The following is a 51,928-nucleotide window of genomic DNA, read 5'->3' on the forward strand; positions in this document are numbered from 1 at the left end:
TATTAAGTACTCCGAAAAAGCAAACGCATCATCTTGTACTTTACCAACATCCAGTTGATCACTGGTTAAGCGTCTCCTTCCTATTAGTACAAATCCCACAGCTTCTTTTTTCACGTCCCAATCATACGCAAAGCTAATTTCACGATTAGCCATTACTAGGAGCTCGCGAATTTCCTCTATTTGATTTCCGTTAAACCACAATTTCGCTTCTAAGCGTCCATGTCCATCACAACTCATAGAAGTATACAAACCGACTTTATTTAAAGAGAAAACCAAACTTGCTATACCGTAATCTAACTCAAAGATTGAAAGACTATTTCTAGAAGTATCTTGAAATCGCTTAGGTAATAGATCCTTATCGATAAGCACCCTAAAGTCATCTCCAGTAGCTGTTTCTATTTGAATCAGAATATTATCTGGGATAGAGAAATACGATTTAACACGAACTCCTCTATTTCCTGCTTCTAGAGAAACTTTATGTGAAGAGAGAAGAGAAATCATTTCATAATAATTTGTTTTAGAAAACCAGCTATCTAGGACCAGTTCTCTTTCAATAATATCAATCCAAAATCCCCGTCTACGTAAACTGTTTCTGAGTTCTATTAATTCTCTTTTTTTCATAAGTTACTTTCCTCCACCTTATTTCTTCTCTATCGCAGCCCCAAAACCCAGCTTTTGATAAGCATCTAAATATTGTTTCTTTCTGTTTTCATATGCTTGACGTATTAAATCATCTGCATCTTCTAATTGTTTAACCATATTGTTTTGCTGTTCTAGTGAAACGAGCGGTACTTCTATGGATCGGATATCATTTGGAGTTAAGACTGTAGCTACTGAGCCACTTTGATTTACTTCAAAATAATACTGACCGACTGGACTCTCTAAGAATCGTTTAATATAGTAGGGACTCACTTCACTACTAGAGGATAAGCGAATAATAATAAACATGTTAGATACTAAAAATTCACCCTCATACTCTGGTACTATTGCAATTTTTTGCTGAGTACCTCTACTAGAAACCAATATATCACCTGGTTTAGCTGTTACTCGATCTATATCTCTTGTTTGAATAGGAAACTTATCAACTTTTTTGACATTTATTTCCCCATCTTCAATATCTCGTATTTGAATGACAGGATAAACTTCCCCATTTGGCATTTCCATTTGTCTACGACTTGGCAGGTTGACTCCCCTTATAATTTCAGAAATTTTATCAATTCTAACTAATGATTGTGTTTCTGTTTCGTATTTCCTTTTATTGAAAACAATCTTACCTAGCTCCGTTTCAAGTTCAATATTTACAAAGTAGAGCGAAGGATTGAGATCAAAGTTGTTATCCGCGATTTCATTGATTGAAACAATTCTTGAATATCTTTCTTTGTTTTCATACGCCTCTACACTAGCTGTTATTTTAGAAATGTGTTCTTGGTGTAAAAACTTTTGTGTTCTAGTTCTTTCATAGTCACCTTCAGCGTTGATAAACTGTACTTTTCCTTTTTTATCGCTAGTTTTGTTTTTATTTAAGATAAGAAGAGCAACTTGAATTCCTGTTCCACTAAATAAATTGGTGGGGAGTGAGATAATTGTTTCAATTACATCATCCTTTAATAAGATTGACCGAATTTTCCTTTCAACTGCTCCCCTTACAAGAGTTCCAAATGGTACAATTATTGCTGCTCTTCCTGTACTTTTTAAGGATGCTAGGGCATGCAGAATAAATGCATAGTCTCCTTGAGACTTTGGTGGGACACCGTACAAATCAAATCGATCGTATAGGTCATTAACAGCAAATTCATGTCCCCAGTCCCTAACTCCAAATGGAAAATTCATAAGTACATAGTCAAACTGTTTAAGCCGGTCATTTTCTAACCACTTTGGCTCTCTAATCGTGTCACCTAACTTAATATCGCCCTTTTCAGGAAGGATGTTGTTCAAAAACAAGTTTAGCTTTCCGATAATGAAGAGTTCTTCATTAATCTCTTGACCAAAAACGGATACTTGTAACCCTTGTTCCTTTTCATTCTCATAGGCAGAAACCATGATATTTGAAATTCCTGCCGTTGCATCATATATAGATCCTCCACTTAACTTTAAAGACTGCACCATTAATTGAATTAATCCTTTGGGAGTGAAATCAAATCCTTTTAATCCTCCAAATATCTCTTCAATTAAAGTATTATGAAATTCTACAGCTGCATCTTTATTACGATACTCTTCGTTTGTTAATCCGTATCTTTCAAACAGGACAATGATTTTGTAAAGAGTCCCTTCTTCAATACCGTTAAAGGATTTTGTCAAAAACACTCCTGCTAATGCTGGTTCCAGGGCTTCAAGCATATGATAAAGTTTTTTCAATGTACCTTTTACGTCCCCCGGATTATTTCGTAGTTCTTCTCTACCCGCAATTTTAACTAGTTCTTTTTCATGTTTTGAATGTTCCATTGCAAAAAGTAGCGCATGCAGTTTAAATAATTCTACCGCAAGACTTCCCTCAACCTCTTTTTTTCCAAACTGACTTTTCAATTCTCCACTGAATGTAAGTGCCTTATCTCTAATCATAATTTCATCCTCCTAGATTCTTCGAAAAGGTATTTTCAATTCCTTTACATATAAAATGCAAAAAAAAGACTTTATTAGATACTTCAATCGCTCAATTAGTGGCTCATGAATACCCTCTGCTTCTTAGATTTGTAACAGATACGGGTATATTTTTTAAGATTTTTTTACTTCGCACACATTATATACGAACAAGTACTTGTAACAACACTACACAGTCTACCTCGCTAAAATCATATGTTGTGTATTTTCTTGGTTTGTAACTCCTGTATAGATAATATACCATTCTAGAAGATTCTTGTAAAGGTATTTTAAATTCTTTTTTAGTTTTTTTGTAATTTCTCTTTTGGTAGGTGCATTAGTTTATATTTAATAACAGAACTACAAACAATACTTTAATTATACGTTGGTTACTTTAAAAATTAGAAAACAACAATGAAAACGTTGATGAATAGTAATGAATGCTTTTAATACCGCCAAAATAGGATGGCCGGTCTACTTTGATCTTAGGGCTTAACATAGGGTTACCATTACGTGCTCAAGGCCATACACATACTTCCCAATTAGCAATGGCTTACTTACGTTTCTCATGATTAGAATGTGAAGATTTCGCCCATTATAATGACCTAATTACAAAATTATTTATCTCCATATTACACAGAAATGAAAAAGAAGCTTCCCACAAGTTTACTAAACTCATGAGAAGCCTCCGTAAAAGTTTCACATTTTCGATATGTGAACGTTCCACTACTATTATAGATAAAACCCTTATATACCTAAATAGTGAAGCGGATGATTACATCATACCGCCCATTCCACCCATGCCGCCCATGTCAGGCATGCCGCCGCCAGCGTTTTCTTCTGGCTTGTCAGCTACTACTGCTTCCGTAGTTAGGAACATAGCTGCTACGGATGCTGCGTTTTGAAGTGCGGAGCGTGTTACTTTAGTTGGGTCAACGATACCTGTTTCAAGCATGTTTACCCATTCGCCTGTTGCTGCGTTGAAGCCGATACCAACGTCTTCTTTTTTCAGACGTTCGATGATGACGGATCCTTCAAGGCCTGCGTTGTGTGCGATTTGGCGTACTGGTTCTTCGATTGCACGAAGGACGATTTTCGCACCAGTTGCTTCGTCGCCAGTTAGTTCAAGACCTGCAACGTGGTTGTAGATGTTGACTAGAGCTGTACCACCACCGGCTACGATACCTTCTTCTACTGCTGCGCGAGTAGAGTTAAGGGCGTCTTCGATGCGTAGTTTGCGTTCTTTCAATTCAGTTTCAGTAGCAGCACCGACTTTGATTACTGCAACACCGCCAGAAAGCTTCGCTAGGCGCTCTTGTAGTTTTTCTTTGTCGAATTCAGAAGTAGTTTCTTCTACTTGTGCACGGATTTGTGCTACGCGGGAAGAAATGTTTTCTGGGTTGCCGTTACCTTCAACGATTGTTGTGTTTTCTTTTGTAACAACAACTTTAGAAGCGCGGCCAAGCTGAGTGATTTGTGTGTTCTTCAGATCAAGACCTAGGTCTTCTGTAATCACTTCGCCACCAGTTAGTGTCGCGATATCTTCTAGCATTGCTTTACGGCGGTCACCGAAGCCAGGAGCTTTGACAGCTACAGCGTTGAATGTTCCGCGCAGTTTGTTCACAACAAGTGTTGCAAGTGCTTCACCTTCTACGTCTTCAGCGATCATCAATAGAGGCTTGCCTTGCTGTACAACTTGCTCAAGCACAGGAAGTACTTCCTGGATGCTGGAGATTTTCTTATCTGTGATCAAGATGTATGGATCTTCAAGAACTGCTTCCATTTTATCTTGGTCAGAAACCATGTAAGGAGAAGCATAGCCACGATCGAATTGCATACCTTCTACAACTTCAAGCTCTGTGTTGAAGCCGCGGGATTCTTCGATTGTGATAACGCCGTCGTTGCCAACGCGCTCCATTGCTTCTGCGATTAGTTTACCAACTTCTTCGTCAGCTGCAGAGATTGCCGCTACTTGTGCGATAGACTCTTTGCCTTCGATTGGTTTAGAGATTTCTTTAAGTTGCTTGATAGCCACATCAACAGCTTTTTCGATACCGCGGCGTACGCCTACTGGGTTCGCACCAGAAGCGACGTTTTTAAGACCTTCGCGGATCATTGCTTGTGCAAGGACAGTCGCTGTAGTTGTACCGTCACCAGCGATTTCGTTTGTTTTGGAAGCAACTTCAGATACAAGCTGCGCACCCATGTTTTCGAATGCATCTTCTAGTTCGATTTCTTTTGCGATTGTCACACCATCATTTGTGATTAGCGGAGAACCGAATTTCTTATCCAATACGACGTTGCGGCCTTTTGGTCCGAGTGTTACTTTAACAGCATCAGCAAGTGTGTCCACACCGCGCAGCATGGAACGACGAGCGTCTTCAGAGAACTTAATATCTTTAGCCATGAATAAAAACCTCCTAATATATCTTCTATGTTATATCAATCTGTTCTTCGGATTATCCTACTACTGCAAGGATGTCGCTTTCGCGAAGAATTAAGTAATCTTTACCTTCGAATTTCAATTCTGTACCAGAGTATTTAGAGAAGATGATTAGATCGCCTTCTGAAACTTCCAGCGCAACTCTTTCTCCATTATCGGTTACACGACCGCTACCGACGGCAACAACTTTACCTTCTTGCGGTTTTTCCTTTGCAGATTCAGGAAGCACGATACCAAATGCTGTTTTTTCCTCCTGCTCTACAAGTTCAATTACGACACGATCGCCTAGTGGCTTCAACATGTGAGAAACCCTCCTTATATAATCGATAATTTGATTTTTAGCACTCGAGTTAGTGGAGTGCTAACACAGTTATTATAATAATCAAAACGAAAACGGAATGCAAGCATGACACTCTGATAGTTGTTCGACGAATTACGCTTTTCTCCTGCCAGGGTTTGGATGAATTAACAAGGCAATTACAATGCGCACCGCTACATACTTCCCTGCTTCTTATGTTAAAATACGTAAGATGCCAACTACATAAGTAAGGCGGAAGGAGTCGTTATATTGCCAGCACGTTATTGGTTCGTCATATTGACATATATTGTAATGCAGCTTTCCTCTTTCCTGCTTTTGCCCTTCGTTCCTTGGATGGATGATCAAGGATTTGATTTGGCAACTGTTTCATATTGGTGGAGTGTGATTAGCTTCCTTCTCGCTGTCGTTATCGTCTGCATTTTGCTGCGCAGGGACATGCGTACACCGGCGATGCGAAACGCTGCTGGTCCTGGAATGACGATTGTCTGGATCATCATCGGTTTCTTTGGCGCTTATGCCGGACAAATCATTGCAGGCTTGATCGAGACGTATGCTTTCGGTATCACGCAAGGATCAGAAAACACGTCCAACATCCTGGATGCTGTCAGGGAGGTTCCAGCGTTCGTACTAATTGTCGTCGTCTTCGCACCAATATTGGAGGAAATCATTTTCCGTAAGATACTATTCGGCGAAATCTATAAGCGAACAAACTTCTTCGTAGCAGTACTCATCTCCGCACTCGTATTCGGTGCCGTACACGGAGATTTCTTACACCTACTGCAGTACTTTGTCATGGGTGTCGTCTTTGCAGCTCTTTATGTACAGACAAAGCGAATCATCGTACCAATCATCACACATGGCTTAATGAACCTGATGGTTGTCATCATTCAGCTCTATCTCACCCCGGAAAGAATGGAAGAAATAGAAAGAATGCAAAAGCAGCTAGAAAATATGCAAATGATCATCTTTGGAGGATAACAATTTATGATACGTTCGCCATTGCCCGCCGCGATACTTTACCTTGTAATAGGTGTCTTCTTCGTCTATTGGGCCATTCATGACGTACAGGCAGCAAAAGACTGGACGATTTTCAGCATCTTACTTGCAGTATTCGCTGCATTTGATTTTTACACATCGTTCCGTTATTTCAGCCTTTATTTCAAAATCAAGAAAATGAATAACAAAAAATGAGGAAAACCAGCCGATTGAGGCTGGTTTTTTCGTTCCCTCGCTTCTGTTCCTTATGTAAGCTTGCCACGCCACAGATACAGGATATGCTATATCTTCCGATAATATCTCAAGGCAGGATAAGTTTCTCCCTCAACATCATGATAACCAGGTCTCTCATGCTGGACGACAAACCCTCTTGCTTCATAAAAAGGTTTTCCCTTCTGATTGCCCTTTGCTACAGATACCCACTGCTCCGTAGCGTCAAACTGTTCCTTTTGCTGTTTGGTGAGGGCTTCCAGCAATTTCGTTCCTATCCCCTCATTGCGTCGATCAGGATCTAGATACAGCACGAATACCTCTCCAATACCATCTCCGATCATGCCACCGCCGATAGCCCCCAGCACTTCCCCGTTTTCGAGTGCAACGAAGTACCCGCCCCAATCTCTGCTCACTTCGGATACTTCTTTTAGGATTCTATCGTGGTTATAAAATTCTTCAATGATTCCTTGAATGTATTTTTCCGAGTGTGTTTCCTTGTACGTGGCCCAGTAGCCATCACTGCACACTTTGACTATACCTGCTACATGGTCTGGACTTGCTAGCGTTATATGTATCATAATTGCCTCCTTAGAAGAATGTGAGCAATTGATGACTGACATGCTGCTATGTTAGTTAATAATTATAGATTAGATTTATTTCGCAACCTCATCCATATCATCCCGATTTAACCAATATTGTGTACCATCTGCTGTTCTTTTAAATAATTCAAAAGTTATTAGATATCTTCTTTGCTCGACATAATCGTCTTTCGAGAACATAGTCAGAAGTTCCTCGTTAATTTCCTGCTCGGAATACATTTTTCCTGCCTCGAATTTCTTTGTGAATTCAGAGGATAAGATATATTTCTTTTTCTCTTTCGCAGGTAAACTGATAACTTTCCCGTCTTTCATGAAATTAGAGATTACTTGATTTCTTTCTTTTTCTGTAAAGCTGTATTTCAAGATCGTTCAACTCCTCTTTCCTTATTACCGCATCTTCTACTTCCAGAATATACAAGAGGGATCCAATTGGCAATAAAAGGATAGGACAGACCTTCGATACAGTCGTCGTTTTACTTCTCCGCTTCGAGCTTCATCATCGCCCCAAAATACTGCTGTGCAGTGGTAAAGCAGATAAAAGCACATAGTTCACTGATTTCAGCTTCTGTAAAATGCTCCTTCAGTATTGCAAAGGATGAATCCGGAACTTCCCCTTTATGATGGCTTTGAAAGACTGTCGCAAATCCTACGGCTACAGACGTTTTCTCATCAAACAAATCCAAATCTGGTTTTCCTTTCGCTTTGCAGTAAGCACAACCATTGTTTTGAGCTAATGTACGCCTTACTTGTTCTTTCAAATGTTTGGATAGCTTCCTATCCTTCTCTAAGATATCGGCTAGTTCCGACCAGGCGGTCATGATCTCCAGGTTATGTCCTAATAATTTTGTGAAGCTTGTTTTTCCAAATTTCGATTTTGTAATTCTTGCCATGACTTCTCCTCCTTCGATATATTTAATATAAGTATTCTGTCCGCCCATTTACATATAGATTTTAAGGCGTTGTTCGACTGCAACTTATTCTTTTTAATGAATTTAGGGAGGATGTTTTTAAAAATGAAAATAGATGAAACAGATAGAAAAATTCTAGCGGAATTAACGGCAAATAGCCGTCTATCCATGAGCGAACTCGGACGACGGATTAATTTATCTTCTCCTTCTGTAAGAGAACGTGTGCAGCAATTGGAGTCCCACGGTGTGATCAAAAGATATACACTGGAAATCGACCATGAAAAGTTAGGTCAGCCAGTACAATGCATCATGGAAGCAACAATGCAGAATGGAAATTATAGTGGATTCAAGGCACATATCGCAGCATTGGATAATGTGGATTTCTGTTATCGGATTGCTGGCAATGCCTGCTTTATGCTGAAAATGCGATTCGAGGATTTTGCACAGGTGGAGGAATTCATTGATTCCATTGCTTCCTATGCTGTGACCGTGACACACTTCATCTTTTCACAGGTAGAAATGAATACAAACAAAAAAAGAGCAGACTGACAAGTCTGCTCTTTTCCCTACTGAAACAGATAATCCAGGAAAGTCTCTATTTTCCTTCTATCCGTCAGCTTTTCATTACATGCCTGGCTGTCCTTGCATATATAGTTCCCTCTATTCACATAGGTCTCTTTTCCGCTCTTGACCCTTGTGACGAACAAGCCCACTTCATCCAAACTGTTGCATAATGTACAGATCCCTTGCGTACTGCTGTTATCAAAGACACCGGAAATGCCTCTCAGCTTGCCTTGATACTCTACGATCAAGTGCTGCTTATGTGCACGCGTGTCGAACCATCCGATATACGACAATCTCTTAAAATCCATTCCATCAATATCTGGCATCTGCAGCTTTTTCGCTTTCGGAAACAGCTTCTCCACCGTTTTCTTCGAGACCCGTCGAAATGGTATGACATACTGCCTCAACTCAGACAGAAATGCCTCCGCTTCTATTTCATCTTCTATTTCGAGCAGACAAGTAAGAAGTGTTTCCTGCACATCATTCATTTCCGGCAGCATCTCCTCTACTTTTGAAAAAGCATGGAGCTTCACACCATCCAATGTATCCTTATGATTCACCGACGCATGCGCATGGATGATATGAGATACCTGCCGGGCGATGAAGTTATATTGGTCATTCCGAATAAAAGCTTGTTCCGTGATTTTCCGTTTATCCATTTTCTGTTCGCTCCCTTATCTTTTTGAGTGCTTAGATAAGTGCAAAGCCCGGACAGAAAAGGATACAATGGCGATTAGTAAACAGACTTCTCACACAAAGTATCGCCTTTCACCATAGGCTTTGCATGAGCTGTTACAAATTCTGACGCATGAGCATTCCTCTCAGTTGCCATCAGGTATCACCTCCGCTTCCAGAATATACAAGAATGGAAATCTTGGCAATACATCATAACCGTTAATCTCCGGATAACCCTTGAATTTATGAGCAGAATAACCTCGATCAATGATAAAGGAGTGTCCAGAATGAAAGAAATACTGCAGCAAGTAAAGGATAATTTAGAAAGAACCTTTGACCATCCTGACTCAAATGATCTAACAAGCAGTATAGAGTTGCTGGAAAAAGCTATCGACCAGTATGGAGATAAAGGAACTATGCTTCACGATGCAATTCGTTCGTTAACGCATGCGCAGCATGCCAGAAACCAGTTAGAGCACGCAGGTGATATTTCTTCTTCGGCTTCATTCGGTGAAGCATACAATGCTATTGAGCAAGCTCTTTCCTCATACGAATAATGGCAGATCTTAAGGAAAGAACCTGCTTCGGATGAAGTAGGTTCTTTTTCTGCTTAAGAAGCAATCGGCTTCGTTGGTGTTCTCGGTGTATGTTTTGGATAATGATTTCTTAGATATGGCATGACCCAGCGATCCAGGCCGTATCGTCCGGCATTAGCTCCTGCGACTAGCAGGAAGATAGTCAGCAAGACCATTTGTGCGTTTGTGCTGACAGTGCCGCTGAACAAGAAGGCAAAGTTCATTGTTATTCCCATAAGTGCTGCGAAGTTGGTAAAGACGCCGAGAATAAGTGCGATTCCGACAAGTATTTCTCCCCACATGACGAGGAAGCTGAACAATCCTGCGTTTGGCAATGCGACTTGTTCCAGGAAGACAGCCCACCAGCCTTGCACTGCTGGATGATCTCCGCCGGCTTGTGCGACTGCGCCTTGCAGGAAGCCACTCGCATCGAATCCCCCACCTGTCAGTTTGCCCAGTCCGCCAGTCAGCCACGTATAGCCAAGGTAAATTCGGATAACTGCCCATAGTCCCGCCGCTGCTTTACTGTTTCGAATCCACTGTATGATCATTTTTTCCACACTCCATCCATGAAAATAGTTTGTTAAACATTTCACATATTTAGATTGAGATGGATTAGCGCTTTTCCTTCTACACTTGTAGTATAAGCGAAAAGATAAGCTTGCGCTCAATTTTGTGAACGTTTTCACAAATTCGCAATATTCCTTTTACAGTTTTGTGAACGTGGGTAAAATGCTGTTTCAAATGCTCTTCTTTATCCGATCACCTCCAGCGACATTTCGCAGATTCATATCTTGACTTGGAGTCGACTCTAAGGTGTAGCGTAAAGAAAGAACCAACGAAAACAAGACTGAGAGGAGACATGGAAATGGCTGAAAAACAAACAGCAGGACGGGATTTATTAGGAGAGTTCGCTCCGAAATTCGCAGAACTGAATGATGATGTTCTTTTTGGGGAGGTTTGGTCAAGAGAACAGGAATTATCACCACGCGATCGCAGTTTGATTACCATTTCTGCCCTGCTTGCAGGCGGAAATATGGAGCAGCTGACACCGCATCTCCAGAAAGCAAAAGCAAATGGCTTAACGAAGGAAGAAATTGCAGAAGTTATTACACATCTGGCTTTTTATGCCGGATGGCCGAAAGCCTGGTCTGCATTTAATATCGCGAAGAAAATCTTTGATGAAGATACGAAAGAAGGATAAACATATGACAAAAGAAAATTTAAGCAACAGCACTATTTTTGAATTAGGGAATAAAGTTGAAAACAACTTCATCGGCGATGCCTATTTGAACATGATATATACGGATGAAAAGCCAGTCAATGCACCAATCGGCAATGTCACCTTCGCTCCGGGAGCACGCAATAATTGGCACTCCCACAAGATTGGTCAAGTGCTTCTCGTTACAGGCGGCGAGGGCTGGTACCAAGAAGAAGGCAAAGCTGCACAGTTGCTTAAAAAAGGCGATGTCTTAAATATACCAGCTGATGTAAAGCATTGGCATGGTGCAACGAAGGATAGCTGGTTCGTTCATTTAGCTATTTCACCAGGTCAGACAGAGTGGCTGGAACCTGTGGAAGATGAGTGGTACAACAAGCTGTAAGCATCACAATCAGTGAGGAGAATGTACGATGGTTTATCGTATAGGTGAGTTGGCGAAACTAACCAACTTAAGTGAGCATACACTTCGCTTTTATGAAAAAGAAGGTTTACTCGTCCCAAAACGGAATGACAGCAATATTCGGATCTACTCCGAGGACGATCGATCATGGGCAGAATTTATCGTGCATATGAAAGGGACCGGTATGTCGCTGGAAGATTTAAAACGGTATAAAGATCTTCGAGAATCAGAAAATGATAATTACGAAGAATTAGTCGCTATTTTAGTTCACCATAAAGCTAATGTAGAAGCTAAAATTGCAGAATATCAGCACAATCTGGATTTGGTGAACAAGAAGATAGACATGTACAAGCAGCATCTGGAAGGCAAAGTCGAAATGGATTTATATGAGAAATTTGTTGAAAACAGAAATGCACAAAAATAAAAAAGAACGAGGAGCATACCTCGTTCTTTTTGCGTTTCGTGCTAACAATACGGTGGGTATCCTTAGATTGTTCTTCTTCTCTTTTCATCTTCCTGTTCCCGTTCCACCCAATAATCAGCATTTTCAATATTGACTTGCGAAGGCCGGAATACTGGATCAAGTCCTTGCTTCCTTTGCGCCTTATAATCCTTAAGTGCCAGCATAGTCGGCTTATAAAGGAGGATGACAGCGATTAAGTTTACCCAGACCATTAGACCAAGTCCTATATCCGCCAATGTCCAAGCAAGCGTCGCCGAACGAACAGTACCAAAGAATATTGCCGCCAGGAATAACACTTTTAAAACAACGGAAAAGATCTTCCTTGATTCCCCTCTGACGATATAAAAAAGATTCGTCTCCGCAATATAGAAATAAGCAACCAATGTAGTAAAAGCGAATAGAAACAGAGAAATTGCCACAAATGGCGAACCGAATCCACCGAGCACCCCATCCACAGCAGCCTGCGTGTAGCCTGCACCTGCTTCCATTCCGTTCGTGTAGTCGACAATATAGCCGCCATCAGGATCTGTGACGCTGTAATTGCCTGTCATCAATATCATCAGAGCAGTTGCAGTACAGATAAGCAGCGTATCTATGTATACAGAGAAGGTTTGTACCAAGCCTTGTTTTACCGGGTGGGATACTTCGGCCGCAGCTGCTGCCTGTGCTCCTGTTCCCTGTCCTGCCTCATTGGAATACAACCCTCGTTTCACTCCCCAGCTTATAGCAGCACCAATCATACCGCCAAATGCAGAGTCCACACCAAAAGCACTGCTGAAAATGAGCGCAAACGTACTCGGAACCTGTTCAATATTTGCGAAAATGACAATTGCAGCTACAATCAAATAAAATAATGCCATGATCGGGACAACATAGGACGCTAAAAAGGCAATTCTGCGGACACCGCCAAAGATGACATATCCTGTTAGCACAACCAAAGCTATCCCAGTTATCACCGGTCCGATACCGAAAGCGTTATTCATGCTGTCAGCGATAGCATTTGCCTGAACACCTGGAGTCAAGAGGCAGGTGGATACTGCTGCAACTACTGCGAAAATATAACCGTACCATTTCCATCCGAGCCCTTTCTCTGCATAATAAGCTGGACCGCCGCGGTATTCCCCATCTACTTTCTTTTTGTAAATCTGAGCAAGTGTCGACTCCGCAAAAGCAGCAGCTGACCCAAAGAAAGCGATGAACCACATCCAGAATACAGCTCCCGGACCTCCTGCTGCGATAGCAGTTGCAACCCCAGCTATATTCCCCGTACCGACCCTCCCGGAGAGTGCGATAACCAGAGATTGAAAGGGCGAAACACCCGATTCAGAACTTTTCCCGGTAAAAGTATGCACAACCATGTCCTTCAGATATCTGACTTGCAGCAACCCGGAAGCAATCGTATAAACACCAGCAACCACAACGATGAAGATCAGCATTGGCACACTCCATAAATAACCGCTAATCTCCGTTAACAAAGCTTCAAAGCCCAATAGAGTACCTCCTGAAAAGATGTATTTAAGACGGAATATGGGTTTATTATGTCGAAATACCATGTGGGATGCATCTTTGTTGTGAGATTATATAACAGACTAATTTGATTATTCAGATATTTATTTTTGCTAGGCAGGTAATATGTAAATATATTAACAAAGCGCGGGTCAGTACTTTCTCACATTATCTATATAAAGACCCTGCCTAATATTATTCAGCAGGGTCTTTATATACTATATGAAACTCAGCGATACGTATCATGCGTCGGCACAAACAAATCTTCCTCCGCTTTTCGAACCACTGAAAAATGATCAACATTATAGTGGCCGTGCAGAATCTGATTATGATGCTGGATGATCTGCTCTGCTGTCAGGACATCGGAACCAGCTGTTGAATGGCCATCTGCCACGAGTGTTACATCCATGCCTTGTACGGTGGCAGTACGGACTGCCGTGTCGATACAGTGCTGGGTTTCACAGCCCATGATGACAAGATGGGCAAATCCCTCATCTTTCACATACTCCAGTAAACCTGTTCCGTAGAAAGCATTGGTTGCCTGCTTCTCAAAGACGGGCGCTGTCTCTGGCATTTGGATATCCGGATGGATCTGGAATCCAGCTCCTTTTCCTTCGGCGACATCTGTATCGCGGACAAAAAGGATAGTGGCATCTGCTGTTTGTGCTTTAGCGATGACCAAATTAATTTGCTCAATCAGATTTTCTTTTCGGTAAACAGGTCTCTCTCCTGCTCCGCCTTCAATCAGTGCTTGCTGTGCATCTATAATCAATAATGCTTGCTTCAATAAAAGCTCCCCTTTAGCTGATTGCTATGACACTCCTGCTTTGCGACTTGTATACTGCAGTGTTTGTCTGTTTCATATGGAACCGCCTCCTCTTGAAATTAACTGTAGTATACACCACTCCCCAACAAGATGGTGTATTTTTCCAATCATAATATGTTTACTGTCAGCTCTATCCGGTTATCTATACCGTGTACGAATCACGTGAGGAGGATCAACATGGCAAAGAATACATTAGCACTGCATGAAACATTGGAAGTACACGAAGTACTTACTCTGAAGCAAAGCTGCCTCGTGAAGTCCTATGCATTACAATCCCTTGCCGAAGATGACACCTTGAGAATGATTCTGGATAATGATGTAACGAGTTCCGAGAAAGCAATCAAGGAACTGCAGGAAGTCCTATCTAAATAAAGGGAAGGTGATTGGAATGAGTATCACGGAAAAATTGAAGACTGCTGGAAAAATGCGCGATGAGTTGATTGCGACTGAGTTATTGGTTTCAGCTAAAGCTACTGTCAGAACATATGCGGTTGCCCTGACAGAAACGGCATCCCCTGACGTACGAAAAGTTTTGAAGAAGCAATTGGACCAAGCAATTGACAATCACGCCAAGATCGCAGATTACATGATCAAAAACGAAATGTACTATGCGCATGATGTAGAAAAACAATTGGAACATGATAAAGAAAAAATCGAGAAATCCCTGGAAATAGTGAAGTAAGAAAACCTAGTGCAGCCAGCGTGCTGTACTAGGTTTTTTTCTTTAAAATTGTAATTCCTTGCTTCGCAAAAGATAGGTTTGAATCAGCTGGTTTGTATCCTCCAAATCCTTTACCGACACAACCTGTGTCGTCTGGTCAAGATGCTCAATCGGAACATTCAGGATGCTTACCGGGATCTTGGTGGATAGCTTCTTATACCGATGCCGAAATAGGAATTCCAGCTGAAATGGAATATCATGGGCAATAGCTAAATCAACAAGCTGATTTTTCAATGTCTGATTGATTGGAATTGTTTTATCGGCCACTTTGATGGCAACTCCGCTTCCTAGTTCGATTGCTCCTTTGCTTTTGCTGGCAATGCTTTGGCGAGGGACGGATCCGATGAAGAAGGCAGCTTCCCCCTCAAGCTGATAGGTGAGTTGCTTTTTGTTATGGAACGGAAAGAAGATGATGGTTATTTCCCCTTCCGCTGTATCCCATTGCTGGAGCAGATTGATTGCAATTGCCGGAGCAACTTTGTTATCCAGTCCTTTTCCGACGACTCTTCCGCTCACTTCGTCCCCAAGATACAGGAAATCATCAAATAGCGTCACATGGTTGCCAAGCTCCACACCCATTGCGCGCGCATCGTTTTCCGAGTTGGCACCAATATCAATCTCAGCAGCATGCTGCCCTGCTTCACCTGCCATGACTACGCCCTGCACCAATCCATGCTTTGTCTCTACTTGAACAGTCTGCCCCTGCGCATAGGTGAGGGAAAAATAGTTTGCATCCGCTATAAGTGAGCCTGATTCTGTAATGGAGGTCACTACATAAATTTCCTCCTTCACCTCTGCCAGCAAGGTTATCCTTGGCGAATACTTTTCCCCATACTTACGGACAATAAGATTCCCCCGGCTGTCAAAGTACATTTCATCAGCGAACGGAGTAATCTTATCGACGATCTGTGAAACAAATGATTGATTATACCCTTTGTACTTGGACAGTTCCCGAATCAATTCAAACATGTTGCCTTCCCCTTTCTATAGGCAGCGGGACAAATACAAAAGCCTCTCGTGCAAGATGCGTCGAGAGGCTTCCTCTATTCATCTTATCTGCCGGCTATGAACCGATGGAATTAGCACAGTATCTGTCGTCAGACCTGCTGCTGAGGTTTCACAGGGCCATATCCCTCCACCTCTCTAGATAAGAAACATATACAGTTTTCAGAAAGTTTATCAGACAATGAGTTCATTGTCAATATACCTTATTGGTTTACTCAGGATTAAATACTTTTGCATATATGATGTGTTCATCCCTTGGTTAGAATGAAAGTATTACTCAACAACATCCGAAAGACACATTGGTATTATATTGTATAAAGAATCATCTTAATACCACGTGTTGTTTGAGTAGTTTAATTGAAGATAAGAAGGGCTGATCATGATGGGTTGGGAAACTAGACGAATCATTGCTGTATTGTTTATCAGCATTCCTTTACTAATTGCACTTTATCTTTGTTTTAACAGTCATTTATTATTTCAAAATAGCTTAGACATGACCGAGGAGGCTGTTATAGGCAGGATTTTAATAATCATCTTTACACTTTATCTTTCGACCAAGATAGGGTTTTTTATATTTAAGAGTTCAGAAAAACAGCTTTAGTCATACATGCTGCACACAAAAAAAACCTCAAACAATTACATTGTTCGAGGGTTTTTTATTAAACAGTATAATTTGCAGGCATCCAGCTTGCTCCGACACCGCCACGTCCAAAATGAATCGCCATGACAGAACTGATTTCATTGCTGATGAAAACTTCTACTTTATCTCCGCATGTTTCCATCATATGCTTTAACTCTGTCGCAAGGTCAATGGAATTCACATGTGTGATGCGGACAACATGTTTCCCGGATTGCTCAATATCATGTCGTAATCTCTCCAGCATCCACTTCAGCAGACGCTTCTTCGTACGGACTTTGCCCATAACCTCTAATTTCGCGTTTTCAAAACCGATAATCGGTTTGATATGCAATAAGTTCCCGATTCTTGAAGCAGTCTTTGAAATGCGGCCAGTACGTACCAGCGTAGTCAGGTCATTAATCGTCAGGTACAGCTCTCCATGTGTACGGTAATATTCAATTGCCTCTAATAATTCATCTAATGACTTGCCTTGCTCCATCAGCTCACACACTTTGATGACGATATTCTCTACTCCGATAGAAGCTGTATTCGTATCTATGACAGTGATTTTCTCACTGGCACCTTCGATGGAATCCTTTGCTACACGTGCCGAATTTACGGTACCGCTTACATTTTCTGTACAATGCAGGCTGATAATAGCATCGTACTCTGCCAATAATTCTTCATATAGTGTTACAAATACCTCAGGTGAAGGCAGGGAAGAAGAATAAGAAGCTCCCTCATCTATAAAACGAAATAACTGATCATTCGTAATCTCTTTTAAATCAATGTAGGACTTATCGTCTACAACTACATTTAAATGCGCGTAATATATAAAAGGATATCTCTGTAAATCCTCTTCTCTCAAGTTCGTCAGACTGTCTGTTACAATTGCAATTTTCATTTATTCACCTCTAGTTCAGTATAACTTGTAATTCAAATAAAGAAACAAGAAGATTAGGAAATTAGTAATAAATCAGTCATGAAAATACATACAAATATCACAAATTTCCGTTTACTGTTACTTTGGTTAAAAAAGGAATCGATTTTATTGGACGAAGAGCAATCTAATCCTATATGTCACCTATAAATTACCCAAAATCAAGGAGTTAATTAACATATCAAGCAAATAAAAAAAACTGCCGGTCTCCCGGCAGCTTCACTTATTCTGGTGCTGTTTCATGTGCTGGAGTAGTCAAATCAACTTCTTCCAGTTTGTACACCTTCGTTTTCTTTTTCACTTTAAATATGATCCAGCAGAGCAGGAAGACTGGAATACCGATGTAGGATGCAATGAGCGTGCCCCAATCCACACCATCTGCTGTGAAAGCAGAGAAGCTCTGTCCGACAATAACGATGATACATAGCAAGAAGGCTAGTATCGGCGCAACCGGATAGAATTTCGCTGTGTAAGGTAAATCCTTGATGTCATTTCCTTGAGCAAGATATGCTTTACGGAATCGATAGTGACTGACTGCGATACCAACCCATACGATGAAGCCGGCCATTCCGGATACGTTCAGCAGCCATGTATACACAACACCATTTCCGAAGAAGGATGTCAGGAACGCAACACAGCCTACTGCTGCTGTCGCGATCAATGCGTTCACAGGCACACCGTTTTTGTTCAGTTTACCAAGGAAAGCAGGTGCTTTTCCTTCTTTCGCCAGGTTCCAAAGCATACGTGTGCTGGCATACATACCGGAGTTACCGGCAGAAAGGACAGCAGTAAGGATAACCGCGTTCATGACTGATGCCGCAAACGCAATTCCCGCTTTTTCGAACACAAGCGTGAACGGACTTAGACGGACATCGTCACTTGCAAGGCTTTCTGTTGTATACGGAATGAGCATCCCGATAATGAAGATTGCCAAGATGTAGAACAACAGAATACGCCAGAAGACAGAACGAATCGCCTTTGGAATCGATTTTCTGGGATTGTCTGCTTCTCCGGCAGCTGCTCCGAGCAACTCTGTTCCCTGGAATGAGAAGCCTGCAGCCATGAATACACCAAGCAAAGCAAGGAAGCCGCCATTAAATGGTGCATCTTCTACAGTGAAGTTGGAGAATCCAGGTGAATCCCCGCCTAGGATTCCAATGATCATCAATAGACCGACAATGATGAAGATGATGACAGTAACAACTTTGATCAACGCAAACCAATATTCCGATTCACCGAATCCTTTAACAGAAATATAATTCAACAAAAACATGATGATAAGACTGATAGCACTCCAAATCCAAGATGGCGTATCGGGGAACCAGAATCCCATGATCAATGTTACGGCAACGAGCTCAGCCGCGATTGTGATAGCCCAGTTGAACCAGTAGTTCCATCCTAATGCAAATCCAAATGATTCATCGACAAAACGTGATCCATATGTGCTGAAGCTTCCGGATACAGGCATGAATGCTGCCATTTCCGCCAAGCTAGTCATCAAGAAGAATACCATACAGCCGATTAGCGCATATGCAAGCAATGCTCCTCCTGGTCCTGCACTGCTAATGGCTCCTCCGCTGGCCAGGAATAATCCTGTACCAATTGTACCGCCAAGGGAAATCATCCCCAAGTGACGAGCTTTCAGTTCTCTGCGTAAGCCCGGTCGTTTTGTGTTGTTGCTCACTTTCTTTCCCCTCTCTGTTTCTTCTTCCGTTGCGCTATAGATACGAAAAAAGGCCATCCCGGATAGTTTGCTCTATCGGAACGGCCTTTACTTATAAACAGCATCATTCTCACAAAGATAGCGCAACACGCCAGCTTTGCTACTGACGTGACAGTCCTGTCCCTATTCGAGCGCAGGCCCAGCCAGTAGGATTGGAGAATCCATCCGGCTTCGGCAGCTGTTCCTTTCCATCCTGATAAACGATCTCTCCTGATCTTCCAGTCTGTACTGATAACAGCCGCAACCTCTACCCCATCAAATGATGAGGATTTGTATGCAATTAAAAAACCTTTTTAACTGTACTACACACATTGACATATTTCAACAAGAAATTTTTTCTGCATGAAGAAACACGCGGCAAGCGCGTGTTCTTTTATCTTATATAAGCTGTCTCTTGCTGTTTCTGGCCGCCCTGTTATCCCCTTTGTTTCGCAGGGATGGCATGATCCAGCGATCGATGCCGTATCGGCCAGCATTCGTGCCGCCAATGAGCAGCACCAAACCCAAGATGATCAATATCAAGTTCTGCTGAAAAGCACCGCTTAATAGGAATGAAATATTCATCAGTATTCCCATAAAGGCTGCAAATCCAGTAAAAGCACCAAGCAGCAGCGTCAAGCCGACCAGTGTCTCTCCCCACATGACGAGGAAACTGAAAATCCCTGCATTCGGAAGGACTACTCCTTCCAGGAAGCTTCCCCACCAGCCCTGGATGACACCTGCCTCCGAGCGTGCTAACGCACCTTGGACGAAACCACTTGCATCAAAGTTTCCGCTCATCAGCTTACCTAAGCCAGCTGACAGGAACGTGTACCCAAGATATAATCTGATCACTAGGAAAACGACTGCTGCTCCCTTACTCTGACGCAAGGTATTAATCATAATTTTCCCTCTCCTATCGCTGCCAAAATTGTAAACCGATGTGGGTCGGCACTTCCACAGCTCTAGTATAAAAGGAAAAACATAAAATGGAATATTTATACGGAAATCTTAATAGAATAGTAATAATTTTAGAATATTTTAAATGCATCTCCTAGATAGGCACTATATAGACAGATGCTGGTTTTTCGTGATTCTTAGGTAACAGGCGAAATATCCCATTAAATAAATTAGATTCTATAGTACAGCAAGCCGATAATAGTGATTGGCCTTTTCTTCTTCTCCTTTTCGCGTATAAAATTCTGCCATGCGCAAGCTATAATAATGGACACTGTATCTATCATCCATTGCTTCATAATAGGCAATGCCTTCTGTCCATACTGCTTCAAAATTATCGCAGTCGACAAACTGCTTATGCAGCATGGCGAAAGCCCATTGATAGTCCATATCCTGGTCATTCTTACTCCTGGTAACTCCGATTTGGTAATATTTCATTGCTTCTGAGTGGTGTTTGACACGGAAGAGGGATTCTGTCAGATAGTAGAGGCTCTTCAAATAATGAGAGCAAGGTGTGGCATGTACAGCTTGATCGAAGTAATCGACTGCTTTTTCAAACTGCTGCTGCACAAAATGAAGCAGTCCAAGGTTATGATGGATCATTGATGCCAGATCAAAGGATATTCTGTCAGCACTACGCTGGCAGTCGAGTGCTTCATACAAAAGAGATTCGGCTTGATCGAAGTTCCGTATCTCCAATTGATTCATTCCAAGCAGCAGCTTGCATTTCGCAAGGTGATATTGCTGCTTGAAAGATGATGCATAAAGAAGAGCTTTATTCGCGTTCCATGTAGATAGTGCGGGTATACAGTTGCGGTAATAGGCATGAGCCAGCTTATAGTAAAAATCTGCTTTTTCTTCATCCTCTGTTACATAAAGCTCCGCATGTTCATAATACCTTATCGCTTCTTTCCATCTTTTCTCCTGAAAAAGAAGCTGCCCCTTAAAGTAGTGATAAAAATATGCATTCTGCTGCGAAAGGGCACGACCGCATGCTTCGAATTGTTCAACAAGCTGCCTGGCAGTCAGTAATTCCCCGAGCATAATCTGGTAGCGTATTGCTAGTAAATCAAATGTAATCAAAACTTCCTCAGATAGAATCTCATTTTTTGACGCATTGATTATGTCTTTCAGTATTGCGGCTTCTTCTCGCCTTTCCTGTTTCATCACATCATAAAAATCCTGCAGCAACTCGCTAAAATTTTTATCTGTGACTGACAAAACCAGGCCCATAGTCACCCTTCCTCCCTACACATACAATTCTTTTTGCCAGTTAAACCAATTCCTTATTTTACAAATTTTCTTTATTATTTACTTCTCTACCCGAGAATTATTTCCTGCCTTCCAGATAAAAAACAAAAAGGATTGACGGTAAATCACCGTCAATCCTCCTATATATTTTGTACCATCTTTCTAATCTCTGATAAATCGACTATTCTCGGCAAGTTTACAAGCTGATTATACGATTGGTCTTTTACAAACACCTTTGTTGTGGAATCTTCCAGCAACGTATTCAGTACATGCGGTTTATCATCAAAATAATAATCAAGCTGGAGTTCTTTGATGATGTGCACCTTTTCCTCATCCTGCATGCCGTAGAAAAATTGGTCATCTTTAACCGGAAATCCTAATGCACGAAGCCATTCCTTTGTCCTTTCTCCATGCTCCTTTGGTCTTGAGGTAATATAGTAAATCTCGTGCCCCTCCTGATCCAGTTCCTGCAATAGCTCGACAGCATCCGGGAACGGCGGACAAGTAGTATAGTAGATTTCGTCCAGAGTGGAATTCCACATGTCAGATCCTTGTTCATCGGTCAATCCGAATGGTTCATGAATTTCGACACGTTCAAGCTTCTGAAACACATCAAGCGGGATGTTCTTTTTCAGTTTCTTATTATAAATATGGAAGGCGTGCTCCCGCAGATTGATGAGTGTATCATCGATGTCAAAGCCGAATTTCATCGTTACATATCCCCTTTTTCGTAGCTCGGGTAGCCAATGAATTTAAAATCTTGTCCAATTTTAATGATGTCTGTATTGGTCAATTCCACTGCATCGGCCATTTTAGCGAAACCTGTGCCTTCCAGGAAGGTTGGTGCGTCTTTCCCGCCAATCAATTTCGGAGCAAAGTATAGAACAGCTTTATCAATTAAATGACTCTCGAGGAATGAGGCATGGACGCTGCCTCCTCCTTCAATCAAAACAGAGGAAATAAGCTGATCGCCCAGAATCTCAACGACTTCGTTCACATCCACACGATTTGAACCTCTCGTCCGGAAAACTTTTATCCCTTGGGACAAGAGTGCTTTCTCTTTCTCTTCATCTGCCTTCTCACTTGTGAAAATCCAAGTGTCCGCTAATTTATCGGTGACTACTTTGCTCTCCATCGGTATACGCAAAGCAGAGTCCAAAATGATCCGAATCGGATTTCGTCCATTCGGTATCCTGGCCGTCAGCTCTGGATCATCTTCAATGACAGTATTCACCCCGACAAGGATTGCCATGTTCTCATTACGCAATTGATGCACATCCTGTCTGGAAGCTGCAGATGTGATCCACTTGCTATCAAGCGAATGTGTGGCAATTTTACCATCTAACGTTGTTCCTGCTTTCAACGTAATAAATGGTTTTTTCTCGACGATAAACTTATTGAATACCTCATTCATCCTGCGGGCTTCTTCCTCCCGTACTCCGATGATCACTTCAATGCCAGCTTCTTCAAGAATTTTCACTCCGTTTCCGGAAACGGCTGGATTCGGATCAAGCGTGGCAATGACTACTTTTTTTATTCCTGCCTCTTTAATTGCCACCGCACACGGTCCTGTCCTTCCATGATGGGAACAAGGCTCGAGCGTGACATAAATCGTCCCGCCCTTTGCTTTTTCTCCCGCCATCCGGATAGCATGTATTTCAGCATGCGGTTCACCAGCTTTTAGATGGGTACCGATTCCGACGATACGATTGTCATTCACAATCACCGAGCCTACCAATGGATTGGGGTCGGTTTGCCCTTTCATTGCTTTGGCATTTTGCAATGCCAAATCCATATAAAATGTATGATCAGTCATTGCTGCAGATCTCCTCATCGCCAAGGTGGCCGGAGCGTACGATTTTTGTCTTCAAGTAATTCTCGTTGAATTCAGATACATCTCCCCATAATGCGGACCGCCCGGAAAGCTGCATCCCCGCCTGCTCCATAGCTGCCAGTTTACGCGGGTTATTCGTCATCAGCGTGACTGGTTTCGTGCGCAATGCTTTCAGGACTTGGATTGCGTCTGTATAATCACGTGAATCATCCACAAAGCCGAGGCTTTCATTTGCTTCTACCGTATCATAACCATTTTCCTGCAGGATGTACGCCATCGCTTTACTGAATAACCCGATACCGCGTCCTTCATGGTTTGCCAAGTAGAATAATGCCCCTGTACCATGCTCAACAATTCGCTGCATGGACTGCTTCAGCTGGAAGCCGCAATCACAGCGTTTGCTGCCAAAAATATCCCCTGTATGGCAGATGGAATGCATGCGGATCAACGCATCCTCTGCTTCAGCAAAGTCGCCATAAACCAACACACTGGACTGCTGCATTTCTGCCAGATTCATGTCAGATAATTTTGCGATGATTTCTTCGTAATCCTTGGCCACTTCATCGCAATTCAGCCAGCAGTACCACTGGAAGGTAACTGTTTCTCCGTAAAGGTTTACGGGCAGCTTGATCGGACCGACGAGATAAATGGCTCCCTCTGCTGTCGGAATAAGTTCAATTTTATCTTTCAAGATCGAAATGGCTTTCGATTCTAGTTTCATTTCTGTCATCATCTTTCTCCTTTTTTATCAGTGTACGTTGAATTCACTGGATTTATGTAGGCACCAGTTTGCCACGACCTTGTTCTCTACCATGATGTAATATCCTTCTTCCATCATAGTATGACAGTCAAGATCTTAGAAGTAGGCACATCAAGGTTATTTAGTATCCAAAAGGTAACTATAGCGATTCTTCGCTAACTATACACCGAACGACAAGCAAGGAAAATAAAAAGGCTCCACTCCTTGAGGAGGCTGGAACCTAATTTTACTCTGTCAGCTCTGTTACCTTATGTGGCAGAATTTTATGCAAATCATTCAAAGTCAGTTCCACCTGATACCCGATTTTTCCTGCACTGAAAATGATGCTTTCAAAGTCGGAAGCAGATTCATCCACTACAGTCCGGAAAACCTTTTTCATCCCTATCGGCGAACAGCCGCCATGCACATATCCAGTTAGCGGAAGCAATTCCTTCGCTGGCAGCATGCGAATCGACTTTTCTCCAACACTTGCAGCTGCCCGTTTCAAATCCAGTTCTTTCCCGACTGGGATAACAAATACATAATGCTGATTGGACTTGCTTACCGTGACAAGCGTTTTGAATACTTGATCTGGATTCTGTCCTAATGCCTCTGCCACTTCTGTCCCGCTTATGGCATCTGTATCAGCGTAGCTATAGGATTTGTATGGAATTTTCTTTTGATCCAGCATGCGCATGACGTTCGTTTTGTAGTCCATTGTATCACTCCTCCTACCGCTAAGGCTTATAAACGTTTTACTATGAATAATCCGGCTGTCATCAAAAATACAATTCCAACGCCATATATTCCAATCAAGCCGAGCTCGATCGTTTCGTAGCCCATTCCAAAAAGTACGAGCAGCAGTATACCTGAAAGAAGCCATACTCCTGCAGTAGTAGCTAATAAATAATCTTTCAGCATTCTGACTGTACGCTCATCCATTTCTGGCTGTCGTTTTCTATCCTTCAACCAGCTGATCAACATAGGCAAGCCAACGCCGCAGGTTGTTCCGACCAAGATGAATACGAGCAATGCTTTGCCCGATGGTAAGTCTTCGCCAATAAGTTTTAAACCAAGCCATAACCCTGCGAAACAACAGAAGGTAATGAATATATATACCAAAAGTTCATAACGTTTCTTCGTCTTTCGCATTTGCTACTCCTCCTCTATATAAAACAGCTGTTCAAATGGAATGTCAAAATACGCAAGCAGCCGAAAAGTCAGCTCTAAACTGGGATTGTATTTTCCTTTTTCGATGGCATTGATCGTCTGCCGTGTGATACCTATGTCCTCTGCCATTTTCACTTGCGTGATGGAGCGTTCTTGCCGCATTTCCCTTACTCGGTTATTTACTTTCATCTGCATCCTACCTTATCCACCCACATGTAAAGGTACCTTTACACTTAAGATATACCAAAAGAGACCAGATGTAAAGGTTACTTTACAACCGGTCTCTTATATCAGCTAAAAATCTTTTTACTTCTTTTGGACTTTTCAATGTGATGATTTGCTTGTCCATGGTCAGGTCCGCGAGCTTGTGCTGCATCTGGGGACGTCTCCTTTTCGGGAAGTCCCAAATCCATTTGAGGAACTGCCAATCAATTTTTTCCTTACAATCCTTTTGCATATCAGGACGTGATCGATTGTGATACATCAAACGTCTCTTCAAGACCCGGTACAGACAAAGCGTCCGGGGCATGTCCAGAAAAATGATCGTGTCGGCCTGCTCAAGCCGCATGTCAAGTGTGCTTTGATAATTGCCATCGATAATCCAGCTTCCCTTGCTTACTAATTGTGACTGAATTTGCTTTTGTTCTTCCCGCGGTGTAAGCACCCAATTCGGTTTCCAAAGAATGGCGTCCAAATGCCACACTTCTATGCCTAGTATCTTTCCTAGCTCCATTGCCAAAGTGGACTTGCCCGCTCCACCGGAACCGATCAATGCGATTCTGTTCATCGTCATGCGTTTGCCAACTCCTGCTCCAGCTCTGCTTCTGATATAACTCGAATTCCGGCTCTTCTGAACATGGCTGCTGTGACACCGGCACCGGCTTGCTTCTGGCCCTGGAAGGTACCATCATATATCACAGAGCTGCCGCAAGATGGACTATTTTCCTTCAGCACTACCATATCCACATCTTGCTCGTTGGCGATGGATAAAGCGCGTGCTGCGCCTTTTATGTACATGCTGGTAACATCTGTTCCCGATAGCTCGATCACTTTTGCTTTGCCATCTAAAACATCATACCCATTTCCGCCGACAATTTCAGCTGGTTCCCTGGGTGTTACGAATCCGCCAAGTAATTCAGGGCACACGCTGATTGCCTTACCCTGGGCAATCAGCTGTTCCACAATCGTATCGGTAGCCGGTGTTCCATTATAACGGACAGGTTTTCCCGCTAAACAGGCACTTACCATGATCATACAGATTCCTCCCGTCCAATATATACCAAATTATACCGTAAAACAAAAGGCCTCATCCATAGGATAAGGCCTTCTTCATGACAGCAAATCATCTATCTTTTCGGTATATGGTTTGAAATCAACGGAGCCATAGAATTGACTTATCAGCCGAACCGGGTCACCAAAAAAGAAATATTCATATAATGTCTCCCGTGTGCCAAAAGAAGACATGACAAAGTCCCAAGCAAGCCGGAACAGCTGCACTCGATCCTTCCCTAGTCGCGTCTTCCCCTGAAGATAATGGTTCAATTCTGATCCTTTTTCTGATTTAAACGCGTTCAGCGGAGGGATGCTCATCAATCCGCTCGCTCCAAGCTGGTGGATCGCTGGCGCGATTTCCGGGTACTTACGTGCAAAAAGATTCGATGCTACCTGGAGCGGCTTTAAATCCGGACGAAACGTCCCCCATTGATCAGGTGCTGCATCTGCTTCCGCTTGCTGCAGAAGTGATTGGAGTACCTCTGCTAAAATCACCAGATTAGCTGCCTTTTCCTGAACGTGCTGGTACTCTGCGATATTGATTTCTTCTATTAAGGATTGGATAAGGCCAATCGCAAATTCAAGCTTCGCAATCCGGCGGATCAATACTTGATGCAAGGTGAAGGCTGCGAAGTTGCTTTGGTTTTTAAAGCTGCTTGCAACAGCAACATTATCATAATAGAAAATGCGCTCCCATGGAATAAGCACTTTATCGAACAATACAATTGTATCTATCTCTTCATACCTGGCACTCAGTGGATAATCCGCTGTACTCTTCCCTCCGGCAAATGACTCCCTTGCCACGAATGTCAGTCCTTCTGCATTGCTCGGAATGGCGAATCCAAAGCCTCTATCCTGCTCAAAGCCTCCCGATGACAGGACTACCAGTTCATCCGTAATACCGCCTTGGGTTGCTAAGAGCTTTGCTCCATGAATAACAATGCCCTCAGCATTGCGATCCACGACCTTTGCAGCAATCGGCTCATCCTGTTGCTCAAAGTAGAAATCGGCTCTGTTTACCTGAGGGTCAATGAATGTATGCGTCATTGTCAGATCATGCTCGCGTACATACTCATAATAGCTTTGCAGGTGATCAGGGAAGCAGTTATCCTTTCCTTCCAATAATGGAGCGGAAGATGCGAGTGCCATCAGTACTGTATTCATATAATCCGGGCTGCGGCCAACCATTCCATTTGTTTGTTCTGCCCAGCATTTGATCATAGCACTTCGCCTTTTCAGATCGTCCTTCGTTTCAGGTTTGAGAAAGGAAAGGCCATAACGCTCTTCTGTATCACTGTCCGTATATGTCAGTATGTCTGCATAAGCAGGATCATGCTGCAGATCGTACAATTCTGCTTGCGTACGCATCACTCCCCGAAACGCACCATGCTTGGAAAGAGGCTTTTTCACAATTGATTTACCGTTCAACACTTTGTTGCCTAACGCATCAATACTGGTTAGATAGGCATCTCCAGTTCTGATAGCCAAACCACACCCACCCCTGTCATTTTGTTATCCATAGCGGATAAGCCGTTCTTCTCATGCAGATACTAGAGCCGTTATTCTCCCTTTCGTCTTTCTACTACCGTACGTACTGCTGCAAGAAAGACAATCAAGATGAAAATACCGAAAGCAAACAGCATCGTAAACATGCAAAAACCCCCTCAACGAAGAGTATTCCAATCGTTCACAATTTATTCAAAACAAAGTACTTGATAAAGTTTGTGAAGTATTGCACAATATAAATATAAAGAATGTGAAGTTATTCACATATTATAAATCTTAACAAAGGTGATGATCTACATGGAAAGAATCAATAAAGTAGCTTTGGTTGGTGCGGGATTCGTTGGGAGCAGTTATGCATTCGCATTGCTGAATCAGAATATCGTGGATGAACTAGTGATTATTGATCTAAATGAGAATAAAGCGATGGGCGATGCAATGGATCTGAATCACGGTCAAGCATTTGCCCCTCGTCCGACAAAAATCAGCTATGGCACTTACGCTGACTGCCAGGATGCAGATATTGTCTGCATTACAGCCGGAGCTAATCAAAAACCAGGAGAAACAAGACTGGACCTTGTGAGCAAAAACGTACAAATCTTCAAGGGCATTGTGGATGAAGTCATGGCAAGCGGCTTTGACGGCATCTTCCTGATCGCAACAAACCCAGTCGATGTATTGACACATGCAGTTTGGAAATTCAGCGGTCTGCCTAAAGAACGTGTTATCGGCAGCGGTACAACATTGGATTCCAGCCGTCTTCGCTACATGCTTGGTGATTACTTCGGCGTTGCGCCGCATGATGTTCAAGCACATATGATTGGAGAGCATGGCGATACCGAGCTTCCAGTTTGGAGCCAAGCGACAATCGGCGGTGTTCCGCTTGCAACAATGATGCAGACAGACAGCAAATATAAAATAGAAGATTTAGATGAGATTTATGTGAATGTACGAGACGCTGCTTATCACGTCATCGAGAAAAAAGGCGCGACCTACTATGGTATCGCGATGAGTCTGGTACGTGTAACACAAGCAATCCTTGGTGATGAAAAAGCAATCTTGCCAGTAACAGCATATCTCGATGGTGAATATGGGGAGAAAGATGTGTATATCGGTGTTCCGACAATTGTCGGCCGTAAAGGTGCACAGCAGGTACTGGAGCTGCCGTTGAATGAGAAGGAAAAAGATCAGTTCACACATAGTGCTGGCGTCCTTCGAAATATCGTGGAAGCTGCCTTCCAGACTGTGAGCTAACCCAAACCCTATCAGAAAAGAGATGAGCATAGCATGTGGATGCAAGCGTATGATCCGTTTGGCAATGAGTATGTTAGTGCAATAATCGCCTTTTTACCGATTCTGTTTTTCTTGGTTGGTTTGACCGCCTTCAAAATGAAAGGGGTACTTGCCGCGGGACTGACGCTGGTCATCAGCTTCGCCGTAGCGGTATTTGTTTTCCAGATGCCCGCACTCAAAGCATTATCCGCCATCGTCCTTGGTATCGGAAATGGTTTGTGGCCGATTGGCTATATCGTCATCATGGCAGTTTGGCTGTATAAGCTGGCTGTCAAATCCGGAAAGTTCGATGTGATCCGCGGCAGCATCGCAAGTATTTCGCAAGACCATCGATTACAGCTCTTATTGATTGGTTTCAGCTTCAACGCATTTCTGGAAGGAGCTGCCGGATTTGGCGTGCCGATCGCGATCAGCGCAGCCCTCCTTGCTCAGCTCGGTTTCAAGCCGCTAAAAGCGGCAGGACTGTGTTTGATTGCCAATGCAGCATCTGGGGCGTTCGGTGCCATCGGAATTCCTGTCATTACAGGGGCTCAGCTTGGCGGCATCAGCAGTCTGGAGCTTTCCCGGACACTAGCCTTGATCCTGCCTCCGATCAGTTTTATGATTCCTTTCCTGCTTGTCTTTATATTGAACGGTTTCAAAGGAATCAAAGAGACATTACCTGCATTGCTCGTACTAAGCGGTACGTACACATCCATCCAGACTCTGACTATGATTTTCATAGGTCCAGAGCTTGCTAATATCGGAGCAGCACTTATCAGTATGGGTGTCCTGGCCCTCTTCCTTCGTAAATGGCAGCCAAAGCATATTTATCGGGAGAAAGGTGCCGAGGTACAAGAAAAGCCCGAGAAGTATACAATGGGACAAGTGGTCAAAGCTTGGTCACCGTTTTATATCCTGACTATCGTCATCGCCTTTTGGAGTGCTCCATTCTTTAAAAATCTTTTTGCACCAGAAGGTCCATTGGCAGGCTGGATAGCCTACTTGAAAATGCCATTTTTGCATCAGGAAGTGGTCAAGATTGCTCCAATCGCCGTTACGGATACACCGATGGATGCCATCTTGAAGCTCGATTTCATTTCTGCAACAGGTACGGCTATTCTCGTGGCTGTCATTCTGACTAGTCTGTTCAGCCGGAATATCAACTGGAAATGTGCAGCAAGCGGGCTGCAGGAAGCAGCCAAAGAGCTTTGGATTCCAGTTCTCACAATCTGCTTTATCATGGCTTTTGCAAATCTATCAAACTATGCCGGACTTAGTGCATCCATAGGTTTGGCCTTAGCCAAAACAGGCAGCCTGTTTCCATTATTCAGTCCGATACTCGGCTGGATCGGCGTTTTCATCACTGGCTCTGTAGTCAGCAATAACGCTCTGTTCGGTACACTGCAAGTAGTCACCGGCAGTCAAATCGGTACAAGCTCCGCACTGCTCTTGTCTGCCAATACAGCCGGCGGCGTAATGGCCAAGCTCATTTCACCGCAGTCAATCGCGATTGCAACTGCAGCTGTCAAAGAGACAGGTAATGAATCAGCTTTGTTCAATCAGACAATCAAGTACAGCTTGCTGCTGGCCGGATTCGTATGTGTGCTGACATTCGTTTTATCTCTATTCTTGTAAAGAAAGGGTGCGCTCATGAGCGCACCCTTTCTTTATATGTTCATGACATTCTTACCACTACTAATTCAGATTTTCATTTTCCAAATAGTTTTATACTTCTTCTTATACTTATCGTCCTTGACTGTCTCAATCAAATCCATTGCCGTTTGCTTGATCGCTTCATCGTCCAACTGATTATACAGCTGTTTCATATTTTGCAGGATATCAAAACGAATCAACGTATGATTCTTTTCATCTATCCCTTTTTTAAATCGTTCTGCCATAAACTCCATAACCAAGTCTTTTTGTTCAGCACCACCAAGACCGACTTTCCAAAATGATTGCAGGCTATGTCTGGCGGTAACGAATTTCTCATCCTTGGTCACTTCCCAGAGCCGCGGCAAATCTGTAAGCATTCTATTTTCCGGATCGCTCTTTGCCAGATTAGCTAGATATTGAGCTGACCTGGAACGCTGATGATTATCTTTATCCGTCAAATCATCCAGCAGGTCATCCCAAACTTCATATGCCCAGTCTACCTGCTTTTCTGTTGCTTGGAGGATGTATTGATATGCTTCATAGCTCTCTTGCTTGTCCTTGGATTTTGATTTTATGAATGCCTCTTTTATTTCCCTATCCATATTACCCCTCCTTGTTTAGAAAATCTTCAATATCAAAAAGAAGACAGGCGGAACAAGCAGTGCTGGCAGGAAATTCATTGTTTTGAACTTCTTTATGCCTAGAATGCTTAGGCCTGATGCCATGATCAGGACGCCGCCTACTATGCTTACCTCATTCAGTAAATCCATATTCACTGTACTTTCCAAAGCTTTCGCCACCATATAAATCGAACCCTGCCATATAAACAAAACCCCTGCAGATAATGCGATTCCGAATCCAAAGGTTGACGCCAGGACCAAAGAAGTCACAAAATCGAGCATCCCATTTGCCAGCAGGTAAGAATAATTACCATGCAGCGCTGCTTCAACTGGACCTAGTATGGAAAGCGATCCTATACAGAATAAAAGAATTGCTGTAGATAGTCCTTCCGCTAAATTTGACTTGGAAAACTTCTTTACGACGTTCGTAAATCTTGTGTCCAAATCGAGTTTTTCACCGACTATCGCGCCGATTGCCAAACTGATAATAAATAGAACAGAATATTTACTTTCAGGAAGATGTCCAACGATAGCATTAACACCTAATGCCAGTGCGGCTAACCCCATTGCCTGCATCAGGATTGTTTGATATCTATCCTTCAGACCTTTCTTAAAGACGGTCCCGAGTGTACTGCCAATGATGATCATTGCTACATTGAAAAATGTTCCAAACATAATTTCTCCTCCACAAACGTAAGAACTTGAACTACTACACTGTTGTCCGCTTGATTAATTTGGTGTGGAACAGCTTCTGTTTTGTACCCTTCTCCACAGCTTGCAGGAACAGATGCTCTCCCATTTCCTCCAGCGGTATATGCATACTTGTAATGCCCATCATCCGGGCCATGGGCAGGTCGTCGAAACCGATAATGGCTAGCTCCTCCGGAATACGTAACTTCACTTTGCTGGCATATGTCATGACGCCTGCAGCAACTTGATCGCTTGTTATAATCAGTGCTGATGGCGGATCTGTCATTTGCTGGAGCTTTTTCATCAATGTCTCCCCATCCTCGAAATACAGCATTCTATCAAACACATAATCCACACGATAGGAGAGTTTCTTTGCTTCAAGGAAATCCCGGTAAGCTGCATCGCGGTTTCTACTGCTCGTCCCACCTAGCCTGGAGACGGTATAGCCGATTTTACAATGCCCTTCCTCGTATAAATACGTGAGCGCATCCTGAAAAGCCTGATATTGATCCACTGAAGAAGATGATAATTCCTCTGTTACATTCTCACATACAACAATCGGTCCATACTGTGTGTAAGAATTTATCAAAGAAAGCTCACAGCTGCGCGAACAGATGATCAGTCCATCTATCTGCTTTTGCCGGAGCATCTGCAATGCATCCTTTTCCCTCTCTGTTTGATAATCGGTCTGTATCAATACGAGCTTGCAGTTATGTACGAATGCCTGTTTCGCTATGCCTTTCAATAGCCGGGCAAAATAAGGATGATCCGAAAAAGGCAGCACCACACCGATCAGCTGTGTTTTTCCTGTCTTTAAATGTACCGCATTTACATTCTTTTCATATCCGGTCCGTTCAATTGCTTCCAGCACAGCCTTCCGCTTCTCCTCACTCACATAAGGATGATCATTGAGCACACGGGATACAGTCGTCACCGAGACTCCGGCCATCCTGGCTAAATCCTTGATTGTCGCCATATGTTCTCCCTCTCGCTATGTACTTGATTACAGTATAACGCTTCCGTGTTTGAAAAAACACTTGACCTGGTATCGTTTTCAGCAAGTACCCTGTGGATAAGGGTGCTGGGAACCGGAGCGTAATCCGTTATGGCAGAGCGTGATCTGGTACCGCACTTCTATAGTTGCCAAACTTCACAATAAAACAAAAAGGCCGAAACGGCCTTTTTACATGATTTCCTTTATGTAATCATACACATTCTTCACAATCAGCACAGTCGTCACGACGATGAACAGAATACGTACATACCCGCTGCCTCGCTTTATCGCAAAACGCGATCCAACAATCGATCCGAAAATTCCGGATATCCCCATGATCAAACCAATTGTGTAATGCACCTGACCTAAAATCATAAAAAGAATCAATGCCGAGACATTGCTGCCGAAGTTCAGCAGCTTGGCGTTGCCGGCGGCATGCAGGAAATCGAAGCCAATGAACAGGAAAGCAAACATAAGAAAAGATCCTGTCCCCGGTCCAAGAAATCCATCATAAAAACCGATGAGAGTCAAGACTGCTGCAAAAACAAGCAGTCTTTTCGGCGTTAATTTTTCGTAGGTAGAGACGCTCCCCCAATCCTTTTTTATGATGGTGTAAATAGCAACTGCAATCAGCATGATCAGCATGAGCGGCTTGAATAGTGCTGGATCGATAACGTGCACAGTCCATGCCCCGAGCATAGAACCGACAAAGGATAACGGAAAGAACTTCATAACAGATTTCAATTCCAGATTACCAGATCGATAGAACATGAGCGTGCTTGTAAAGGAACCCATTGTTCCTGCCAGTTTATTCGTTGCTACCGCAGCAGCCGGATTCAATCCCGCAAACAATAATGCCGGGATAGTGATCAGGCCGCCCCCTCCGACGACAGAATCGATGAATGCGGCAAGAAATCCAAAAAGAATGATGAGCAAAATCGTGTCTAATTCCAAATGCATAAAGTCCTTCCTGCCCTTTCTCTAAAAGAATTTATTAATACCATTATCTTACCATACGAAAAAATGGCTTGTAGATAACTCTAATGATCAAATGCTTCCCTTACAAATTTTTAATCAGCAAGCCATTAATACAGCAAAGAATATCCTATTGACATTCTTCTGGTTTCATTCTATCATTTATCTAATTGATACTGATTATCATTATCATAATGAGTTCGACTATCACAAGCAGAAAGCAGGAATACTAAATGAAAAAAGCACTAATTGCTATTATCGGTCTCTTCCTAATCATTCTCAGCGCATGCGGTTCTTCAGAAGAACCCACTGCCTCTGGCAGTGAAAAAGAGACAAACGAAACCTTTACATATGAATCAGAAACTGGTCCTGTTGAAGTGCCTGCTGATCCGCAAAGAGTTGTAGTCTTGGCATCTTATGCTGGTGATGTACTTTCCCTTGGCGTCAATATCGTCGGAGTGGACCAATGGGCGAAAAGCAGTCCTGTCCTTGCAGACGGATTAAAAGATGCGGAAACAGTAAGCGAAGAAGATGTGGAAAAAATCCTCGAGCTGAAACCGGATTTGATTATTGCAGCAGACACAACAAAGAACTTGGATAAGTTCAAAGAAATTGCTCCTACTGTCACATACACGTATAACAAAGTCGATTACCTGACGCAGCATGTCGAAATCGGAAAGCTGCTGAATAAAGGTGATGAAGCACAGCAATGGGTCGATGACTTCAAGGCACGTGCGAAAACGACAGGTGATGAAATCAAAGCCAAAATCGGCGAGGATGCTACTGTCACTGTAATGGAAAGCTATGAAAAAGGCATGGGAGTGCTTGGCGACAGCTGGGGCCGCGGTACAGAAGTCCTTTATCAAGCAATGGGACTTTCTATGCCGGATAAAGTGAAGGAAATGACCGAAAAAGACGGCTATACAATGATTTCCTCCGAAGTACTTCCTGAATATGTCGGCGACTATCTTGTCATCAGTGAGTACAGCGACCAAGATAACTCCTACCAAGAGACAGAACAATTCAAGGAGATACCTGCTGTAAAAGAAGGTCATGTCTTGACTGCAGATGCAAATGCGTTTCTTTTCAATGATGCGTTGACTTTGGATTATCAGTTGGACTTCTTCGAGGAACAGTTCTTGAAGTAATGAAAAAAGAGGGCTGCGATAGCCCTCTTTTTTAATGCAATCATACTTCTATTTTCTTTTTGGAAGCTCAAGCACTACTTCCAAGAACTTATCAACAGCTGGTGAATGCCAATTGCCACATCCACGTTCCCATTCATAAGCTCTTTTGGTTTACCATTGGTTAATTTGATTTTCACTTCAGGGTATAGGAAACGAATATACCTTCAATATTGCTCACAGTCTCTACCGACACCATAACGAAAGTCAGAGAGCTTTTATACTCCTCTGCCTGATTTTATACACGGGCTTATTAGGAACAGCTTAAATAAATGACGACTTATCCTTCTGATTTACGGTCAGACTTGAGCCATCCCGCCATCTACGAATAATTCGATGCCGTTTACGTAGCTGCTTTCCTCCGAGGCCAGAAACATAACCGCGTCGGCAATCTCCTCCGTCTTGCCCATGCGGCTTAGCGGAACGGTATTCTTCGCTGATTCAAGGACTTGATCTACCGCCTCGCCAAACATATCATCATAAGCAGGAGTGTGAACGCCGCCAGGGCTCAGTACATTAAGTCGAATCCCTGTACCTTTCAAATCCATTATCCAGCTCCTCGCCATCTGACGGAGCGCTGCCTTACTACCTCCGTAGACACTAAATCCTGGGTCGCCGATCGTACCAGCCGTCGATCCGGTTAAGATGATGGTTCCCGTCATATCCGGAAACAGCGGCAAAGCCTTTTGTATGGTAAACAAAGTACCCTTTACGTTCACTCCGAAGGTCGTATCGTACTGCTCTTCCGTAATTTGACTTAAGGGTAGCAAGCTGCCAATTCCAGCGTTTGCGAATAGAATATCCAGATGTCCTTTCTCCTGCTTAACCTTATCAAACAGTTTGTCCAAGTCCTTCAAATTAGAAATGTCACCTTGAATGCCGGTAACCCGGTCACCGATCAATTTTACTGCTGCTTCCAGCTCATTTTGTCTACGGCCGGTAATAAATACGTAGGCCCCTTCGGAAACAAATCGTTGTGCCGTCGTAAGTCCGATACCGCTTGTTCCTCCGGTGACAACTACTACCTTTCCTTCAAATCTCCCCATATCTATATGCCCCCATAATATTTTTGTATCGTCCCAGACCTTAAAACGTTAACGTTTCAACGTCATCACGCATTCATTATATGACTTCCCCATTCGCCCGTCGGCTGCAACCAGCTGACGCTTCTATCCACAATTAGATCACCTAATCTTCCTTCGTAATTCTTGCGGTATGGTTTAACAAATTCTTCTGCAAGCCAGCTATCTCTAGTGCCTTGCCATGTTTCATAAATAATCAAGTCATCCGGTTGATCCAGATCGTCTGATACAATGGCACTAATAAATGCCTTTTCGGATGACATTTCCTCAATAAGGGAAGATAGCTCCTTGCGGAATTCTTCTTTTTTCCCTGGTTTAGCTTTGAATCGAATATTGAGTTGAACTTGTTGATTGGACATGTTGACTCCCCTCCCATAAGTTTCCGTTACGCCATTTATCATAAGGCTAGATGAAGAATTCATCAGTAATGTAGATTACGTCGAAAGCATACATTCGAATGAAAATTCATACGAGTCATGAAATCAAGCTAGTTCTTTCATCGCTTTTTCGATATGAACCATGACCATTCTACGGCTAGTCACGATAATACCTTCATTAGATAGTTCCTGTAAGATAATCGATACCGCTTCTCTTGTGGCACCGATCATATTGGCTAATTCTTGATGAGTCAAGGGAATATCTATTTTTAGGTATCCATTTTCTTCTATGCCAAACTTCTTAGATAGTCGGTGGAGAAAGTAAAGTACTTTACCGCGTAGATCCCTAAAAACCAATTTTTCCACAAATTCCTCCTGATCTCGCAGGCGTTTGCTTATTTCTGATAAAAATCGCAAAGACAATTCAGGGTACTTTCTTAAAAGTGGTTCGAATTGTTCAGTCGGAATCGAAAAAACAATCGATTCTTCCATCGTCTCCACATAAACCCCTGTTGTGCCCAATGAAAACGTTTCAACTTCACCGAACATGCCGTCTTTGCTTAGGATGCAGACCGTATGTTGTTTGCCGTCCGAATTGGTTTTGTATAAACGAAGTTTACCGGAGATTACGAAAAATAAGCCCTTCCTTTCATTTCCGGGTGTCTGAAGAATAGAATTTTTTGAAAGCTTATACGTATTTGATCTTGTTACCGATTGTTCGATTTCACGGATAATTTCTACCGGAAGCGATTCAAATATCTTTATTTGTGGCAAAAATGATGTTATATTTTCCATCGCCTTATAATGTAACATTTTGCCCCTCCTTTCAATAATTGCGAATGACAACCGCTCCATCCTCCACGATAGCCGTTCCTCGTGCAACATAATCTATAGCGGAGTGTTATATTCATCATAAACCACCATAATTTAATCTTCTGTAATCCAGATTACAAAACTTTTTTCATTGAATTAAAGAGGAATAAGAACCTCACCAAGTTCCTCACTTTTTAAATGCGCTTCATTAAAGAGAGCCTCCGACATAAGGACACTATCCTCATAAAATGCCGTCTAATGAAAAAAACCATCCTGTCACTGGCAGGATGGGTATCTTATTATATTTAACTATTACTTAAATGCCGAATTGCTCTCCAGAACATCGGTATCTTTTAAAACTGTATTCGAATAGTTCTTTCCCCATGCATACATGGCATCAAGAATCGGCAGCAAGGAAAGACCTTCTTCCGTAAGGGAATACTCTACTTTTGGCGGGACGACTGGATACACTTCTCGATGTACAATCTGATCATCTTCCAATTCCCGCAGCTGCGAAACGAGCATCCTTTGTGTAATGCCTGGGATTAGACCTTTCAGTTCATTGAAGCGTTTCGTCCCTTCCTTGCCGAGATGCCACATGATCAGCATTTTCCACTTTCCGCCGATGATGGACAAAGTCAGTTCCTTTTCACAATTGAATTTCTGTTTTTCTAAACGACTCATCCGCCATTCCTCCTTACAGTATACTTTTCGTCACTATGTAAGAAAAAAGTGCGTACTTACATAGTGAAATTATACTCCCTATAATAAGAGTTGCAAAGGGATAGCCTGTTTCCCGCTGGCTATACTACTTTCTTAGGAGGGATGATCAAATGAATAGATTTACTATACCTCGTGATATTTACTTTGGGGAAGGTGCCTTGGAAGTATTGGAAAGCATCAAAGGAAACAAAGCGATGCTTGTCATCGGAGGAGCTTCTGCCAGAAAAAGCGGTGTCTTGGACCGTGTCCAGTCTCACCTTGAGAAAGCTGGTATCCAGACGCAAGTGATCGACGGTATCCGCGAGGAGCCTACAACCGACAAAATCAATGAAGCGTTGGAAGCTTTTGAGCATTTCGGCCCAGACTGGGTTATTGGAATCGGCGGCGGATCCGTTATGGATGCAGCCAAAGCGATGTGGGTATTCTACGAGCATCCAGACCTTTCATTTGAAGATGCCACAAAACCATTCGAATTGCCAGCATTGCGTTCAAAAGCAAAATTCATCGGAATACCGACAACAAGCGGCAGTGCATCCGAGATTTCCAACCTGTCCGTTGTCACTGATTCCAAAACTAAAATCAAATATCCGCTGGCTGATTTCGAGCTTACACCGGATATCGCAATTATCGATCCGATTACTATCTATGATATGCCAAAAAATATCACTGCTTTTACAGGTATGGATGCAGTCACGCATTGCATCGAATCTTATGTAGCGAAGCCGCGTACCGTATTCACTGATTCCCTGGCTATCGAGGGAGCAGAAATTCTTCGTAATCATCTGATACCATCATATAATGGTGAACGCAGTTCCCGCGAGCAAGTGCATTATGCACAAGCGATGGCCGGTATGGCATTTGCAAATGCCGTGCTAGGCAATGTCCACAGTATGGCACATAAGAGCGGTCCTACTTTCGGAATTGCCCATGGGTTGGCTAACGCGATTTATTTACCATATGTCATTCAGTTCAACCGCAGTGTTTCGGAAGAAAGATACGCCAGCATCGCCCGCCGTCTGCAATTAAGCGGCAGCACGGACGCTGAACTGACAGATTCGCTTATTGGATGGATACGAGATTTGAACCGTGAAATGGATATTCCATTGAATCTGCGTGATTTTGGAGTGGACGAGGAACTATTCTATGCACATGTGGATGATATGGCTGCTAATGCAGTGACAGATCCATGTACTGGCACCAATCCGCGTGAAACTTCTGTTGAGCAAATGAAACAGCTGTATGTCGCTGCCTTTGAAGGCAAGGACGTGGACTTCTAAAAAAGTAACCTCTGAAGCATATCATTGCTTCAGAGGTTATTTTCTTCAATCAATCCGTTTAAATCGTTGTATTCCATATTGGGCTTATGGCCAAGCCGATCTGCTGGTGCACCCTTGCGATTTATCCATGCTGTGTGAAAACCGAAATTAGCTGCTCCAGCAATATCCCAGCCATTTGAAGAAAGGAAAAGTACTTCGCCGCGTCTTACATGTAATTGTTTCAATAAGTAGGCATAAGAAGCAGTTGTTGGTTTATATTGTTTTATCTCATCGACACTGACTACCGCATCAAAGTAATCTCGGAAGCCGGCATTCCTTAAAAGCGGATCAAGCATCTCATCTGGTCCATTCGAGAAAACGGCCAGCTTCTTATCTTGAAAATGCCTCAATATTTCCTCTGTTTCTTCATAAGGCAAAAGCTGATTGTATGCATCCATGAGATCCTGTACCACTTCGTCGGAATAGCTGCATTCGTGTATTTCCAAAGCATAAGAAAGGGCATCTTTCGTAACGATGTTAAACGGTTCGTACTGCCCCATCAGCTGTCGCAGGAATGCATATTCAAGCTGCTTGCTTCGCCATAAGGACGAAACAGCCTCCCCTTTTCCCGGGAAATGCTGCTCGCAAGCTTTTTGTATACTCTCCACATCAAATAATGTTCCGTACACATCGAACACAATTGCTTTTATATCAGCCATTGGATACTCCTTTCGCCTTTTGCTCCTGCTTCTTCTCAGTCTTATAACGCATGATAAATGATATCGGCACCATAATTAGGATTAAGATACCCGAAAATACAAAAGCCTCATTGATTGTCTGCAAACTCGCCTGCTGGGCTGCTTCTCCTGCTGCCGCAAGATGCGCTCTGCGCACTTCAAAATAGATGCTGAAGAACACGATACCAAAGGCGGAAGATATTTGACGCAGCACATTGTTCATTGCAGATCCTTGCGATACAAGATGTTCCGGTATGTCATTCATTCCTGCAGTCGTGGCTGGCATATTGCTGAGTCCAAGACCTGCCCCCCGAAGCATATTGATAACAAGGATCAGCCAAAATGGTGTAGACAGACTGAGGTTTCCGATAAGGAAAGTAGCTATCGCCAGAATCAATAGACCAGGAGGCACAACCCAGCGCGGCCCTTTCTTATCCAAAAGCTTGCCGCCTAATGACATCATGGCACCGCTGAACAATGCAGCTGGCAGAAATAGCAGCCCTGTTTGGATCTCACTCAGTCCGTAAACATTCTGAATCAATAATGGCAGCAGGAATATTCCAGAAAACAGCCCAATCGAGGCCGTCGCTGTCACCAATATTGAAACTGTATAGCTGGGATTGCGGAAGAGTGAGAGCTCCAACAATGGCTGCTCTTTTTTCCGCTCATAAAAAACGAAAATCGCTATGGCTAGTACCCCGACTGCAATCAGCGCAAGGTTAGATTCTGATACAAGCACATCCAGTGTCTGTCCTCGGCCCAATGCATACAAAACCAGGCCGATACCAAGTGTAACGAATACGAACCCGCCCTTGTCGAAGCGCCGCTCTGGATTGGCGTCTGTGGATTTCAAGTACCGACTAGCCATCAGCAAACCGAGAAGACCGAACGGTAAATTGAAAGCAAACAGAAAAGGCCAAGGCAAGTAAGCAATCAGTACACCGCCAATTGTCGGGCCGATTGCAGGGGCCACCATCGCCGCTACGCCATACACCCCGACAGCAAGTCCGCGCTCCTGCTTCGGAAAGGCTTGGAATATGAGTGCCATGGATATCGGCATCATCAGCCCGCCGCCGATACCTTGAATAAAGCGCGCCGTGATGACAAATGGAAGACTGCCGGAAAATATACCGAAAATGGACCCTGCAAGAAATATAACAAGGCCCAGCAGATAGATACTCTTTTTCCCAAACCGATCACCAAGATAGCCAGTGACAGGCATCGTCATACCCATTGCAACCATGAAGATCGTGAGTATCCAGCCGACACTGACAGCATTGGCATCGAATGTGGAAATCAATGATGGCAGAGCCGGATTCAACATACTATTGTTCAAAATAACAGTGAATGTCCCAAATAGGACAGCTACAACGACCAACCACTTAGATTCTAGTTTACTCACACGCATACTCCCAACTGTTTTTGCGTTTCACTCCAGTTGGCAACGCTTCCTATTTTACGACCAACACTGGGCAATTCGCTCTTTTGATTACTTCTGTACTTACACTTCCAACCACTAGCTTCTGGAATCCATTTAAACCCCGTGTCCCAATCACAACCAAGTCAAATGCATCATTATTTGCCTTATTGGCAATCGTTTTTCCCGCATCGCCACGCTCGATTGTACGGGTATAAGGAATATTCGCATTCTGCAGTTCCGCTTCATTTGCCTGGATACGAAGTTCTCCGTCCCGGTCCATATCATCCGGCTTAACCTGCTGCAGTACAATTTCGCTGTTTCTTACATCTTGTATGATATAGGTAATTTCCAGCTGTACAGGCTGTGTGCTGGCCTGACAAATCTTGATCACTTCTTCTGTCGCTCGCATGGAGTTCTCTGAACCGTCGACAGCCAATAGGATTTTCTTATACATATTAGCGCCTCCCACAACTATGATAGTTGCCATTTCCCTTAAAACAGCGCTAACAAACGAGATGACGCAAATACTTCGGTACCCGAAACTTATCTATATGAAATTAACAATAACATTAAATGACACTTTGGAAAAGTGTGAGATGATGGGGGAAAGAATTTAGGGGGACTATGCTTGCTTGCCAAGACAACCAGTTTTATTGTCATCTTTCTATTGATTTCAGGAGTTGCTGCCTGGATATTCGCTGCTTTCGAACCTTTTGAACAGAAGGCATTTATGGAAGATACTATCGAAAAAATCGAAGTGTATGACACGGAAGCCACTGTACCATCGGAGACGATTACAGATACTGAGCAGGTGGAATATATATTGGAATGCATCAATACTTGCAAGCGCGAGGAAATGAGCCCGGAAGCTACTTATCAAGCCCTTGATGCCTCCCTGATTCTGTATGGGGAAGAAGACAATTATGAAGTCGGTATATGGCAGGGAGACAGTACGGTCAAATTTGTGTATGACGCCACTATCATTGAAAGTGAACTTGAACCCTTTCCGTTATAGTATTAGAAAAGCCGTCCCATATTAGGACGGCTTTTCTCTAAAACATAAATTCTTCCGTTTCCGCCTTCAGATAGCCTCTTTTAAGGATTATCCATTAATTGAAACTGCATTCTACTCTATCACTTGCATTCGCTCATTAAACTTCGTTGGATAAGACAGGAAGCCCAGCATGATACTCGTCACAATCGCAGTTGTCAGCAGCAGGAAGAGGATCAGCAGCTGGAACATAACGGCCTGGAGCGGATCAGCTCCGGCAATTATCTGGCCGCTCATCATACCTGGCAGCTGCACTAGTCCAATCGTTTTCTGGCTCTCAATCGTCGGAATCGTACTTGCCTTAATGGATGCGAGTAAGGAGCGTTGAATTGCTTGCTTTGGTGTGCCGCCTAAGGAAAGGATGAGCTCTGTTTCCTCTCTTCTGGATGCCACTTCAGAAGTGAATCGATTCAAAAACAGAATACCTAGCACCATAGAGTTCCCTATCACCATACCGCTTAATGGGATGATGTATTGTGCAGTTGGGGGTGTAATTTGAAGTCCCAACAAGATCCCCTGTGTCAGTATTTCTATTACAAGGAATGTAAGTACAAGCTTCCAAGTAATGCCCCTGATGGAGGCTCCTTTTTTTCTTGCATTTTGTACTGCTGCACCAATCATGAGCGCAACCATCAGGAAAATATAAAGGATATTACCCGAGTCGAAGATAAACTGCAAAACATAGCCTACTGCAAAGAGCTGAATAATGGAGCGGATTGTCGCAATCAGTGTATCTTTTTCGAGTCCCAGTTGTAATGTCTTCGATAAGAAAAGTGGAATAAGGACAAATATCAGGGTGAGTACCAAAGCCAGTGCGCTCATTTTTCCTCCTCCGTAACAAACTGTTTTACAGCCGCATTCTCCGGATGATCCAATAAGTCTATCGGTCCTGCTTCGGCAACAGTGCCATTCATCATGACCCAAACTTCATCAGCAACTGCCTTTGCCTGTTCCAGATTATGCGTTATCCAAACGACAGTAGTATCATTCTCTTTATTGATCCGTTTGATCAGTCTCTCTATATCCTGTTTGGAAACGCGGTCCAAGGAAGAGGTGATTTCATCCAGCAATAAAATATCCGGCTCATTCAGCAGTGTCCGTGCAATGGAGACCTTTTGTTTCTGCCCGCCCGATAAATCCCTGCTGCTGCGATCCAGTATATCTGCTTCTAAGCCTACTAGCTGTATCATCCGTTCCGCCTCTTCTCCTTTTAGCTCCTTTCCGGCAAGCTGTAATGGCAATGCTATATTATCCCGAACGCTACCCTCCAGCATAGTTGCCTGCTGCAGGACAATACCGACAAGACGGCGCAAGCTTACAGGATCAAACGTTAAGATGTCCTTCCCATCAATCAGGATGTTACCGCCTGTAGGTGATAATAAGCCATTACATAATCGAAAAAGTGTCGTTTTTCCTGCTCCTGATGGACCGATTATCGCCGTGATCTTCCCCTTGGCGAACGTACCTGATATACCGCGGATGATTTTGTTCTTCTCTGTTTCGTATACCACTTCCTGTAACGCGATGGCTGCTTGTTGTTTCATGCTCTCACTTCCTTCAGCTTCTTTCTGTCCTAGTATCTATCCTTCACTTGGATTTACCCGTTATAACTGGTAAGTAAATAGAATTCCTGTATAAGAAAAAACACCTCTGGATGAGAGGTGCTTTGATTAATAATGCTTCAAGAAATAAACCAATGACTGCAATTCAATAGCCAAATCGATATGGTGGACACGAATATTGCTCGGCACTGCAATACGCGCTGGCGTAAAGTTTAGAATTCCGGCAATACCACACTCGACAAGTCGGTCAGTGATTGCTTGGGCAGCATGTGCTGGTACCGTCAGGATCGCTGCACTTACATTGCCGATATATTCTTCCAGTTCGTCAATGTGATATACAGGGACACCGCCGATATTATGATCCACTTTTCCCGGATCGGTATCGAATGCCATTTCTATTTTAGTATTGTTATTTTTCGTAAAGTTATAATTCAGGAATGCTGTTCCAAGATTACCGACTCCAATGAGTGCCACTCTTGTGATCTCATCTTGATCCAATGTCTTCCGGAAGAAGTTCAGCAAGTACTCTACATTATAACCATAGCCTTTTTTGCCAAGTGCTCCGAAATAGGAAAAGTCACGGCGGATCGTAGCTGAGTCTACTTTAACCGATTCACTGAGCTCTTTTGAAGAAACTCTTGTCTTCCCCTGCAGATGCAGACTGTTGAGAAATCGATAATAAAGCGGCAGCCGCTTTGCCGTAGCTTTGGGTATTTTATTTTGGTCCATATACATGCTCATTTATCCTCCTAAAGCCTGCAGCTTCCAGAAGCGAACTTCGTGCAGCCATGCAGCTGATCAAAAAGGCCTATCGGACTAGAACGTTTTTGTTCTGTTACCTTTTGTCGTATATGATCAGCACTATTCCAGCGAGCTGGAATGGATGCAGACAGGTTCCTTTCCGGCATCTGTAAGGAGTTGCAGATGCTGCCTGCGGCTTCGTCCTTGAATTGTTACGATATGATACTTTCACAAAGTACGATTATAGTTAACAACTTATTCTAACAGATTTAAGAAGGAAAGTCTTGTACAGATTCACAAAGAAGATGCTGATGGGGTCCCTTGTCTCCATTTTAACAAATTCATATCTGATGTCCATCCGAATGAAAGCGAAAAGCGCGGGAATTCGGCGCTTGCTACTGTTTTGTCACATAGGATACACTGATAGTATGAGGTGAACAGAATGATTTTATTGCAAGCGAACAATATAACGAAACTATTTGGCGCAGACGTCATTTTATCCAATATAAAACTGGAAGTACAAACACAGGACCGATTAGCCATTGTCGGACGAAACGGAGCAGGAAAATCGACCTTGCTGAAGATTCTTGCAGGAGAATTAAGCTATGACGAAGGAAATGTATTTTTGGCAAAGGATGCCACGCTTGGCTACTTGGAGCAGCACACTGGCTTAGAATCGGAGAAAAGCATCCTGGAAGAAATGAAGACTGTCTTTGCTGATCTGATTCAGCAAGAGGAAGAGCTGCGCCGACTGGAAGCAAGGATGGGAGATCCTGACCTTATTTCAGATGAAACTGCCTATCAGCAGCTTCTAACCAATTATGATACAAAACAGCAAGCCTTCCGTTTAAATGGAGGCTATCAATATGAAGCGGATATTCGTTCCGTGCTGAACGGACTCCGATTCGGAGACAAAGACTTGTCCACACCGATCGGTTCTTTAAGCGGCGGACAAAAAACGCGTCTTGCCTTAGGAAAGCTCCTCCTCCAGAAACCGGACGTATTGATCCTGGATGAGCCGACCAACCACTTGGACATTTCCACCCTGGACTGGCTGGAAGGGTATTTGAGCAGCTACCAGGGCGCGGTTGTGGTTGTATCGCACGACCGTTACTTTCTTGATAAAACCGTTAATACAGTCATTGAGATAGCGCATAATCATTCGGTCCGTTACAAAGGGAATTACAGCAGCTATCTGGAACAGAAAGCTGCCAATTTTGAACGCGAATTGAAGCAATACGAAAAACAGCAGTCTGAAATTAAAAAGATGGAAGAATTTGTCCAAAAGAACATCGCACGTGCTACAACAACAAAACGTGCACAAAGCAGACGCAAACAGCTCGAGAAGATGGAACGGATCGATCGTCCGCTTCATGACGCATCATCTGCAAGACTCACGTTCGATATCGATCGACGAAGCGGTAATGATGTACTGAAGGTAAAAGATTTGGCATATCAGTATCCGGAAAGTTCTTCGCCTGTCTTTGAGCATGTTACCTTCCATATGAATCGTCAGGACCGTATCGCTCTTACCGGACCGAATGGAACGGGTAAGACGACACTGCTCAAGACCATCATCGGAAAACTGCCTGCAAAATCCGGCCAAGTCGAGCTGGGAACGGGTGTAAGCATCGGCTATTACGATCAGGAGCAGACAGAATTGCATTCATCGAAGAGTGTCCTTGCCGAGCTATGGGATGAGTACCCGCTTATGGACGAAAAGGACATCCGCACAATACTTGGCAACTTCCTGTTCACTGGTGATGATGTCCTCAAAGTGGTCAACACACTGAGCGGTGGCGAAAAGGCACGACTTGCTCTGGCCAAGCTCATGATGCAAAAATCGAATCTCTTGATCATGGATGAACCGACCAACCACCTTGATTTGGACAGCAAGGAAGTATTGGAAAGTGCATTGGCCGACTACCCGGGTACCATTCTCTTTGTCTCTCATGATCGATACTTTATGAATAAAGTTTCCACACAAGTACTGGAAATGGCGGACAAGCAGATCACATCCTACTTGGGCAACTATGATTATTTCCTGGAAAAGAAACAAGAGAAACAGGAGATTGCAGCCCTGGAAGCGTCTGCTGCAGAAACGAAGCAAAAAACTGTCACTCCGGAGAACAAATCAACTTATCATCAAGATAAAGCAATTAAGCGGGAAATCCGTAAACGGGAACGACGCATTTCAGAACTGGAAGAAAAGATAGCCGAACTGGAGACGGAGATTGAAAGCAATGAGACACTGCTCACAGATCCTGAAATCTTCCAGGATTATCAGAAGGCTCAAGAAATCACAGAAAAGAATGAAGAGCTCCAAGCAACATTGCTGGAAGTGATGGAAGAATGGGAAACACTCAGCGAGGAACAGGAAAGTTATACACAGGACTAAATGCGTTTTCATTGTTGATATAATGGGATATACACAAGGTTATGCACAATATCCACAGAATCCACAGCGCTTGTACACAGTTTTATCCACTTCTTGACCTGGTACTAATAGCGGGTTTTAATAAGTTATACACAATTCAGAATATTGACTGTGAATAAAAAAAGCATCGTTTTCATTTAGAAAACGATGCTTTGTTTTATAACGGCATGGAAGCTTTTGCATTCATCGATAAATCAGCAAATTTCTCTTGTTGATAGAGGATGGATGCCGCTGCTCCAATCATGGCTGCATTATCTGTACATAAAGCAAGCGGCGGGATAAGCAGATCAGCTTGCTTGTCCGCAAACACTTCTTCCAAACTAGTCCGCAGTCCTCTGTTGGCAGCAACACCACCTGCCACAATGACTTGCTTTGCGCCGAATGCTTCAGCCGCTCGGATTGTTTTGCCTACAAGCACGTCTACTACGCTGGCTTGGAAGCTCGCTGCCACATCAGCAGGTTCCAATGTTTCTCCCTTTTGCTTGGCATTATGCAGTGTGTTGATGACTGCAGATTTCAAACCGGAAAAGCTGAAATCGTAGCTCTCTGGCTCAAGCCATGCACGAGGGAAATCGATCGATTGCTTGCCTTCAGCGGCCAGCTTATCAATGCGAGGACCGCCTGGATAAGGCAGCTGCAATGTCCTGGCTACCTTGTCATATGCCTCACCAGCAGCATCGTCACGTGTCTCCCCTATCACTTCAAAGCTGCCGTGTTCTTTCATAAGAACAAGCTCTGTGTGACCGCCAGACACCACCAATGCCAGCAGCGGGAATTCGAATTCCTGCTCCAGGCGATTGGCATAGATATGTCCAGCTATATGATGGACGCCAATCAGCGGTTTGCCGATGGAGAATGCCAGCGCTTTGGCGGCATTCACCCCGACAAGCAATGCACCGATAAGACCAGGTCCCTGTGTCACAGCAATTGCATCCAGCTCTTCTTTCTGGATTCCAGCTTGCTGGATCGCCTCTTCAATGACGAGCGTAATCTGTTCGACATGATGCCTGGATGCTATTTCCGGTACAACACCGCCAAAACGCTTATGGCTCTCAATTTGGGAAGCCACGACATTGGATCGGATGATCCTGCCTCCCTCGATGACAGCTGCAGCTGTTTCATCACAGCTTGTTTCTATTGCTAAAATAAGTTCTGATGTTTTCATAAGTTCACCCACATTACAATCGCATCTTCCTGATTGTCTGTATAATAGTTTTTCCGGATACCGCCCGGTACTAAACCAAATTTCCGGTATAAGTGCTGTGCGGGTACATTGGATACACGCACCTCAAGAGATAAACGGTAAGCCCCTGCCATGATTGCTTGTTCCATCACATGCGCAAACAGCTTCTCCCCCAGTTTCTGACCTCGAAAGTTCGGCAGTATGGCAATATTCGTAATTTGTGCTTCATCGATGACGAGCCACATCCCGCAATAACCAGCAATCACGCCATCACTTTCAATGACAAAATAATTTGCAAACGTATTTTCCGTAATTTCACGCTCGAAAATATCGATGGTCCATGGAGTTGCAAAAGATGCTGTCTCGATTGTATGGACAGCTGGCACATCGGCTAATTGCATCGGACGCACAGTCACTTTTGCACTCACTTCTGCTGCTCCTGCTGCTTCAGCCAATTTGACTCCGCCTCCGTCATGCGGACATAATCCGGAACGATTTGGTGTGTTTCATCCGCTTCCCTTGCAGCTCCTATTTGAGCAAGTACAGATGGACGCGCATAATGCATGGCAGCTTTCGGAATTAGCGCTTGCTCACCTAGCACTTCCGTGATCAAACTCCGATACATCTCGATATCAGGACTTAAAAACAGTATCTTCTCTTCTTTCTCTCGCAGCTGTTCCAGCCAATCAGAGAATAACGGATTGACGACATCTTCTATCTGCTCAAGAGAGTCGTTATTACTGGCGTAAAGAGTCGTATACACTTGGCCTCTGCGGGCATCGAAGAAAGGACAGACATATCCGGAGAATAGCTCTCCTTGATGAGCAAGACCTTCCAGACTCGAAACGCCGATGACGTCGATGCCAAGAGCCCAGGCCATTGTTTTGGCAGTTGCCATACTGATTCGAACACCTGTGTATGATCCAGGTCCCTGGCCAACGACAATTCGATCTAAATCAGCAGGTGTCGTTTTTGTTTCCTTCATCAATTGTTCGATTGCCGGCAGCAAGCGAACCGAGTGATCTCTGTGTCCATGCATGACATGTTCACCCAGTGTCACTCCATCTTTCACAATCGCTACTCCTAGCAGCTGATTGGAAGTATCCATCGCTAATATATTCATTCCATTAACTCCTTACAAAGCTTTTCATAACGTTCACCAATCGGATGCAGCAAGATTGTCCTTGCTTCCCCATCATGCTTGAGCGTAAGCTCCAGACGTTCTTTCGGCAAGTAATCCTCAATGAATTGCGCCCATTCCACAATGGAAACGCCTTCCCCTGAAAAATACTCCTCAAAACCGATATCTTCATCGCTGTCCTCTAATCGATATACATCCATGTGATATAACGGCATACGCCCTTCATATTCCTTGATAATAGTGAAGGTAGGACTGTTTATCGTCCGTTTCACCCCTAGACCAGCACCGATTGCTTTAGTCAGTGTCGTCTTCCCTGCACCAAGATCACCTTCCATCGTGATGATATCCCCAGGGTGAAGCAGTTCGGCAAGCTTTCGGCCAAACGAATTGGTATCTTCTATTGTATGCATCTTCTTTATAAATTGGGTCATAACCGTCACCTGGCTCACTTTCATTCTTTGTTCATCTATTCATCATAGCAAAATATAGCCTAAAAGCAAAAGCACTAGAAACAAAAAGGCTTTCAGGGTCTTATGGAGAATACTTATAGTATCAGCCAATAAAGGAGTATGCATATGGAAGCATTAGAGCAAATGTACAACTACAGCTGGAATGGTGAGATGAAATCCTACCTGGATCAAGTCGATCTGAGCGAATACCAGCGTATCTGGGTCGGACGCTTTGGCGGAAGCATTGCACATGGTGCCTATAAGAACGAGAATGCCTGTCTTATCCTTACAGGAGCCGATTGGGAGTTTGCAGTTGTCATGGGAGCACAGCATACAGTAGAAAGTGCTGCTTTCATAGCGGACTCCCTCATACTCAGACAAAGGAAAATCACTGAGACGCTTGATGAAGACGTTTCAAGTGCTATTAAAAAAATCGACAGCTTTCTGATGAGTATGTTCAACAGCGTGCGATTCCGGTCTACGGCAGCCAAAGTGAATGGCAATGCCTCATGTTTGATTGCTGTGCGCAAAGCAAATTACTTGTATTGGCTATCCATTGGGGAAAATTCGCTTTATCATCTAGTACCTTCCCCAAATCAGTACAACTCTGTCCAACTGAACCAACAAAATAGTTCAGGTAAAATCGGTGCTGATAATACGTTTGATCAAGCAGTCCCCGTCTTTAATATGGGAAGCATCCCTCTTTCAAGCGGCAGCAATCATATCATGCTCTCTACCATCGGATTGCAGTGCTTTCCTGTATCTCCATATAAAAGTGCTTCCCGGCTGCAGCGCGCTTTCAGCAAGAGTGAGAGCATGCCACATTTCATACAGACAGTTCTTTCAAATGCCCAGGCAGCAGGTGCAGCCGAAAGTATTACACTGATCGGATGGGAAATACACATATAAAAAAAGCTTTAGGATTACTCCTAAAGCTTTTGAACGTTTTATGTATGGCGGTCCGGACGGGACTCGAACCCGCGACCTCCTGCGTGACAGGCAGGCATTCTAACCAACTGAACTACCGGACCAAAACTGCTACTATGTATTAGTGCAATAAAATTTGGTTGCACACTTCGTGTACTCCCATTTCTCACATGGATAGTGAAAAATTTTGGTTGCGGGGGCAGGATTTGAACCTGCGACCTTCGGGTTATGAGCCCGACGAGCTACCCCTGCTCCACCCCGCGATAATATAAAGGAAATATTCGGCCTGGCAGCGTCCTACTCTCGCAGGGCGAACCCAACTACCATCGGCGCTGAAGAGCTTAACTACTGTGTTCGGCATGGGAACAGGTGTGACCTCTTCGCAATTACCACCAGACCTTACTTACCTTTTCCAAAGACAAGATAAATTATACAATGTCCAATCCGGAAAAGCAAGTATTTTTGAAGTGAACCTTCAAAACTAGATAAGAAACATGTCTTGCCAGACATTTCATGCTGCCAAGCACCGGAGTGCCTGGACTTTGGCGTTGACTTACTCGTCAGATCCAGCTCCGGGAACCAGAAACTTCAGCCTAAGCGATAGCCCTGCAAGGGTAATACCACCCTTTCCGGCCTCTC

The 51,928-nt window shown here is 43.4% G+C and carries 59 protein-coding genes, 2 tRNA genes, 1 rRNA gene and 2 riboswitches (1 of these 64 only partly in view); of the genes, 16 read left to right on the forward strand and 46 right to left on the reverse strand.

What is annotated here, in order from left to right; all coding sequences use genetic code 11:
* From SFC25_RS08855 to groES, 4 genes are all read right to left on the reverse strand, one after another.
* Window positions 1–621, reverse strand: partial view of a hypothetical protein gene (locus SFC25_RS08855; protein ID WP_411214924.1) — the 5' portion only. The gene continues 27 nt to the left of window position 1, outside the view; only the first 621 of its 648 coding nucleotides appear in the window; the start codon lies at window positions 619–621; the stop codon falls past the left edge of the window.
* Window positions 622–639: 18 nt separating this feature from the next.
* Complete coding sequence (locus SFC25_RS08860; protein WP_411214925.1) at window positions 640–2,559, reverse strand: N-6 DNA methylase; 1,920 nt, start codon at window positions 2,557–2,559, stop codon at window positions 640–642.
* 793 nt (window positions 2,560–3,352) lie between these two features.
* A complete protein-coding gene (groL, locus tag SFC25_RS08865; RefSeq protein ID WP_411214926.1) occupies window positions 3,353–4,984 on the reverse strand; it encodes a chaperonin GroEL in 1,632 nt (543 codons plus the stop codon).
* Between the two features lie 52 nt (window positions 4,985–5,036).
* Window positions 5,037–5,321: a co-chaperone GroES gene (gene groES / locus SFC25_RS08870; protein ID WP_411214927.1), complete on the reverse strand. Its 285-nt coding sequence runs from the start codon at window positions 5,319–5,321 to the stop codon at window positions 5,037–5,039.
* 267 nt (window positions 5,322–5,588) lie between these two features.
* On the opposite strand from groES, the gene SFC25_RS08875 reads away from it, so the two are divergent.
* Window positions 5,589–6,317: a CPBP family intramembrane glutamic endopeptidase gene (locus SFC25_RS08875; protein WP_411214928.1), complete on the forward strand. Its 729-nt coding sequence runs from the start codon at window positions 5,589–5,591 to the stop codon at window positions 6,315–6,317.
* A 6-nt stretch (window positions 6,318–6,323) separates the two neighbouring features.
* Entirely contained in the window at window positions 6,324–6,530 is a 207-nt protein-coding gene (locus tag SFC25_RS08880) for a DUF4305 domain-containing protein (protein ID WP_038558255.1), read from the forward strand.
* Window positions 6,531–6,616: 86 nt separating this feature from the next.
* On the opposite strand, the gene SFC25_RS08885 is transcribed toward SFC25_RS08880, so the two are convergent.
* From SFC25_RS08885 to SFC25_RS08895, 3 genes are all read right to left on the reverse strand, one after another.
* On the reverse strand, window positions 6,617–7,126 hold the full coding sequence (locus tag SFC25_RS08885) for a GNAT family N-acetyltransferase (RefSeq protein ID WP_411214929.1): 510 nt from the start codon (window positions 7,124–7,126) through the stop codon (window positions 6,617–6,619).
* Between the two features lie 75 nt (window positions 7,127–7,201).
* Window positions 7,202–7,510 (reverse strand): DUF2087 domain-containing protein, encoded by a 309-nt coding sequence (locus tag SFC25_RS08890; protein ID WP_411214930.1) that lies wholly within the window; start codon window positions 7,508–7,510, stop codon window positions 7,202–7,204.
* Window positions 7,511–7,620: 110 nt separating this feature from the next.
* On the reverse strand, window positions 7,621–8,037 hold the full coding sequence (locus SFC25_RS08895) for a carboxymuconolactone decarboxylase family protein (RefSeq protein ID WP_411214931.1): 417 nt from the start codon (window positions 8,035–8,037) through the stop codon (window positions 7,621–7,623).
* A gap of 123 nt (window positions 8,038–8,160) precedes the next feature.
* On the opposite strand from SFC25_RS08895, the gene SFC25_RS08900 reads away from it, so the two are divergent.
* A complete protein-coding gene (locus SFC25_RS08900) occupies window positions 8,161–8,604 on the forward strand; it encodes an Lrp/AsnC family transcriptional regulator (RefSeq protein ID WP_411214932.1) in 444 nt (147 codons plus the stop codon).
* Between the two features lie 17 nt (window positions 8,605–8,621).
* On the opposite strand, the gene SFC25_RS08905 is transcribed toward SFC25_RS08900, so the two are convergent.
* Window positions 8,622–9,278 (reverse strand): FusB/FusC family EF-G-binding protein, encoded by a 657-nt coding sequence (locus tag SFC25_RS08905; RefSeq protein ID WP_411214933.1) that lies wholly within the window; start codon window positions 9,276–9,278, stop codon window positions 8,622–8,624.
* Window positions 9,279–9,581: 303 nt separating this feature from the next.
* Between SFC25_RS08905 and SFC25_RS08910 the strand changes: the two genes are divergently transcribed.
* The gene (locus tag SFC25_RS08910; protein WP_411214934.1) at window positions 9,582–9,851 is read left to right on the forward strand and encodes a hypothetical protein; all 270 of its coding nucleotides are present in this window, start codon (window positions 9,582–9,584) and stop codon (window positions 9,849–9,851) included.
* A gap of 53 nt (window positions 9,852–9,904) precedes the next feature.
* On the opposite strand, the gene SFC25_RS08915 is transcribed toward SFC25_RS08910, so the two are convergent.
* Window positions 9,905–10,420: a DoxX family protein gene (locus SFC25_RS08915; protein WP_411214935.1), complete on the reverse strand. Its 516-nt coding sequence runs from the start codon at window positions 10,418–10,420 to the stop codon at window positions 9,905–9,907.
* 317 nt (window positions 10,421–10,737) lie between these two features.
* Between SFC25_RS08915 and SFC25_RS08920 the strand changes: the two genes are divergently transcribed.
* The 3 genes from SFC25_RS08920 to SFC25_RS08930 are packed head-to-tail and all read left to right on the forward strand — an operon-like array spanning window position 10,738 to window position 11,915.
* The gene (locus tag SFC25_RS08920; RefSeq protein WP_411214936.1) at window positions 10,738–11,073 is read left to right on the forward strand and encodes a carboxymuconolactone decarboxylase family protein; all 336 of its coding nucleotides are present in this window, start codon (window positions 10,738–10,740) and stop codon (window positions 11,071–11,073) included.
* Between the two features lie 4 nt (window positions 11,074–11,077).
* Window positions 11,078–11,473 carry a cupin domain-containing protein gene (locus SFC25_RS08925; protein WP_411214937.1) on the forward strand — a complete coding sequence of 132 codons (396 nt, stop codon included), beginning with the start codon at window positions 11,078–11,080 and terminating at the stop codon, window positions 11,471–11,473.
* Window positions 11,474–11,501: 28 nt separating this feature from the next.
* The gene (locus SFC25_RS08930; RefSeq protein ID WP_411214938.1) at window positions 11,502–11,915 is read left to right on the forward strand and encodes a MerR family transcriptional regulator; all 414 of its coding nucleotides are present in this window, start codon (window positions 11,502–11,504) and stop codon (window positions 11,913–11,915) included.
* Between the two features lie 62 nt (window positions 11,916–11,977).
* Here SFC25_RS08930 and SFC25_RS08935 read toward each other — a convergent pair whose 3' ends face one another.
* Window positions 11,978–13,390 carry an alanine/glycine:cation symporter family protein gene (locus SFC25_RS08935; RefSeq protein WP_411214985.1) on the reverse strand — a complete coding sequence of 471 codons (1,413 nt, stop codon included), beginning with the start codon at window positions 13,388–13,390 and terminating at the stop codon, window positions 11,978–11,980.
* A gap of 299 nt (window positions 13,391–13,689) precedes the next feature.
* Entirely contained in the window at window positions 13,690–14,247 is a 558-nt protein-coding gene (locus SFC25_RS08940; protein ID WP_411214939.1) for a cysteine hydrolase family protein, read from the reverse strand.
* A gap of 216 nt (window positions 14,248–14,463) precedes the next feature.
* On the opposite strand from SFC25_RS08940, the gene SFC25_RS08945 reads away from it, so the two are divergent.
* Window positions 14,464–14,658: a spore coat protein gene (locus SFC25_RS08945; protein WP_411214940.1), complete on the forward strand. Its 195-nt coding sequence runs from the start codon at window positions 14,464–14,466 to the stop codon at window positions 14,656–14,658.
* Between the two features lie 16 nt (window positions 14,659–14,674).
* On the forward strand, window positions 14,675–14,968 hold the full coding sequence (locus tag SFC25_RS08950) for a spore coat protein (protein WP_411214941.1): 294 nt from the start codon (window positions 14,675–14,677) through the stop codon (window positions 14,966–14,968).
* A gap of 42 nt (window positions 14,969–15,010) precedes the next feature.
* Here the strand turns inward: SFC25_RS08950 and SFC25_RS08955 are convergent, their stop codons facing one another.
* The 14 genes from SFC25_RS08955 to hpaB form a co-directional block, all read right to left on the reverse strand.
* Window positions 15,011–15,976 (reverse strand): hypothetical protein, encoded by a 966-nt coding sequence (locus tag SFC25_RS08955; RefSeq protein WP_411214942.1) that lies wholly within the window; start codon window positions 15,974–15,976, stop codon window positions 15,011–15,013.
* Window positions 15,977–16,056: 80 nt separating this feature from the next.
* Window positions 16,057–16,161, reverse strand: a riboswitch (SAM riboswitch).
* A 510-nt stretch (window positions 16,162–16,671) separates the two neighbouring features.
* Window positions 16,672–17,535 (reverse strand): DegV family protein, encoded by an 864-nt coding sequence (locus SFC25_RS08960; RefSeq protein ID WP_411214943.1) that lies wholly within the window; start codon window positions 17,533–17,535, stop codon window positions 16,672–16,674.
* 259 nt (window positions 17,536–17,794) lie between these two features.
* Window positions 17,795–19,297 carry an amino acid permease gene (locus SFC25_RS08965; protein WP_411214986.1) on the reverse strand — a complete coding sequence of 501 codons (1,503 nt, stop codon included), beginning with the start codon at window positions 19,295–19,297 and terminating at the stop codon, window positions 17,795–17,797.
* A gap of 68 nt (window positions 19,298–19,365) precedes the next feature.
* A riboswitch (Lysine riboswitch) is annotated at window positions 19,366–19,552 on the reverse strand.
* Window positions 19,553–19,672: 120 nt separating this feature from the next.
* The gene (locus SFC25_RS08970; RefSeq protein WP_411214987.1) at window positions 19,673–20,179 is read right to left on the reverse strand and encodes a TQO small subunit DoxD; all 507 of its coding nucleotides are present in this window, start codon (window positions 20,177–20,179) and stop codon (window positions 19,673–19,675) included.
* Window positions 20,180–20,410: 231 nt separating this feature from the next.
* On the reverse strand, window positions 20,411–21,463 hold the full coding sequence (locus tag SFC25_RS08975) for a tetratricopeptide repeat protein (RefSeq protein ID WP_411214944.1): 1,053 nt from the start codon (window positions 21,461–21,463) through the stop codon (window positions 20,411–20,413).
* Between the two features lie 158 nt (window positions 21,464–21,621).
* Window positions 21,622–22,191: a 5' nucleotidase, NT5C type gene (locus SFC25_RS08980; RefSeq protein ID WP_411214945.1), complete on the reverse strand. Its 570-nt coding sequence runs from the start codon at window positions 22,189–22,191 to the stop codon at window positions 21,622–21,624.
* Between the two features lie 2 nt (window positions 22,192–22,193).
* Window positions 22,194–23,297 (reverse strand): bifunctional diaminohydroxyphosphoribosylaminopyrimidine deaminase/5-amino-6-(5-phosphoribosylamino)uracil reductase RibD, encoded by a 1,104-nt coding sequence (ribD, locus tag SFC25_RS08985; RefSeq protein WP_411214946.1) that lies wholly within the window; start codon window positions 23,295–23,297, stop codon window positions 22,194–22,196.
* Window positions 23,290–24,045, reverse strand: a complete 756-nt coding sequence (locus tag SFC25_RS08990; RefSeq protein WP_411214988.1) for a GTP cyclohydrolase II — start codon at window positions 24,043–24,045, stop codon at window positions 23,290–23,292. The genes ribD and SFC25_RS08990 overlap by 8 nt, the downstream gene beginning before the upstream one ends.
* A 256-nt stretch (window positions 24,046–24,301) precedes the next feature.
* Entirely contained in the window at window positions 24,302–24,772 is a 471-nt protein-coding gene (ybaK, locus tag SFC25_RS08995; protein ID WP_411214947.1) for a Cys-tRNA(Pro) deacylase, read from the reverse strand.
* Window positions 24,773–24,798: 26 nt separating this feature from the next.
* Window positions 24,799–25,206 carry a hypothetical protein gene (locus SFC25_RS09000; RefSeq protein WP_411214948.1) on the reverse strand — a complete coding sequence of 136 codons (408 nt, stop codon included), beginning with the start codon at window positions 25,204–25,206 and terminating at the stop codon, window positions 24,799–24,801.
* 3 nt (window positions 25,207–25,209) lie between these two features.
* On the reverse strand, window positions 25,210–25,419 hold the full coding sequence (locus SFC25_RS09005; protein ID WP_411214949.1) for a helix-turn-helix transcriptional regulator: 210 nt from the start codon (window positions 25,417–25,419) through the stop codon (window positions 25,210–25,212).
* 76 nt (window positions 25,420–25,495) lie between these two features.
* A complete protein-coding gene (locus SFC25_RS09010; RefSeq protein WP_411214989.1) occupies window positions 25,496–26,011 on the reverse strand; it encodes a DNA topology modulation protein in 516 nt (171 codons plus the stop codon).
* A 2-nt stretch (window positions 26,012–26,013) separates the two neighbouring features.
* Complete coding sequence (locus tag SFC25_RS09015; protein ID WP_411214950.1) at window positions 26,014–26,478, reverse strand: 2-thiouracil desulfurase family protein; 465 nt, start codon at window positions 26,476–26,478, stop codon at window positions 26,014–26,016.
* A gap of 75 nt (window positions 26,479–26,553) precedes the next feature.
* Window positions 26,554–27,984 carry a 4-hydroxyphenylacetate 3-monooxygenase, oxygenase component gene (hpaB, locus tag SFC25_RS09020; RefSeq protein WP_411214951.1) on the reverse strand — a complete coding sequence of 477 codons (1,431 nt, stop codon included), beginning with the start codon at window positions 27,982–27,984 and terminating at the stop codon, window positions 26,554–26,556.
* A gap of 315 nt (window positions 27,985–28,299) precedes the next feature.
* Between hpaB and SFC25_RS09025 the strand changes: the two genes are divergently transcribed.
* On the forward strand, window positions 28,300–29,253 hold the full coding sequence (locus tag SFC25_RS09025; protein ID WP_411214952.1) for an L-lactate dehydrogenase: 954 nt from the start codon (window positions 28,300–28,302) through the stop codon (window positions 29,251–29,253).
* A gap of 33 nt (window positions 29,254–29,286) precedes the next feature.
* On the forward strand, window positions 29,287–30,909 hold the full coding sequence (locus tag SFC25_RS09030; protein ID WP_411214953.1) for an L-lactate permease: 1,623 nt from the start codon (window positions 29,287–29,289) through the stop codon (window positions 30,907–30,909).
* A 65-nt stretch (window positions 30,910–30,974) separates the two neighbouring features.
* Here the strand turns inward: SFC25_RS09030 and SFC25_RS09035 are convergent, their stop codons facing one another.
* The 4 genes from SFC25_RS09035 to SFC25_RS09050 all read right to left on the reverse strand — a co-directional run bounded on the left by SFC25_RS09035 (window position 30,975) and on the right by SFC25_RS09050 (window position 34,191).
* On the reverse strand, window positions 30,975–31,529 hold the full coding sequence (locus tag SFC25_RS09035) for a hypothetical protein (protein ID WP_411214954.1): 555 nt from the start codon (window positions 31,527–31,529) through the stop codon (window positions 30,975–30,977).
* Between the two features lie 15 nt (window positions 31,530–31,544).
* On the reverse strand, window positions 31,545–32,222 hold the full coding sequence (locus SFC25_RS09040) for a DUF554 domain-containing protein (RefSeq protein WP_411214955.1): 678 nt from the start codon (window positions 32,220–32,222) through the stop codon (window positions 31,545–31,547).
* A 34-nt stretch (window positions 32,223–32,256) separates the two neighbouring features.
* Window positions 32,257–33,213 (reverse strand): LacI family DNA-binding transcriptional regulator, encoded by a 957-nt coding sequence (locus SFC25_RS09045; protein ID WP_411214956.1) that lies wholly within the window; start codon window positions 33,211–33,213, stop codon window positions 32,257–32,259.
* 207 nt (window positions 33,214–33,420) lie between these two features.
* The gene (locus tag SFC25_RS09050; protein WP_411214957.1) at window positions 33,421–34,191 is read right to left on the reverse strand and encodes a TSUP family transporter; all 771 of its coding nucleotides are present in this window, start codon (window positions 34,189–34,191) and stop codon (window positions 33,421–33,423) included.
* Window positions 34,192–34,439: 248 nt separating this feature from the next.
* On the opposite strand from SFC25_RS09050, the gene SFC25_RS09055 reads away from it, so the two are divergent.
* Window positions 34,440–35,354 carry an iron-hydroxamate ABC transporter substrate-binding protein gene (locus SFC25_RS09055; RefSeq protein ID WP_411214958.1) on the forward strand — a complete coding sequence of 305 codons (915 nt, stop codon included), beginning with the start codon at window positions 34,440–34,442 and terminating at the stop codon, window positions 35,352–35,354.
* Between the two features lie 335 nt (window positions 35,355–35,689).
* On the opposite strand, the gene SFC25_RS09060 is transcribed toward SFC25_RS09055, so the two are convergent.
* The 4 genes from SFC25_RS09060 to hxlR form a co-directional block, all read right to left on the reverse strand.
* Window positions 35,690–36,436 (reverse strand): SDR family NAD(P)-dependent oxidoreductase, encoded by a 747-nt coding sequence (locus tag SFC25_RS09060; protein WP_411214959.1) that lies wholly within the window; start codon window positions 36,434–36,436, stop codon window positions 35,690–35,692.
* Between the two features lie 65 nt (window positions 36,437–36,501).
* Window positions 36,502–36,831, reverse strand: coding sequence for a putative quinol monooxygenase (locus SFC25_RS09065; protein ID WP_411214960.1), 330 nt, complete (start codon window positions 36,829–36,831; stop codon window positions 36,502–36,504).
* 123 nt (window positions 36,832–36,954) lie between these two features.
* Window positions 36,955–37,662, reverse strand: coding sequence for a Crp/Fnr family transcriptional regulator (locus SFC25_RS09070; RefSeq protein WP_411214961.1), 708 nt, complete (start codon window positions 37,660–37,662; stop codon window positions 36,955–36,957).
* 312 nt (window positions 37,663–37,974) lie between these two features.
* On the reverse strand, window positions 37,975–38,346 hold the full coding sequence (hxlR, locus tag SFC25_RS09075) for a transcriptional activator HxlR (RefSeq protein WP_038558186.1): 372 nt from the start codon (window positions 38,344–38,346) through the stop codon (window positions 37,975–37,977).
* A gap of 149 nt (window positions 38,347–38,495) precedes the next feature.
* Between hxlR and SFC25_RS09080 the strand changes: the two genes are divergently transcribed.
* On the forward strand, window positions 38,496–39,662 hold the full coding sequence (locus tag SFC25_RS09080) for an iron-containing alcohol dehydrogenase (protein ID WP_411214962.1): 1,167 nt from the start codon (window positions 38,496–38,498) through the stop codon (window positions 39,660–39,662).
* Window positions 39,663–39,691: 29 nt separating this feature from the next.
* Here the strand turns inward: SFC25_RS09080 and SFC25_RS09085 are convergent, their stop codons facing one another.
* The 3 genes from SFC25_RS09085 to SFC25_RS09095 are packed head-to-tail and all read right to left on the reverse strand — an operon-like array spanning window position 39,692 to window position 42,252.
* The gene (locus SFC25_RS09085; RefSeq protein WP_411214963.1) at window positions 39,692–40,360 is read right to left on the reverse strand and encodes a haloacid dehalogenase type II; all 669 of its coding nucleotides are present in this window, start codon (window positions 40,358–40,360) and stop codon (window positions 39,692–39,694) included.
* Window positions 40,353–41,786, reverse strand: coding sequence for an MDR family MFS transporter (locus tag SFC25_RS09090; protein ID WP_411214964.1), 1,434 nt, complete (start codon window positions 41,784–41,786; stop codon window positions 40,353–40,355). Before SFC25_RS09090 ends, SFC25_RS09085 begins: the two co-directional genes overlap by 8 nt.
* Window positions 41,787–41,829: 43 nt before the next feature.
* Window positions 41,830–42,252, reverse strand: a complete 423-nt coding sequence (locus tag SFC25_RS09095; protein ID WP_411214965.1) for a universal stress protein — start codon at window positions 42,250–42,252, stop codon at window positions 41,830–41,832.
* Between the two features lie 174 nt (window positions 42,253–42,426).
* Here SFC25_RS09095 and SFC25_RS09100 point away from each other — a divergent pair, with 174 nt between their 5' ends.
* A complete protein-coding gene (locus SFC25_RS09100) occupies window positions 42,427–42,813 on the forward strand; it encodes a hypothetical protein (RefSeq protein ID WP_411214966.1) in 387 nt (128 codons plus the stop codon).
* A gap of 111 nt (window positions 42,814–42,924) precedes the next feature.
* Here SFC25_RS09100 and SFC25_RS09105 read toward each other — a convergent pair whose 3' ends face one another.
* The 3 genes from SFC25_RS09105 to SFC25_RS09115 all read right to left on the reverse strand — a co-directional run bounded on the left by SFC25_RS09105 (window position 42,925) and on the right by SFC25_RS09115 (window position 45,146).
* Window positions 42,925–43,671, reverse strand: a complete 747-nt coding sequence (locus SFC25_RS09105) for an ABC transporter permease (protein ID WP_411214967.1) — start codon at window positions 43,669–43,671, stop codon at window positions 42,925–42,927.
* A complete protein-coding gene (locus SFC25_RS09110) occupies window positions 43,668–44,393 on the reverse strand; it encodes an ABC transporter ATP-binding protein (protein ID WP_411214968.1) in 726 nt (241 codons plus the stop codon). Before SFC25_RS09110 ends, SFC25_RS09105 begins: the two co-directional genes overlap by 4 nt.
* A gap of 126 nt (window positions 44,394–44,519) precedes the next feature.
* Window positions 44,520–45,146, reverse strand: coding sequence for a redox-sensing transcriptional repressor Rex (locus SFC25_RS09115; RefSeq protein ID WP_411214969.1), 627 nt, complete (start codon window positions 45,144–45,146; stop codon window positions 44,520–44,522).
* 448 nt (window positions 45,147–45,594) lie between these two features.
* Here SFC25_RS09115 and SFC25_RS09120 point away from each other — a divergent pair, with 448 nt between their 5' ends.
* Window positions 45,595–47,550, forward strand: coding sequence for an ABC-F family ATP-binding cassette domain-containing protein (locus SFC25_RS09120; RefSeq protein ID WP_411214970.1), 1,956 nt, complete (start codon window positions 45,595–45,597; stop codon window positions 47,548–47,550).
* 196 nt (window positions 47,551–47,746) lie between these two features.
* Here SFC25_RS09120 and tsaD read toward each other — a convergent pair whose 3' ends face one another.
* From tsaD to tsaE, 4 genes are read right to left on the reverse strand one after another with little or no spacing between them, the layout of a single operon-like run.
* Window positions 47,747–48,754 carry a tRNA (adenosine(37)-N6)-threonylcarbamoyltransferase complex transferase subunit TsaD gene (gene tsaD, locus SFC25_RS09125; protein WP_411214971.1) on the reverse strand — a complete coding sequence of 336 codons (1,008 nt, stop codon included), beginning with the start codon at window positions 48,752–48,754 and terminating at the stop codon, window positions 47,747–47,749.
* Entirely contained in the window at window positions 48,751–49,200 is a 450-nt protein-coding gene (rimI, locus tag SFC25_RS09130) for a ribosomal protein S18-alanine N-acetyltransferase (protein ID WP_411214990.1), read from the reverse strand. The genes tsaD and rimI overlap by 4 nt, the downstream gene beginning before the upstream one ends.
* Entirely contained in the window at window positions 49,197–49,895 is a 699-nt protein-coding gene (gene tsaB, locus SFC25_RS09135) for a tRNA (adenosine(37)-N6)-threonylcarbamoyltransferase complex dimerization subunit type 1 TsaB (RefSeq protein ID WP_411214972.1), read from the reverse strand. The genes rimI and tsaB overlap by 4 nt, the downstream gene beginning before the upstream one ends.
* Window positions 49,892–50,344, reverse strand: a complete 453-nt coding sequence (gene tsaE, locus SFC25_RS09140; protein WP_411214973.1) for a tRNA (adenosine(37)-N6)-threonylcarbamoyltransferase complex ATPase subunit type 1 TsaE — start codon at window positions 50,342–50,344, stop codon at window positions 49,892–49,894. Before tsaE ends, tsaB begins: the two co-directional genes overlap by 4 nt.
* A 144-nt stretch (window positions 50,345–50,488) precedes the next feature.
* Between tsaE and SFC25_RS09145 the strand changes: the two genes are divergently transcribed.
* Window positions 50,489–51,271: a hypothetical protein gene (locus SFC25_RS09145; protein ID WP_411214974.1), complete on the forward strand. Its 783-nt coding sequence runs from the start codon at window positions 50,489–50,491 to the stop codon at window positions 51,269–51,271.
* A gap of 45 nt (window positions 51,272–51,316) precedes the next feature.
* Here SFC25_RS09145 and SFC25_RS09150 read toward each other — a convergent pair.
* The 3 genes from SFC25_RS09150 to rrf all read right to left on the reverse strand — a co-directional run bounded on the left by SFC25_RS09150 (window position 51,317) and on the right by rrf (window position 51,686).
* A tRNA-Asp gene (locus SFC25_RS09150) sits at window positions 51,317–51,393 on the reverse strand.
* A gap of 84 nt (window positions 51,394–51,477) precedes the next feature.
* A tRNA-Met gene (locus tag SFC25_RS09155) sits at window positions 51,478–51,552 on the reverse strand.
* A gap of 21 nt (window positions 51,553–51,573) precedes the next feature.
* Window positions 51,574–51,686: ribosomal RNA gene (gene rrf / locus SFC25_RS09160) — 5S ribosomal RNA — on the reverse strand.
* Window positions 51,687–51,928 lie beyond the last annotated feature (242 nt).

The organism is Terribacillus saccharophilus (assembly GCF_046592595.1).
GTDB lineage: Bacteria > Bacillota > Bacilli > Bacillales > Amphibacillaceae > Terribacillus > Terribacillus saccharophilus_C.

Excerpts from the sequence above, each read along its gene's own strand:
- SFC25_RS08900 (WP_411214932.1), top strand. The coding sequence starts at position 8,161 with ATGAAAATAGATGAAACAGATAGAAAAATTCTAGCGGAATTAACGGCA.
- SFC25_RS08990 (WP_411214988.1), bottom strand. The coding sequence starts at position 24,045 with ATGACAGAAATGAAACTAGAATCGAAAGCCATTTCGATCTTGAAAGAT.
- SFC25_RS09045 (WP_411214956.1), bottom strand. The coding sequence starts at position 33,213 with ATGGCGACAATCAAGGATTTAGCCAGGATGGCCGGAGTCTCGGTGACG.
- SFC25_RS08980 (WP_411214945.1), bottom strand. The coding sequence starts at position 22,191 with ATGAAATTCGGCTTTGACATCGATGATACACTCATCAATCTGCGGGAG.
- SFC25_RS09105 (WP_411214967.1), bottom strand. The coding sequence starts at position 43,671 with ATGAGCGCACTGGCTTTGGTACTCACCCTGATATTTGTCCTTATTCCA.
- SFC25_RS09015 (WP_411214950.1), bottom strand. The coding sequence starts at position 26,478 with ATGATCATGGTAAGTGCCTGTTTAGCGGGAAAACCTGTCCGTTATAAT.
- SFC25_RS09145 (WP_411214974.1), top strand. The coding sequence starts at position 50,489 with ATGGAAGCATTAGAGCAAATGTACAACTACAGCTGGAATGGTGAGATG.
- SFC25_RS08955 (WP_411214942.1), bottom strand. The coding sequence starts at position 15,976 with ATGTTTGAATTGATTCGGGAACTGTCCAAGTACAAAGGGTATAATCAA.
- SFC25_RS09060 (WP_411214959.1), bottom strand. The coding sequence starts at position 36,436 with ATGGGGAGATTTGAAGGAAAGGTAGTAGTTGTCACCGGAGGAACAAGC.
- SFC25_RS08895 (WP_411214931.1), bottom strand. The coding sequence starts at position 8,037 with ATGGCAAGAATTACAAAATCGAAATTTGGAAAAACAAGCTTCACAAAA.
- SFC25_RS08910 (WP_411214934.1), top strand. The coding sequence starts at position 9,582 with ATGAAAGAAATACTGCAGCAAGTAAAGGATAATTTAGAAAGAACCTTT.
- SFC25_RS09025 (WP_411214952.1), top strand. The coding sequence starts at position 28,300 with ATGGAAAGAATCAATAAAGTAGCTTTGGTTGGTGCGGGATTCGTTGGG.
- groL (WP_411214926.1), bottom strand. The coding sequence starts at position 4,984 with ATGGCTAAAGATATTAAGTTCTCTGAAGACGCTCGTCGTTCCATGCTG.
- SFC25_RS08935 (WP_411214985.1), bottom strand. The coding sequence starts at position 13,390 with ATGCTGATCTTCATCGTTGTGGTTGCTGGTGTTTATACGATTGCTTCC.
- SFC25_RS09010 (WP_411214989.1), bottom strand. The coding sequence starts at position 26,011 with ATGAACAGAATCGCATTGATCGGTTCCGGTGGAGCGGGCAAGTCCACT.
- SFC25_RS09005 (WP_411214949.1), bottom strand. The coding sequence starts at position 25,419 with ATGCAGATGAAAGTAAATAACCGAGTAAGGGAAATGCGGCAAGAACGC.
- SFC25_RS08960 (WP_411214943.1), bottom strand. The coding sequence starts at position 17,535 with ATGAAAATTGCAATTGTAACAGACAGTCTGACGAACTTGAGAGAAGAG.
- SFC25_RS09040 (WP_411214955.1), bottom strand. The coding sequence starts at position 32,222 with ATGTTTGGAACATTTTTCAATGTAGCAATGATCATCATTGGCAGTACA.
- SFC25_RS09030 (WP_411214953.1), top strand. The coding sequence starts at position 29,287 with ATGTGGATGCAAGCGTATGATCCGTTTGGCAATGAGTATGTTAGTGCA.
- SFC25_RS09080 (WP_411214962.1), top strand. The coding sequence starts at position 38,496 with ATGAATAGATTTACTATACCTCGTGATATTTACTTTGGGGAAGGTGCC.
- tsaE (WP_411214973.1), bottom strand. The coding sequence starts at position 50,344 with ATGACCCAATTTATAAAGAAGATGCATACAATAGAAGATACCAATTCG.
- SFC25_RS09050 (WP_411214957.1), bottom strand. The coding sequence starts at position 34,191 with ATGCATTTGGAATTAGACACGATTTTGCTCATCATTCTTTTTGGATTT.
- SFC25_RS08950 (WP_411214941.1), top strand. The coding sequence starts at position 14,675 with ATGAGTATCACGGAAAAATTGAAGACTGCTGGAAAAATGCGCGATGAG.
- SFC25_RS09115 (WP_411214969.1), bottom strand. The coding sequence starts at position 45,146 with ATGTATATGGACCAAAATAAAATACCCAAAGCTACGGCAAAGCGGCTG.
- SFC25_RS09070 (WP_411214961.1), bottom strand. The coding sequence starts at position 37,662 with ATGTTACATTATAAGGCGATGGAAAATATAACATCATTTTTGCCACAA.
- SFC25_RS08920 (WP_411214936.1), top strand. The coding sequence starts at position 10,738 with ATGGCTGAAAAACAAACAGCAGGACGGGATTTATTAGGAGAGTTCGCT.
- SFC25_RS09035 (WP_411214954.1), bottom strand. The coding sequence starts at position 31,529 with ATGGATAGGGAAATAAAAGAGGCATTCATAAAATCAAAATCCAAGGAC.
- ybaK (WP_411214947.1), bottom strand. The coding sequence starts at position 24,772 with ATGGACTACAAAACGAACGTCATGCGCATGCTGGATCAAAAGAAAATT.
- SFC25_RS09110 (WP_411214968.1), bottom strand. The coding sequence starts at position 44,393 with ATGAAACAACAAGCAGCCATCGCGTTACAGGAAGTGGTATACGAAACA.
- SFC25_RS09095 (WP_411214965.1), bottom strand. The coding sequence starts at position 42,252 with ATGTATAAGAAAATCCTATTGGCTGTCGACGGTTCAGAGAACTCCATG.
- SFC25_RS08945 (WP_411214940.1), top strand. The coding sequence starts at position 14,464 with ATGGCAAAGAATACATTAGCACTGCATGAAACATTGGAAGTACACGAA.
- ribD (WP_411214946.1), bottom strand. The coding sequence starts at position 23,297 with ATGACTGATCATACATTTTATATGGATTTGGCATTGCAAAATGCCAAA.
- SFC25_RS08930 (WP_411214938.1), top strand. The coding sequence starts at position 11,502 with ATGGTTTATCGTATAGGTGAGTTGGCGAAACTAACCAACTTAAGTGAG.
- SFC25_RS08880 (WP_038558255.1), top strand. The coding sequence starts at position 6,324 with ATGATACGTTCGCCATTGCCCGCCGCGATACTTTACCTTGTAATAGGT.
- SFC25_RS09120 (WP_411214970.1), top strand. The coding sequence starts at position 45,595 with ATGATTTTATTGCAAGCGAACAATATAACGAAACTATTTGGCGCAGAC.
- groES (WP_411214927.1), bottom strand. The coding sequence starts at position 5,321 with ATGTTGAAGCCACTAGGCGATCGTGTCGTAATTGAACTTGTAGAGCAG.
- tsaB (WP_411214972.1), bottom strand. The coding sequence starts at position 49,895 with ATGAATATATTAGCGATGGATACTTCCAATCAGCTGCTAGGAGTAGCG.
- SFC25_RS09085 (WP_411214963.1), bottom strand. The coding sequence starts at position 40,360 with ATGGCTGATATAAAAGCAATTGTGTTCGATGTGTACGGAACATTATTT.
- SFC25_RS08925 (WP_411214937.1), top strand. The coding sequence starts at position 11,078 with ATGACAAAAGAAAATTTAAGCAACAGCACTATTTTTGAATTAGGGAAT.
- SFC25_RS08860 (WP_411214925.1), bottom strand. The coding sequence starts at position 2,559 with ATGATTAGAGATAAGGCACTTACATTCAGTGGAGAATTGAAAAGTCAG.
- SFC25_RS09090 (WP_411214964.1), bottom strand. The coding sequence starts at position 41,786 with ATGCGTGTGAGTAAACTAGAATCTAAGTGGTTGGTCGTTGTAGCTGTC.
- hxlR (WP_038558186.1), bottom strand. The coding sequence starts at position 38,346 with ATGAGTCGTTTAGAAAAACAGAAATTCAATTGTGAAAAGGAACTGACT.
- SFC25_RS09065 (WP_411214960.1), bottom strand. The coding sequence starts at position 36,831 with ATGTCCAATCAACAAGTTCAACTCAATATTCGATTCAAAGCTAAACCA.
- SFC25_RS09000 (WP_411214948.1), bottom strand. The coding sequence starts at position 25,206 with ATGCGAAAGACGAAGAAACGTTATGAACTTTTGGTATATATATTCATT.
- SFC25_RS08885 (WP_411214929.1), bottom strand. The coding sequence starts at position 7,126 with ATGATACATATAACGCTAGCAAGTCCAGACCATGTAGCAGGTATAGTC.
- SFC25_RS09055 (WP_411214958.1), top strand. The coding sequence starts at position 34,440 with ATGAAAAAAGCACTAATTGCTATTATCGGTCTCTTCCTAATCATTCTC.
- SFC25_RS08975 (WP_411214944.1), bottom strand. The coding sequence starts at position 21,463 with ATGGGCCTGGTTTTGTCAGTCACAGATAAAAATTTTAGCGAGTTGCTG.
- SFC25_RS08915 (WP_411214935.1), bottom strand. The coding sequence starts at position 10,420 with ATGATCATACAGTGGATTCGAAACAGTAAAGCAGCGGCGGGACTATGG.
- SFC25_RS08905 (WP_411214933.1), bottom strand. The coding sequence starts at position 9,278 with ATGGATAAACGGAAAATCACGGAACAAGCTTTTATTCGGAATGACCAA.
- tsaD (WP_411214971.1), bottom strand. The coding sequence starts at position 48,754 with ATGAAAACATCAGAACTTATTTTAGCAATAGAAACAAGCTGTGATGAA.